The sequence below is a fragment of the Sphingobacterium multivorum genome (genome assembly GCF_900457465.1).
GTDB classification, from domain to species: Bacteria; Bacteroidota; Bacteroidia; order Sphingobacteriales; family Sphingobacteriaceae; genus Sphingobacterium; species Sphingobacterium multivorum.
Window position 1 is genome coordinate 57,672 of the sequence record NZ_UAUU01000006.1, and the last position, 57,671, is coordinate 115,342.

A 57,671-nucleotide genomic window follows, 5' to 3' on the forward strand; every position below is an offset into this window, starting at 1 on the left:
AACTTAACTGCACAAGATAGTAGTGATCTTCAGGAGCTTTTTAGATTACTTTATAATGAACTACTTTCGGAATTCCCTTATCGAGAACTGTTTGAAAATTTGTTAAAATCGGCAATTTTAAAAATCATCAAACTTTCGTCCTCCAATCAAGCCCTCAATCGTCGGCAGGAAATTGCAATGATGTTCAAACAGCTTGTGCACAAAAACTTCAAAAAGCAAAAAAATATTTCATTCTACGCCGACAAACTTGCAGTATCTACAAACTACCTTAATCGCTGTGTATTTTCAGTATTTAAAAAATCTTCCAAAGAACTTATTCTAGAAGTACTGATTATGCACAGTCAATTTCTGCTGTTTGAATCCACTAAAAGCATTGCAGATATCTGTTATGAATTGGATTTTTCTGACCCGTCTTACTTCTCACGACTTTTCAAAAAAATAGTTGGCGTCTCTCCTACTTCTTATCGAAACAGAGCAACATAAATTTTCAACATGCACGATTTGTCCTATCTTTTATACTGAAGTACACAAGAAAATCAAATTGATTGCAGTTATTTTTGTGTAAGTCATTGAAGCAAAAGAGAATTTCAGTTCGGTAGCACTCTTTATTCTCGATGTTTCAATTTACATTGTTCCATCATTTAATTACATATTTAAAGATGCTTAAGGTTTCAGAAGACAACAATATAACCCAGGATTTCGATTTGTTTATTGCAGATTTTAAAACTAGGCTGTCAAGCTTATTTAATAAGGAGTACGATTACAACTCGCTCAGTTTAACGCGTGGGCTTCCCCCTGAGTTTTTAAAAGAGATCATGAAAATGCAACCATTGTCGGTTGCTATCCCCGAACATCACGGTGGTCGTGGTCTTCATGTAAAAGAATGTTTGGGTGTACTGGCGGCAGCTTCTTATGAATCACTATCGTTATCGCTAATCTTCGGGATCAATATTGCACTATTTTTGGAACCTTTTGCCAAATACGGCAACACCTTACTTCAAGAGAGGGTATTCCATCAATTTTTGGAAAATCAGGCAATGGGAGGACTAATGATTACCGAACAGGCTTACGGCAGTGACGCACTCAATATGCGAACATCTTACGAACAAAGGGACGATAAGTACTATATAAAAGGTGAAAAACACTGGCAAGGTCTTACTGGAGCTGCAGACTTTTGGCTCGTAACAGCGCGCAAGAAAAATGAAAATGGAGAACTGGTGCGGGATATAGATTTCTTTGTCACAGAGAACGCCGTCGAAGAACAAAAGATTGTTGTCACAAAGAAATACAATAGCCTTGGTCTCTATGCAATTCCTTATGGTGTCAACAACATTGATATCAATGTTCCCGCGGATCATAAACTAAATCCGGAAAGTACAGGAATTAAATTGATGTTAGATACCCTCCACCGCAGCAGATTACAGTTCCCAGGGATGGGCATGGGTTTTATAAAACGAATGTTGGATGAGGCCATGACACATTGTTCCGAACGCCGTGTAGCAGGTATTAGTTTAAATGAATTAGACGCTGTTAAATTTCAGTTGTCGCGCATACAGGCTGCATTTACCTTGTGTTCTGCAATGTGTTCATACAGTGTCTCGATCAGCTCTATCCATAATGACCTTTCAGCCTATGGTGTAGATGCCAATAGTGTGAAAGCATTTGTGACAGACTTAATGCATGAAGCCGCGCAAATATGTGTGCAATTATCCGGTGCAAATGGCTACAGGTTAGACCATGTTGCCGGTCGTGGCCTCATAGACAGTAGACCTTTTCAAATCTTTGAGGGATCAAATGAAATGCTATATTCTCAAGTTGCTGAAGCGATCGGTAAACTTATGCGCAAAACCAAAGAAAGCAACTTATTATCTTTCTTAAAAAAATATAGCTCAACTGAATTTGCAGCACCATTTTTCTCATCAATCTTGAATTTTGACTTTCCGCTACAGCCGAAACAACGTGAACTGGTTACACTTGGAAAGATAATCGCCCGCGTCATTTGTTTTCAGTATGTTTTACAAATTAACAATGCCGGGTTCAATGATAAGATGACTGAAATAACACGTCAACACGTAAGTATGGATATTTATATGTTGGTAGGCCAATTATCAAATAACAATAATGCCGAACCACTTATGAACTATGACGAGAACACGGATTGGATGAAGTTCACTTCTTAATCAGGAGAGATTACAGGAATCAAACTAGTCAGTAAGTTTCAATAAACGCAAGAGGCCACTTCCTATGAAGTGGCCTCCTGCGTTATATTGCTGAAATATCCCATTCCCACACACTATGATAGTGCCCTATCGACTCGGTATAGGCAATAAATTCTCGGTAAAACGGATGTGAACCTATTGTAGCACTATCTCCAATAACAACCAATTTCTTCTTAGCTCTAGTCATTGCCACATTCATCCGGCGAACATCAGACAAAAAACCAATCTGCTGTTCAGCGTTACTTCTGGTCAAACTGATATAAATAACATCCTTCTCTTGTCCCTGAAAACTGTCTATTGTCTGTATTTTAATCAAGTCATTAAAAGGTCGCAGCTCGTCTTCCCCTTCCAATACTTCCTTCAGGAAAGTAGCCTGTTTCCGATAAGGTGCAATCACCCCGATGCTCAGGCTTTCATTTAGGGTCGAGGAAGCTTTCCAAGCCCCAATATGGTCGTTTAGATGAGCTTTAATAAAATGAGCTTCGCCCATATTGAAGATTGCGCCGTCACTTTCCGTTTCTTCAAATCCCGCTCCTGCTGTATCAATAAATAACACCGACTCAGTATCCATTGCTAAGCTCCACTGTGCCACTGTACTATCTGCTCTTAACGAACCATTATATAAGGCTACAGATGGGTAATGCATAATTTGTTCATTCATGCGATACTGCACATCTAGCAAAGAAACTAATTGTGGATTACGGTCTACCAATTTTTCAAATAATGTATGACTCAGGCCATGGTTAGATCCCTTACTCGATTTTACTGTTGGAGGTAATTGATTATGATCACCGGCCAAAATAAGCCGATGTGCCTTTAATATCGGTATCCAGCAAGCAGGCTCTAATGCTTGTGCAGCCTCATCAATAATGACTGTTTCATAGCTACGATTGCGGATAACCTCATGATTTGATCCAACCAAAGTTGCAGTGATTACCTGCGATTTATCCAAAACATCTGCACTGATAAAATCTTGAATTTTATCGACATCTTTTCTGATTCGATGGGCCTCATCAAACAATGCTTTTCTTTGCTCCCGCTCAGCCTTTCCAAAATTACGTTTATATTTTTGAGCCATCTCTGTATACGCCCGCACTTGTTTTTGAAGTGTTTTAATATCCTTATTTGCGGGATGTCGATCAATCTTTGCATCGAGTGTCAATTCTTGAAGATGTTCCGAAACCTTAACAGGATTACCTATTCTTGTTACTGTAATGCCAGCAGCGTCTAAACGTTCGGTTAGCAGATCAACGGCCGTATTGCTCGGGGCAACAACCAATACTTGCTTGTTGTATTGTTTTAGGAGTGCCTGCACGACCTGAACCAATGTTGTTGTTTTCCCTGTCCCCGGCGGCCCATGCAAAAGAGCCACGGTACTTGCTTCCAATAGCTGTTGGATCGCTTTATTTTGCCCCATATTTAAGCTGGGATGCTCAAAGAATTCTCCAATAGAAGCAATCGGAATGACCTCTTCACCGATTAATCTTCTCACTAAACTACCCTGCTTTGCATCACGGCTCAATTCCTTTCCTTTCTCCAATGCATTGAACATCTCCCGATAGGAATACTCATCAAATAACAAATCAACACCAAGCTTCCCTCTTCTGCTCCATTCTGGAAATTCATCGACACGAAATGAAATTCGCATCCCATCCCTATTGATCGAAGATATGATGCCCTCTATTCGATCTCGGTCGGGATCGTGATTTGAAAACAGACAAACTGGCATACCAAAGCGAAACTTATGTTCGACCTCATAATGATTTGTTCGATTTAAATTAACGGACAAATAGTCTCCTCTTCCAAGCTCCGTATCCGTTATCTGAATCGGAAACCAGGTGACACCTTGCATTCTTCGTTCATTCAAACTACTTTTCAACAACAAATTTTCATGTTGTAATTTATCAAATTGCTGCTCTTCTTGTAATAAAGTAATAAGCTCGTCGAAATAATTCATCGTGTCATATATATTGCTCAGGCACAAAATAACTGTTTTTTCACGTATTTGGACCATTTGGTTTTTAATTTCATCTCATCCTTTGCCAAATTTTGTAAAGCAAATCGATATCCTTCTAAGGAAGCAATGGATCTAGCCGTAAATTCATTTTTTTTTTGTTATAATTGAAAAACAGACCGTTTTCCAATCGAAACATCCATAAATCAACAATTAGATGAGCGAAATATTCTTACACGATAGCGAACAGCAATGGACAGACTTGGGCGAAGGTGTGATGCGAAAAATACTTGTTTTTAATGATGAACTCATGCTCATGAAAGTTCGTTTTAAAAAAGGGGCCATCGGTACACTTCATCAACACCCCCATACGCAGATTTCTTATGTTAGTGCTGGAACATTCAGATACCATATTGACGGTGTTGATCGCATCCTAACTGCAGGAGACTCTTGTATCATCTATTCGCAATTGGTTCATGGATGTGAATGTCTCGAGGAGGGTGAACTGATCGATTCATTCACTCCTTATCGCGAAGACTTTGTTCAGTCTACCTAAAAAATGTATTGATAAGGTCTTGAAAAAATAATAATCATTTTGTTCTAACGTTAATGCAATAACATTCAAAAATATGATCTCACTTCTTTCTCCCCATATGCGCGCAACATTTGCTGGTGTATGCCTGAGCATTGGTTTACTCGGTCTTTCCCCATCTCTACAAGCGCAAGAAAAACCTCTTTTAATAGAGAAGATAAATTCGCAACTATACCTCTATACCACCTTTAATAATTTTGAAGGCACCAAATATGCTGCTAATGCGGTCTATTTAATAACAAAAAAAGGCGTTATTCTATTTGATACACCATGGGATTCCACACAATATCAACCCCTATTGGACAGTATCAAACAGAAACATAATTTACCCGTCATTGCGGTGTACGCAACACACTGGCACGAAGACCGTGCGGGTGGTTTTGCGTATTACAACCGTATTGGAATTCCAACCTACGCAACGAAAATGACGAACGACCTACTAAAGGCAAATCACAAAGCCCAGGCCACTCATCTTGTTTCCACCAATAAAACCTACAGCGTCGGCGGACAATCTTTTGTTCTGAACTTTTTTGGTGCCGGACACTCCATGGACAATGTTGTTGTCTGGTTTCCCGAATATAAGATCCTAGACGGTGGTTGTTTTATAAAAAGCTCCGAAGCCCAAGATCTAGGATTTACGGCAGATGGGGATATAAAATCCTGGAAGCCATCCCTAGCGAGGTTATTGGCAAAATATCCCGAAATTAATATGGTTATTCCTGGACATGATGCCTGGAAAGATAAAGGTCAGATAAAGCGAACCGAAGCTCTGCTTACTGAAGGACACTAATACATTTCTTTTATCCCCAAGGATGCCGGTAAACTCTCTTGTTTTTCAATAGGATAAAAATATCTGTAAGGAACCAAATAGATAAAACCATTGATTATAATGCATTTAGGTCGTCAAAAAAGAAGCAACTAGATAACAGACCTACAAAAAACAGTAGAAAAATAAAAAAGAGGCTTTGTTTATCCAAAAAAGTACTATCTTAGCGACACCAAATAAAGCAGGGGCATTAGCTCATTTGGCTAGAGCGCTTCGCTGGCAGTGAAGAGGTGATCAGTTCGAATCTGATATGCTCCACAAAAAAAAGGGTACTTAAGTACCCTTTTCTTATTTTTAATCGGCCAATTTTGACAGCAAATTCTTATTTATAAGAGTTTACAGATTTAGAAATTTTCCAGGTTCCGTTTTCTTTAACCAGAGTGATCAGATCTGTTTTAGCAAAACCATCAAATTGCATCGTAACTTTCGCAATGGCATAATCAGGTAATTCTTCAACGATCTGCGTTGTTGTTCTGCAGTTCATCTTAATTCCTTTTTGTTTTTTCAAAAATTCAATCATCTCATGACGGCTATGTTTCAAATCTTGTTTACCACAAATCTTTTGATCAAAATCAGCTGTAAAAAGCTTGTCTAAATTAGCTACTTGACCTTCGGTCATTGCACCAACGTATTCATCGATGGCTAAATCAGCAGTAATTAAATTGCGTTCTTCTGGCTTAACTGAAGCCATCGAGCAAGTAGAGATTGCAATCATTGCCGCTGCTACAAATGTTTTTACTAAAGTTTTCATATCTTTTTCAATTTTATAATGTATTAGTATATTTTCTTATTTTATTGTCGCTTACTATATAAATTTGTTGCGTACTTTTTTTATTTATTTTCTGATTCAAAGTTAAGACAACTCATATATTGATTTCATTACATTTAGATTAACATTACATTAAAATCGGTAAATGCTATTTTTTTCTAGGCGAATGAAATTTCCAATCAATTCGCTGTATAGCCAAAACGTGACAGAATAAATAAATTATTGGTTTGAATATTGTTATTCTGTCTATTTCCTGCTAGATTGCATTCTTTCATGACACACTACGATAGCGTATATTTTTTTTATATTAAATGTTCTATTTTGATGGTTTTACTTGTACTTGGCGACACTGTATATGCACAACGTCCTGTCAATGAAATAGAAACCACCAAACATCTCGCCGATACAAGTAGACAACGGGACCTGATTGATATTGGAAAAGAAATATTAAATATCAAGCCCCCCCAAACAGTCGATAGTACAGGAAAGAAAATCTATTTTTCCTTTTTACCGTTTTCGACAAATGTTCCGGGAGGAGGACACGCCTTAATTACAAGTACCACAGCAGGATTTTATTTAGGAGATCGTTCCGATACCTATATGTCCAAGATGACATTTACCCCTTACACAAATTTTGGTAAACGATTTGGCCTGCCAATACGTTCTTACATCTGGTTAAAAGAGAATACATGGGTGATCGATGGCGATATCCGACTATTAAAATACCCGCACGAAACTTGGGGAATTGGCAAAGAGCATCATGGCGATCAGCAGATTAATTTAGACTACACCTACTTTCGTTTATACCAACACGCATTAAAAAGAATTCATGGGGGACTTTTTATGGGAATCGGTTATGATTTAGATTATAGAATGAATATTAAGTCTACGAGCAACACCAAGCTCGAAGACTACACGTCCTACCCTTATGGAACAGATTTAAAAGACAATACCATGTCTTCAGGAGTAAGCTTCAATTTAATTTACGATACACGGGCCAATTCGATCAATACTTGGTCGGGTAACTATGCCAATTTACAGTTCCGTATAAATCCGACATTTTTAGGTAGTGATCAGAATTGGAAATCGCTATTTCTTGAAGTTAGACGATACCATAGGCTCACCCAAGACCGAAACCGACAAAATATGATTGCCATAAGGAGTTTCTTCTGGACCGTATTTAATAGTAAAGCACCCTATCTCGATCTTCCTAATTTGGGATGGGATCCATACAATAGTTCGGGAAGAGGCTTTCCAGTCAGCCGTTTTCGTAGCAAATCACTTTATTACTTAGAAACGGAATATCGTCGCGATATCACTCAAAACGGCTTATTTGGATTCGTAGCATTTATGAATTTTACGACATTAAATGGACCAAAGAATTCCATGTTCGAGGACTGGAACGTCGGCACTGGTGCAGGTGCGCGAATTAAGTTTAACAAAAACTCCGGCACCAACATCGGCATCGACTATGGTATCAGTAAGAATCACCGCGGTGTTAGACTCACCTTGGGTGAGGTATTTTAATTACTAACTCAAATGATAGCGCTGATTTTTAAACTCCATTGAAGCATAATACTGATATTTCCTATTATCCAAGGGATAATCCCAACAGCCCATACGGTGGTAGATTTCACCACCAAATCCTGTTTTGAAACGATAAAGACCATATAAAGGATGTGAAGGATCTGCCTGTGGTGATACCCCAAAAAAATCATATTCTGTACAACCTTTTTCTTTCGCAAGCTGCATCGCGCGCCATTGCAAAGCATAGGTCGCCATATAATTACGATTTTCGGAAGCAGAAGCTCCATATAGATAAGTCCCCCGATTTGCCGCAATCACCAAAAACATAGCGGCCAAAGGCTGGTTATCCACTTCAGCCACTAAAAGATAGACATCTGCGGGAGATAATGTATCACTTGCCCTTGCAGAAAGAACGATCTTAAAATAACTGATATCATGTAAGAAAAAGTTGTTTCGTAGAGCTGTCTGCCTATAAAGCTCATACCAAATCTCCAAACTTTCAAGTCCCAGCGAACGCACACGTACTCCTTTTCGCTCTGCTAAATTGATATTATATCTCGTCTTAGATTTCATATTTCCAAGCAACATATCCTCCCCCTTTCTAAGATCCATAAAAATCGTATTTGAAGGGAGTATGTCTGTATTGGCTTTATGAAAGTTCCAGTTTTCTGTATTAAAATTAAAACGCATTTCTTGAATACGTTTCTCCGGCACACCTAGCCAATTACCATGAAGATCATAACAATCATCCTCTTTAGCCCAATGTGATTCCCAAGATAGATCATAGCGTATCATTATACAATTTGGCGGCAGATGGGAACGTAAACTCTCCGATAACTGTTCTAAAAAATAGCCCTGGTTTTCATCTGAAGGCTCAATCTCAGGTCCATAAGGTACATAGGCTATGCTATGTTCCTGATCTATGGCTTGCATAATAATTAATAGATCACCGATAAAATAGGTATCGTCTTCGACTCCTACATAGAGGTCAGATTGTTTTGATTTAAAATTAAATGCCTTGGATTGTACCCCCTGCATTTTTTTTACGGCAGACCAATAAGCCGTTTGTTGAATAATACCTGTTTTATAAAGTCCACTGATTTCTTTGTCACTAATGTCTGCTATCATGTTAATTTACTATTGAATAGGGATGTTTTTTAAAGGATAGTCACAAAATAACTCCAATTTTAACACCAAAAAACGGCAAACATAGCCAAAATGTTTGGTTAAGCGGACATGCATTTGTCACTTTGTTGTTAATTTCAAGAAATAGAGAAAAACAGCCCTTTAAAGTAGCGTTTTTACATTATTTAACGCTATAATATCCGTATCTGAATTGTTATTTTGGCCTAAAATTTAAGATATTTGTAGCTCAACAATTCAAACACGATGGACAATAAAGCGATCTCAAAAATTTTCAAATTATGTAGCCAATTGATGGAGCTTCACAACGAAAATCCTTTTCGAACAAAATCCATTGCAAGTGCTTCTTTTAAGTTAGACAAGCTACCTTTCCGTATTGAAGAGGCCAGTCTCGAAGAATTGAGTGCACAACCTGGAATAGGAAAAAGCACGGCTGAAAAAGCCAAAGAGGTCGCAGCCACAGGAACATTTAAAGAGCTTGAGGAGCTTATTGAAAACACACCGTCCGGTATTACTGAAATGTTAACTATTAAGGGCCTTGGCCCTAAAAAGATTCAAATTATCTGGAAAGAACTCGAGATTGAAAGTGTAGGCGAATTACTTTACGCCTGTAATGAAAATCGTCTCGTAGAGGCAAAAGGATTTGGTCTTAAAACGCAGGAAGACATCAAAAAATCCATTGAGTTTTCTATTTCCAACAAAGGATGGTTTTTATATGCGAAAGCGCTTCCGCTGGCAGAAAAATTTTTCAACGAATTGAAATTGCATTTTCCTTCTTCCCTACTGTCCTATACTGGAGATTTCAGAAGAAAATGCGAGGTTTTGAGTACCGTAGATCTTTTAATATCAGAGAGTATAGATAACGTAGAGAAAGTCCTTGATGGATTTACTTTAGTAGAAAAAACAGAAAATTCCATAGAACTGACCGATGAATTGGGGTTTACTTTCAAAGTATTCAGTAGTAATATCAATGATTTTTATCGCGACCTAATTCTTAGTACAGGATCCACTGCACACCTCGACCTCCTGTTTAATATTCTACCAGATCTCCCTTCACTTTCCAGTGAGGAAGCAATTTACCGCAACTTAGGTTTAGATTATATTGAGCCCGAATTGCGGGAGGGACTGAATGAAATAGCGCAGGCCCAAAATCATACATTGCCAAAACTGATTCAATACAAAGATCTCAGGGGAACACTCCACAATCACTCCACCTATAGTGACGGCGTACATAGCCTCGAGCAAATGGCCGTACATTGTAAAGATGTACTGGGGCTTGAATATTTGGGTATATGCGATCACTCGCGAACTGCAGTCTATGCCAACGGTCTCTCCATTGAGCGATTGGAACAACAATGGAATGAAATTGCTACACTAAATGAAAAACTGGCCCCATTCAAGATTTTCAGGGGAATTGAATCCGATATTTTAGGTGACGGTTCATTAGACTATCCCGATGAGGTATTGGCTAAGTTTGACTTCGTTGTTGCCTCTGTCCACTCCAATCTGAAAATGGACGAAGACAAAGCGACAACAAGACTAATCAAAGCGATCGAAAATCCGTATACAACAATCTTAGGCCATCCAACAGGAAGACTATTATTAAGTAGAGCCGGATATCCGTTAGATTTTAAACGAGTCATCGATGCTTGTGCGGCAAATGGCGTTGTCATTGAGATAAATGCAAATCCTTTACGATTAGATCTGGATTGGAGATGGCACCGTTATGCAGTGGAAAAAGGAGTTTTACTTTCCATCAATCCCGATGCCCATCGTACCGAGGGATTACACGATATGCAATATGGTGTATTGGTGGCGCAAAAGGGTGGTCTGCAAGCAAGTAACTGTTTGAATGCATACGCGCTAGATGCTATAACGAACTATTTTAATAAGAAATAAGAAGGCAAGGGAATGTCGAGTAAAACAAATGCTGTTCGCCTGTTGGACACAGCAAAAATAACTTATGAACTCAGAGCATATGAGGTTGACGAACAGGACGTCAGTGCTGCGCATGTCGCCGAAACCCTAGGTTTGTCGCCCGAGACCCTTTATAAAACCTTGGTATTAAAAGGTAACAAAGATCCATATATTGTCGCCGTAGTTCCCGGAAATGCACAACTCGACCTAAAAAAAATAGCGAAGGCCTCTGGGAATAAAAACTGCGAAATGCTCCCAATGAAAGACCTTTTAATGGTGACCGGCTATATTCGCGGTGGCTGTTCACCTATTGGCATGAAAAAACAGTTCCCAACCTTTATTGAAGAGGCCGCACAATTGGAGACAGCGATTTCGGTAAGCGCGGGAAAAAAGGGGCTTCAGATTATTTTAGCCCCAACAGACCTGGCGACGATCACAGATGCCCATTGGTCGGATCTTATCGACATCTAAATTACCTTTTACGCCCATATAATAAAATGCGCTTGAAAGGATATATCGCTGGAAATTTAGTAAATTGCTTTTTGATGCGTGTTTTAAATTCAGTTACAAATATAGACTTCTTATCTTCCTCCAACTGTTCCATGTAAGGGATCAAAGCAGACCCAGCGATAAAATTGTAAAGCATATCTGCATTAGCAGCAACGAGCGGATATACACGAAGAGAAAGGTTTAATTGATCCAGGCCATTATCAAATAACAATTGCGCATAAGTATCAATATCCAATACCGAAGAAGGTCTATTCCAGCCCCTTAAATAGGATCGATAGGGTTCTTCCGTCGCCAATTCAAATAAAATTTTATTGAGTATGTTTTCGGGCTGATAAGGCATTTGTATCGCCAATTGCCCACCAACATTAAGCTTAGAAATAATTTGAGGAAAAAGAACCTGATGATCTTCCAGCCATTGTAAAGCAGCATTACTGAATATAAGATCCCAGGTTTTTGGCTCTGCAAGGAAGGTCTCGACGGAACTTTGCCTAAATTTCAGACGTTCCGTTTCCAACTGATGGCTTTTGGAAAGCATTTCCGCAGAAGAATCTATCCCAAGAAAGGTCGCTTGAGAGAATTTTTCGCTTAAGATAGCTGTCTGTTCACCTGTACCGCAACCTAAATCGACGGCATGTTCCATTTTATCGGTAATAATTAGTTCAGATAAATCATAAAATGGTTTAAAACGGACATCTTTAAATTGATTGTATATATCTGGATTCCAAGGCATATATTTATTAATTAACACCCGTATAGGGCAATACTACATTTTCTATTTAAACAAGGTAAGAATTTCTGCGGGTTCAACTTTTCCAAAATATGTCGTCAAATCAATTGATTTCAGTAAGGTATCAATCTCTCCTACTTCATGCTTTTCACCAATCAATAAATTTTCAAGTTCATGAATTGATCGGGATGCAAAAAAATCACCGAAAATTTTAGCCCTTTCAATATAGCCTTTATGTACATCCAAATGCAACTCGATGAATCCTGCAGGGATCTTAATTGCTTTTTTAAAGTTATAATTTGGTGAAAAACCGAAGTTCCAATCCCATGTTTCATACTTCTCTTCAACCAATTTTTCTATATTTTTAATATCCAAAGCGGTAAACTCAATCATTTTGGCTGTCGGATTCTCAAATTTTATTTCTTCAATCAACAATTCCTTAAAATATCCAGTCGTAAAACCAGCAGGTAGATATTCAATTAAGTTTGTGACACGTGCGCGATTCGATTTTACCGCCTTATCTACAAACTTCAATGGATTGACCTTTAAAGCATCGCTTAATACCTGCATCTGCGAATCAATCAATATCGTACCATGTTGGATCATCTTCCCATTTTTTGCAAGCTTGGCATTTCCACTAAACTTCTTCCCATCTACCAGGAGGTCATTTCTTCCTTCTAATTTTGCAGGGATATCTAATTTGTTCAAAATAGTTACAATCGGCTTTGTAAAGGTTGAAAAATCCATAAAATCATGATCTCCCAATAAGGTATGAAAAGAAAAATTTAAGTTCCCAGCATCATGATAAACGGCACCACCCCCAGACATTCGTCGCACGACCTTAATCTGATGCTCGTTGACATAATCAAGATTGATTTCGGCCAGGGTATTCTGAAATTTACCCACGATAATTGAAGGGTCATTTACATAGAGTAAAAAAATATCCTCTTTAGGAAATTTACCCAATAAATATTCCTCTGAAGCGATGTTAAAATAGGCGTTGTGGGATGGAGAATCGATAATCAGCATATTTTTCTTTTTTCAAAAATAACAAGAATTTAATCCATGTAATTCATTTCAAATTCATAATTACTGAAAATCGCCATTACAATACTCCATCGGATTTCTACAACACAGTCTTCCTAAAGTCAACTCTCATCAACCTCGTTCCCTGAAAGCAACCCTCTCCGCTATTTTTTTTATAATAAGCGCCGAAAAATCCTCTTTTACAATTTCTTCTGTCTGGCATAATGCCCCCGGACTAAATACATTGATTTCCATAATACGATCTCCCACCACATCCAAACCGACAAAATACATTCCGTCTTGAACTAATTTATATCGGATCTTATCGACCATAACCAATAACTCCGGTGAAATAATGGCTGCTTGGGTCTTTGCGCCTTGATGCACATTGCTCCGAATCTCGTCCCCTTGTTGTACACGATGAACAGCAGCATATTTACCATTGATCGAAATAGGTTCTCCATTTAATAAAAAGAATCTGATATCACCGCGGGAAGCTTCCGGAAGATATTCCTGGCCAATCACATAACCATCCCGGGCGATAGCCTCTACCGTTTGCTTGAGGTTTTGCTGATTATCTTTATTGATTAAAAACACGTTTTTACCGCCGGAGCCCTTCAAGGGTTTTAAAATAATAAGTTTATTCTGTTGTTCAAAAAACTCAATGACATCGGTATAATTTCGGGTTACAATTGTTTTCGGTCGAATAGATTCATCAAATCCCTCAAGATACAACTTATTACTAGCCCGACTAAGGCTATCTGGATCATTGATAACCCATACACCTTTTTCTTTTAGGAGAGCGGCAAATTGTAGGGCCGATGCTGCAGCCCAAGGTCGGTTAACCATATCCAGGACTGGGTCAAATCGTAGCCAGACCACATCCATATCTTCCAAAATCATTTTAGTTTTTTCCGTTGTGCGCAATACCTCCATGAGTTGATTAGCAGAAGTAAGCATCTGATCAGGAAGTACTTTTCGTACATGGGCGGCAATATAGGCTGACTCATAGTAGAAATCGGCCAAGCCAATATAATAAATTTCATGCCCCATTTGATGGGCCTTCAACGCCAAAAGGGTCGTCGTGAAACGAGCAGTTTCTTTATGGGTTTGGTTGATCACGAATGCTATCTTCATATAAAATATCTGATTACTGAATCATTTGAAATATTCCATTACTTTTTTTGAGGTGTAACAAGGCATCCTTGTATGGATCCATTAGATACCTTGGGATTAGGGTCGGGGCTTTCAATACCCCCTTTAACATAAGCTCTTCTACGATTGGTATATAATCTTCGCGGATTTTACCCATCGTCAATAGGGATAGATCTCGTCCACTCTTGATATAATTGGTCAATTCGATTAAACCACTCAAGTATAATGCATCTTTGGTAAGCCCACCACTTCGATAGACCCTCATTGTCATTTGAAAAGCTGTTTCTGGCAAAAATTGATACTTGTCTACCAAGACGGAAAATGTATCAATAAATGAACCGCCTTGCTGCATCTGATGGACAGCGATAACTCGGCCTGCCAGAATACGTAGTCTATTATTTGTCAGGCCCCCTACCAAATATTCAGCAAGTACGGCGAGGCCTTCCTGAAGTTTTTCATAACCGGGAACTCCTAATCGAAAGAGACTGAACGGCTGTTGCTTGCCGTTATAGTACGTAACGATATGTGTACCGACCTCATGTTGAATCAGTGCCTTGACCCTATTCCGCGGCAAACTATACTGCTTACTTATATTGAGTACACCTTGATTGACCATCACACCATAAATATCATCCCGTAGCCTCACTGTGGTGCCAAAGCTTGGATCTTGGTTTTTCAGATAATCGAATTCTTCCTGGGCAAGCTTGGCAAATTCCTCGGCATAGACAATGTCCTCTTCTTTCGTTCTCGCTTCTCGATCCGTTGTTGTAATTGTCAAAATTGCTTGTGCCTTTTCTAGTAATTTTTCATTGACAGTACCAAAGACCTGCATGCTGCCCAACAAAAATCCTTCTTTTCCCCGCTCACTCAGCATGGTCATCATCTGATCAAGCTCCTTGCGTTTATCACGAAACAAATAAGCAATGGAAGGATCAAATAAATCTTCGATATGCAAGTTATAGAGGTTTCTCTTGATAATATCTGGATCAATGGGCATGGGTCTATATCGAAAAACAGGGGTTTTTCGGTAATTTCCTTTCTTGAATTGCTGCCAGGCATCATACGAATTTGTTGGCGTAACCAATAATAAAAAATCAAATCGTTGGCTTTCCCGTGCTAATTTCTGATCAATCTCCCAAGCTAAAGGAAGCATCTTTTTAGGCTGGCTTATTTTAAATGCCGTAGGTTTAGATAAGGTATGTATGCGAATGAATTCAAAGAATGTTTTCGACAGACTCCTGGATATGGCCTCACGGAAATGACGCAGATCAATCGGTAAAATTTGCTGATTTATCCCTAAAAGGTATTTCGGTTTTATCTCCAGCCCCATATAAAATATATTGGTGTTCAGGTTATCCAACTGTACGCTCGAAGGAGATAAACTTTGCGTTGCATTTGTTTTGGAATCTGTCAGTATTTCCACTTTGGAAATCGATTCTTCTGTGAGCAGTTGCTTGCCTAGATACTGAGCGATAGCCTGTACATTTTTCCGCGCAATATGAATTTGGATATCTTCCTCCTGTGCCGGATCTGCTGCCCAAGCTTCAATAATCAAACAAGCACCAAACTCTTCGACAAGTTGATTGAGGATTGGAGCGATCCATTCAGAAACATTCATCTGCGGATCTCTTACCCTAAAATAAGCTGGTTCTGATTTAACCAACTCTGCCAGCATAGGGTCTTGACTGAAAAACTGTCTGTATAAAAACAGATAAGGAACAACTTGATTAAAGACCAGTTTGTTTTTTGGGGGAATCTGTACGTGGAAAACCTCCTTATTTTTGATCATTTTTAAAATGCCAGCAAGTTGTTTCGCATTATCTTTCATAGGCAAAATAATTTTCCAGTGTTCCAATGCTGTGCAAGAGAAGTTGCTTATACTCTTGAAGCTTTTGCGGAAATACTTCTCCGGTCCATTCGTCCATGAAGTCTTTCCGAAATTCGATAGAAAAAATACAGCCCTTATCGCCAAACTTATCATTCAAATACGCAGAAAGGAATCCGCCTTTAAATTTCACATTCTCGCGTACGTCGTAAACTTGTCCATCTTTTCCAGTCTGTAGTACTTCCAATACCTGATCAGTCAGCATTCGCCATTTTTCGTGATTATGTTGTGTCCCAATGTTGATTTGAGGATCGGCTGCATTATTCACACTAGTTTGAGGTCCCCCGCGACGCATATTATAACTATGAATATCATACACGATAAAATAGCCATAACGATCAATCGTACGCTGAATCGCTTGGCTTATTTCCTCATACATGCTATCATAGGCAGCATACAGCTGATCTTTTAGTTCATTGGGTAGATCTGTTCGCCATACCTGTATCCCCCAAGATTGCTCAGGCAAAAGATAAATAGCATCTTCTCGTTTTCGATTAAGATCCAATTGAAACCTGGAAGTTCCAGATACAAATCGATTACAAGGTAATTCCGCCAAAATAGCTGTATAAGGATCCTCTTCGCGTAATCGTTCCTCTTCTGCAATATTCATGTAGGGCATCAAATGCGCATCGACCTGATGGCCATCATGAATGGCAAAAGCCCAAAATGGGCTATCGTCATTTTCAAATTGATAGCGATATGTTAAAGACATGTACCTTTTTTTTAAACAGTTTGCGTCAAATAGACAGCATGGATTGCTGCCCCTTTTGCTTAGATAAACGCTTATGAGCAATAAAAGGTTTGAAAATTAAATGGATTGTCCTGCAGAATTAGAGGCTCCCCTTCTTATCCGAAAAGCAGCTGTTAAAAATCGTTAAACAGCCAACGGATCCATTACATTGGCATCTTTCTTGAATATTGTTCAATAGTTTCATAAATTTAGGTTAATAATTTAGTTAGTTTATAAAAAACCTGTTAGTCCCCGCTAACAGGTTTTTTATTTCCCCTAAAAAGAAAACAAAATAAATAGTAGTACACTTTATTGAAATTCAACAGTAAATAGTCAAAAAATGTTAAAAATTAAAAAAATACACAATCAGCTGAAACATTTTTTGAACTTACTACGTTATATAGGTACTTTTCATAAATTTAGGTTAATAATTGGTTAGGAAGACTCCTGTTGCTCCCCGCTTCAGGAGTTTTTGTTTATCAACACGTTAAGACAAATACAAAACAAAAAAAAATCATTCAGAGCATCAGTTTTTGAAAACTGTACAACGAGTTTTTTTTAGTCTACGCTGTTTTGATCTCTCAACTAAACTTCAAAAAAATCGAATTTCAGGCAGAAATTTTAATAACAAAAAAATGACAATATGTTCATGCTAAGAAAATAAGTTTTGGCATAGGTATTGCACTGTTTAAAGCATTCATAAATTTAGGTTAATAATTGGTTAGTTAAAACACTTGAAGTTCCCCGCTTCAAGTGTTTTTTTTATAGTGTTGCGGCAAAAGCAAATTAGAATTTAGCCTCTTACGGTTAATTTCCGGCTTCTACCAACTGTTTTAATGCAATTTCGTATGCTCTCGATGAAATATGAGTCTTTTTAGAAGAAACCGACCTAATTTTCTTTAGTGCTTCAAAAATTACGCTGGAAACATCCGAAAAAATTGCATCATCACTGATTTCGATATTCCGTTGCATTAAATAAGCAAATACTCTCGCCATACCACAATTGGCAATAAAGTCTGGTATAACCGCAACATGCTGATCTGCGAATTCCATCACAGGACCATAAAATATCTCCTGATCTGCAAATGGTACATTGGCACCTGACGCGATCACCTCAAGCCCATGATTTATCAGCTGTTGGATCTGATCTTTTGACACTAAACGGGAGGCCGCAGCAGGCACAAAAATATCCGTTTCCAGACTCCATATTTCTTTCTGTATCTGATCGAAAGAAATCAAATCCGGAGAACAAAGCTCATTGCCTTTGCGTTCTAAAAGCAAACGGGTAATATCTTCCTCTCCAAATCCTTCCGGATTGATAAGTCCTCCGACGCGATCAATTATACCAACTATTTTTACACCAAGTTTAGACAGATAAAATGCCGCTGCGGCAGCAACATTACCCCAACCTTGAATTACCGCTCGCTTCCCAAAGCAATTTTCACCAAAAAGTTGATAATAATGACGAATTGACTCTGACACCCCATAACCCGTGATCATATCTGCCACTTTGTACTTACGCTTCAGATCCGGACTGTAGGAACTATCCTCCAATACTTTGGAGACCCCATAACGCAATTGCCCAATTTGATGAATACGGTTGCTTTCATTCACCTTAAAGTGACCATTCAAAATCCCTTCTTGAGGGTGCCATAGTCCATATTCTTCCGTTAACGGAATGACATCATGAATTTCATCGATATTCAGATCTCCACCGGTTCCATAGTAGTTTTTCAATAGCGGTGTGACAACTTTAAACCAACGTTCCAACACTTCATTTTTCCTTGGGTCGTGTGGATCGAAATCAATTCCAGATTTTGCGCCCCCTATTGCAGGTCCAGATACCGTAAATTTGACCTCCATTGTTTTTGCCAAAGATTCTACCTCATGCCTGTCCAATCCAGCCCGCATTCGGGTACCTCCGCCGGCGGCACCTCCACGTAAGGAATTAATAACAATCCATCCCCTGGCATCAGTTTCACTATCTTTCCATTCGAAAACAATTTCAGGGCTTTTATGCTCAAAAGCGCCCAATAATTCCTTCATCCCTTCCATACTGCTATAAGTTTCCTCGGCGTTCTTGTTCACGTTCAATTGCTTCAAAAAGAGCCTTAAAATTTCCTGCGCCAAAACTTTGTGCCCCCTTACGTTGGATGATTTCATAAAATAAAGTTGGTCTATCCTCTACCGGTTTTGTAAAAATTTGTAGCAAATAACCTTCTTCATCACGATCAACTAGAATGCCCAGTTCTTGGATGATCCGTATCTCTTCATCAATTTTTCCAACTCGCTCGGGCAACATATCGTAGTATGCTTCGGGAGGAGCACCCAAAAATTCTACTCCCCTTGCTTTAAGTTCCCGCACGGTTGCCACAATATCTTTGGTTGCCAGAGCCGCATGTTGTACACCTTCACCCTCATAAAACTCAAGGTATTCTTCTATCTGCGATTTTTTCTTTCCTTCGGCAGGCTCATTGATCGGAAACTTCACAAAGCCATTTCCGTTGCTCATCACTTTACTCATCAAAGCAGAATATTCTGTATTAATCTGCTTGTCATCAAAAGATAAAATATTGACAAAGCCCATTACATCCTGATACCATTTTACGGTATCATTCATCTTATTCCATCCGACATTACCTACGCAATGATCAACATAAAGCAGTCCGGTTTCCGTTGGATTGTAATCGCTTTCCCATTTTTCATATCCTGGCATAAATGGACCAGAATAATTGCGGCGTTCAACAAACATGTGAACTGTTTCGCCATAGGTATAAATGCCTGCTGTCCAAACTTCTCCATTTTCATCCTTCAGAAGTTGTGGTTCCTGATAGACTTTCGCTCCTCTATTTGTTGTTTCTTCAAATGATTTTCGTGCATCATCGACCCAAAGAGCCAATATTTTGACACCATCACCATGTTTTTTAACATGCGCTGTTATAGGATGGTCAGATTTCAATGCCGTGGTAAGCACTAAACGTATTTTATTTTGTTTTAACACGCAGGATACACGGTCTCGAACACCTGTCTCCGGTCCGGCATACGCATCCGACTGGAATCCAAAAGCTGTTTTGTAATAATGTGCGGCCTGTTTGGCATTGCCAACATAAAATTCAATATAATCTGTGCCATTAATCGGTAGAAAATCTTGCGCTTGGGCAATTTTTTCTGCAAATGTATTTGCCATAATTTATATAAAGGTTATTCGTTTATTTTTCCTAACTCATCCAAGATTTATAATAATCTGGATCTTCTATATCGAGTGCTTCTTGGGTCAACATCAGTGGTCGAAAAGGATCGATCATCACGGCCAACTCTTCGGTTTTCACTTGCCCAATGCTTTTTTCCACCGTCCCTGGATGAGGTCCATGTGGTATACCACCTGGATGTAACGTTATCTGTCCCCTTTCCACAGATTTTCGACTCATAAAATCGCCATCCACATAATATAGGACTTCATCTGAATCTACATTACTATGGTTATATGGTGCCGGAATCGAATGCGGATGGTAATCATACATACGCGGGCAAAAACTGCATAATACAAAATTGTCTGTTTCAAAGGTCTGGTGAACGGGTGGTGGTTGATGCAATTTGCCTGTTATCGGCATGAAATCATGAATCGAAAATGCCCATGGAAAATGATAGCCATCCCAACCAACAAAATCAAATGGATGGCTCCCATAAACATACGGATAAATAATACCCTGCTTCTTGATCTTCACTTCAAAGTCACCCAGTTCATCAAAAGTTTCCAAATTTTGAGGTACCCGAATGTCCCGCTCAAAAAAGGGCGCATGTTCCATCAATTGACCAAATTCATTGCGATAACGTTTGGGCGTACGTACAGGAGAAAATGATTCAACAATAAACAGTCGATTATCTTCCTGTTCAAATTCCATTTGATAAATCGTTCCTCGGGGGATTACCAAATAATCTCCATACTTGAAGGAGATACTCCCATATCCAGTCCTGAGTTTTCCCATCCCCTGATGGATGAAGACAATCTCATCTGCCTGGCTATTTTTATAAAAATAGTCATCCATCGACCGACGGGGAGCTGCGAAGGATATATGTAAGTCCTGATTAACCAACACAGGGGTCCTGCTTTCGAGGTAGTCATCTTTTGCCTGTACCTGAAATCCCTTTAGACTGGTATGTTTAAGATGTTTGTCGCGGGCAATCCGGGGAGACACATCATAAGGCTCTCTGATTTGTTTAACGAGTGTGGGAGGATGACAATGGTACACTAAGGAATAAAGACTGGAAAAACCATGTGTGGATACTAATTCCTCAGCATAAAGCGTGTTATCGGGCTTTCTAAAAACAGTATGTCGCTGCATTGGAATTTGCCCTTGTTTAACATAAAATGGCATAATTCTACGATTTAAACGGTTATAAAATTAAATGAATATCCAAATTGCCAATAGAATGATCGGCAAGTAGTAAAAGGGAAGATTAGTATTGTGCAAAAACGATATCAGCTATGATTGCTTTATTAAAAGCAACATAGGGCATGGAGGACGCAAAGCGATGTACACCACGATTGATCATTTTTTATAGTTTATAATGCTTTAATAAAGGTAAGAATATTTTTCTATTTTCAAGAGAAGAAATATTTTTTTCAAATCTTATACAATATATTTGTGTCGAATGCTAACAACATTGAATAACCAAATAGAACACTTCATATATGAGAATTGTCACTAGCACTAAAAATGGTCAACAAGAATTGGGCATTGTTATAGACGACCGCTTTTATAGTTGCTCAGTCATCGATCAAAACCTTCCCACAACGATGTCGGACTTCCTCAAAGGTGGCGAAGAGACCATGAATCAGCTACAAATCCTTGAAACAGCTTTGCGTCGCGGCGCTATAAACAGGCCCTATCGCCTACTAGACGATATCCAACTTATCGCCCCTGTGCCACAGCCAACATCTTTTCGTGATGCTTACGCTTTTCGACAGCATGTCGCAACCTCGAGAAGAAACCGCGGATTAGATATGATCCCTGAATTTGATGAATTTCCCGTTTTCTATTTCTCCAACCATCAGTCCATACAAGGACCTGGCCCCGTTCAATGCATGCCCCTGCATTTAAATCAACTGGATTTCGAACTAGAAATCGCAATAGTTATCAATAAACCGGGAATAAATATTCCCGCTGCGCAGGCGGATGAGTATATTGCAGGCTATATGATCATGAATGATTTTAGTGCCAGAAAACTTCAAATGGATGAAATGAAATTGAGTTTGGGCCCTGCCAAGGGCAAAGATTTTGCAACAGCAATTGGACCTTACTTGGTGACTAAGGATGAATTGGAACCTTATAAAGTTCAACCTGCAGCAGGACATACTGGCGACTGTTATGCGCTCAATATGACTTGTAAAGTAAACGGCACGCAAGTCTCAGCGGGCAATTTTGCGAGCATGCATTGGACTTTTGCAGAAATTATTGAGCGGGTTTCCTATGGTGTACAACTTTACCCCGGTGATATAATCGGCTCTGGAACAGTCGGAACAGGTTGCTTTCTTGAGCTCAATGGTACGGCACGCATAGCCGACCCTAATCATAAAGACCTGTGGCTCAACCTTGGCGATGAGATTGAGCTCGAAATCACGGCGCTTGGAAAACTTTTTAATTCTATTGTATTATACCATTCATAAATATACGGATATGACCTCTTCCTTTGAAACCATCACCTTTGAATCTGTTAAAGACAAAGCGATTATAGATAATTTAATTAAATACGCTGTTGCACCGCGGCCAATTTGTTTTGCAAGCACGATCGATAGCAATGGAAACATAAATTTAAGCCCCTTCAGCTATTTCAACCTGATGTCCCATCAGCCGCCCATCTGTGTTTTCTCTCCATTGCGAAGGATGCGTGATGGTAGTACCAAACATACATTGGATAATATCCAGGAGGTTAATGAAGTTGTCATCAATATCGTTAACTACGCTATGGTCCAGCAACAATCCCTTGCCAGCACCGAATATGCCAAGGAAATAAATGAATTTGATAAGTCGGGTTTTACGCCTATCCCCTCTATTCAGGTGGCACCACCGCGTGTAGCCGAATCGCCAGTCCAGCTGGAATGCAGGGTCAGAGAGGTTGTCGCATTAAGCAATGAGCCAGGAGCTGGCAATCTCGTTATCGCCGAGATCCTCTATATGCATGTTCATAAACACTTATTGGGCGAAAACAATACCATTCAACAAAAAGATTTGGATCTGGTAGCAAGGCTCGGTGGTGATTGGTATTGTCGTGTAACCGACGAAAACTTATTTATTGTCCCGAAGCCCCTCCGTAGCTTGGGAATTGGCATAGATCAACTTCCAGAAAAAATTAGATTTTCGAATGTACTAACTGGAAATCACCTGGGCTTGCTGGCTAATGTTGAAACACAACCAACATTAAAAGACCCACAGCAAGAAGATAAATACTTCAACTATCTGAAGCTAAATTTCGAAGATAGCCCATCAAAATTCACGCAAAAAGTTCACGAATACGCTGCCCAACTATTAGATGCAGGCAAACTTCATGAAGCGTGGCAAATCTTATTAATGGGATAATATTAAAGTATCGTAGAATATAAAGATATTTCACTTTCCTTGTGTTGTAATCAACATATGGAAAGTGAAAACTCAACAGACAATTAGATTTGTCATAATGCGCACTTAACTAAAATCGGCAATCAGCTGATCTACGGCATCTAAACCTTGATAAAAAGCTTCCTCAAAAATCGAAATTCCGCTTAAATCGGAGTGTGCAAAGTATACTTTGCCCCCAATCGACTTTGCTAGTTCAGTACGCGCTTGTGAAGTCAAAAATCCCTTGACTGGGCTAATCATACCATGCCCATGTCTAAATATTTCCATACTAATAATCTCCTTCTCTATTCCATAGTGAGCTTTTTCAAGATCAGTTAAAATAAAGCTCTTCCATTGTTGATCCGTCCAAGCAAATAACTGCTTTCTATTTTGTTTTAAATCGCCATCTCCTAAACTGTGATAATAACTAATTACAAATGGACTATTGAATTGCTTTAGGCTTTGATGCTGATCGTAAACGTATCCTAAACCATGCCCCTTATAGATGATATTCTCCCAAGAAAGAGGTACACCATCAGCGAAAGGAAAGCGACGCAAGACAATCGTAGCTACAATCCAGGGCGCATAATGAAATTCCCTAGTTATTGAAGTTCTATTCGGTAACAAATACTGGTTGACGAATTGGGGACAGCAATTTATAATACGGTCTGCTTTTATAACTTTCGTAATTGCTTTAGCTACGTCATATACAGAAACTTCTACTTTCTCGGCTTTGAAGTCAATCCGAAAGGCCATATTCTTATTCAAGACTTTTCCTTTGACATATTTTTTGAGATGAGAGGCCAGCCGCCCATTTCCCTCTTGCCAAGTCAACACCAGATCCTGATAGTCGTCCCAATCGTGCTTGCGACTTGCAAAATAATGTATCCCTGCAAATGCAGAAGTACACTTTATTCCAGTACCATAGTCATCTCGGCAACAATAATTTACATATTCCAGAAGAGCTTCGGTATGATATCCCTGACTTTTCAGCCAAGATAGCATATCCTGCCCATCAAGAACCGTTCGATCATAGGTCTGTGAAGCATTACGCATGGGAATATCAAATACATATTTACCATCGACACCTTTCAATTTTTTGAAATCTTGCATTTGCCGAAAGAACCGCGCAAGTTCTGTGGATTCAGCATCCGAAATCCCATAGCTGGGCACAATTCCCTCCTGCCATACATTATGAATAAACAGTCTTTCATGCGGTGCAAACGAAAGCTGTTCTTCATCAAAAATGGGCTTGCCTGTGCTAGTCCATTCTTTTATAATTCCCGATTCTTCCAAAAATTGAAGCAGTTCCCTATTGGAGGCATTGGGAATAGGAAGATAATGTGCACCCAAAGGATAAGCACTATGTGCATTCTGACCATTCCGGGCATTTCCTCCAACCTCATCTTCTAAATCCAAAAGGATGAAATCAGAATAGCCCTTCTGTTGTAGACGATAAGCAGCTGAAAGCCCCGCTATGCCGCCACCCACAATCAGGATGGGTACTTCCATTACTTCGGTCGAAGCGGGGAAATCCGGAAATCGAAGCCGGTGCCCCAAAATATGATTGGTTCCCGTTAGCTGCAGAAAAATATGGTTCATTTTCGTTCGACAGGCCTGTAAGAATTGAGCACCGAGCGCCAATAAAACTGTAGCTTTGAGAAATCCTCGCCTTGATTGATTAGATTTTACCCCATTCCTCATCAAAATATCGCACTAAAATTTGATTATCCAATCGATTTATTTCTACCTTTTCCGTTGTACGCATATCAGCTGGAAAATTTGTCAATTCTTCAAACTTATAATTATAATAACGAACTTTATCTACACGGCGACGTAATTGAGTAAAGCGTTGCTGCATATTCATAGCGAATAAACAAAAACCCCACTCTCCAAATGACGGTACATAAGTATGGTATGCAATATTATTCGGAAAAACCGAACCGATGGTCTCATGTATACACCAATAAGATTTGGGAGCGAAATAGGGCGAAGTTGTCTGTACCGAGACCATGGTGTTATCTGTCATTAGAGCTGCCAACGTTTGATAGAAGCTGTTGGTGAACAACTTCCCTAAACTATAATTAGAAGGGTCTGGAAAATCAATAATCATGACATCATATTTATCCTTTGCCGACTTGGCCCATATAAAAGCATCCTGATTGATGACAGTTACCCGAGGATCGTTTAGCGAACCTTGATTATACCGAACCAACAACTCATTCGTCTTAAATAATCTTGTCATTCCTTCATCTAAATCGACCAACGTTACCTTTTTGACTTCATGATATTTTAAGATTTCCCTGACAGCAAGACCATCCCCTCCTCCAAAAACTAAAACACTGGAAACATCTTTAGCCATGGACATGGCTGGATGCACCAATACTTCATGATAACGATATTCATCTTTCGTGTTAAATTGTAGATTATTGTTTAGGAACAACTGATAATCACCTCTATTTTCTGTCAAGACTATACGCTGATAGGGCGTAGAATGTTTGTAAATAATATTATTCCCATATAATTGGCTTTCGGAATACTTCAACAGATCATCTGAATAAAAAAAAACGATGGATAGCAATCCCAAACAAGAAACAGATTTTATCTTTATCCAAATTGGATTTTTCAATTTTTTTGAAAGGTAGAACGATAAAAATACACCAACCAAGATATTGATAATACCAAAAAATAACGATGTACCCATAACGCCAAGCTTTGGGATAAGCAGTATAGGAAATAAAACCGAAGCGATCAAAGCGCCAATGTAATCGAAGGCAAAAACATTGGAAACTAAATCTCGAAACTGTATTCTATCCTTCAAAATATTCATGAGCAGCGGGATTTCCATTCCACAGAGGCAGCCTGTCAGAAACACGAAGAAATAGAGCACAAACTGAAAATGTTCGATCTGCTGGAACATCAAAAAACAAAACGACCGAACTGCAACCACCAATAAGTCCGATCATCAATTCAATATCGATAAATCGATCAAATAAATTTTTGGTAATATACTTTGCCAAAAACGATCCCACCCCCCATTGAAAACAGGTATGTACCAATTATAAATGAAAACTGCTTAACAGAATCTCCCAATAGGTAGCTCGCCAATGCACCAGCAACCAACTCATAGATCAGACCACAAGTCGCAATGATAAACACTGCCAATAAAAGAAATATGGGCAGATTATTTCTCTTACCCATGTATTGCTGCAGCTATAATTATAGATATCTAAAATAAATGCAGCAAAAACAATCGCCAAGGCCATATTTTTGTTCTGTACAATTTCCTCCCAGGATTTTTCCGGGGTTAAACGCTCAATAACCCAATAAGCCAACAACAATACAGCTATCCCCACAATTGAGTAGATCAATGAAGCTGCTACTCCTTTATAAAATAATTCGTAATTCATGTTTATATTGTTTTTATTTATGACCAGAACCGTCTTCATCATAATATGATCGGTAGTAATGTCCTCGAGAGCCCGTATAGGTATGATCCTCCAATGTATTTGTGCTGATTGTTGTTTTACAACTGGTCGACGAATTAACAAGGACTGTTATTACAGTAAACGCGGCAACAAAAATGAACAAAACAAACCCTAAACCTCTAAATTTTAAAATACTAAAAAGATTTACGTGATCAAGTCTTATAAAAAAATCTTTATTTTTTAATTCTGAGGACCAATAGCGGTAGACCCACAATAAAATAATCGCTCCTACCAAAAAGGAGATCAGGAGAATGTAGCTTGTACCTCCATAAGTTAATTTATAATCCTCAGAGAGCTCGACATCAAGCGCCATATCTCGGGAAGCATTGGATAACGATGTTACGAAAACAAGATGATAAATACCGGGCTCCACACGACAAAAATCTACAGTCAATCCTCTCGCATAATTAATATCATTATATTCATGTACAAAAGAATTTGTTTGGATCACTGCATTTGTTTTTTCATTTACCAGCTTAATCTCCAGAAAAAGAGGATAATTTTTAGATTCAGATATACCTTCAAGCAGCAATGTTTTTGAAACCTCTCCTTTTAATTTCAAAAGATGTCCCTATAAATTCGCTACTGGCTTTCTTTACCTTAAACGTTTCATCAAAAGTATAGACATCACTTCCGATCTGTTTAAAATTTAATGCAAGAAAGATGGATGCTAATAATAAGACCAAAATAACCCCAAGTTTCTCAAACTGTCGCCCTACAAGGTCACTTTGAATTTATAATCTTTATAAAAATCAAATAGACTAAAGTATGACTTCTCGTCAATATAAGAACCTTGATAGTATTCGATATCATCGTCTATAAACTCCTCTGAAATAAAACGATCTTCATCTATCGTTCGAAGATAGGTCTTGACAGTTGATTCAGCATCTAAATCTTCAAACACAAAACCTTCGGCATAGATGACGCGCTGGCGATCTGTATATGTTAAATCATAATTTCCTCTCTCGAATTTACAAAGGCTATCGGGGGTAACGATCACCTTTTTCTTGGAAATAGCATGTAGAACACTTGTATAATCAACACCATCGGCTAAATAAATCGGATTTTTATTACCATTATTTAATCCTACATATTCATTGCCATAAGCCCCTGTTGTCGTAAGTCTAAGAATTTTGGTTATAATCCTATAATTCATCCGTTTAAATTGAATGGATTCATTCAATTTAGCCCATTGCAAGATTTTGGGAACTTCAAACTTTTTGACAAACGTCAGCGTTGCCAGTGTTGTACCTTTAAAATAACTATGGCAGTTGACACATACAAAAACCAGAGAAATCAGATACATCCACAATAAATTTATGAACATGGCCACAGTCAGTACAAACAACTTCCATATACTATCTATCTACGACTGTTTCGTTAATAACAATGGCATTAAAATAGTCCTTGAAAAGACGGCCTAATCGAAAGACTTTATCACTATTATCTTTCAGATAGTTGCACAAATAAATATCCAATGTGAGTTGTCCAAACTCAGGCCACGTATGGATACATATATGTGATTCCATTAAGCAAATTGCAGCTGTAAATCCTCCCCCCTGAAAAGTATGCGTCGAAGTGCCAACAATGTTTAAATGATTGACCTTAATCTGATCTTTCGTAAACTCCAAAAATGGATCCAAACTAGTTAATAACAATACGTCCTCAACTTGCAAAGTCAAAAGCAAGTGTCTCCCTGGAGTATACTTATCATTCATCAAAAATAATGCGGTTAATTTTGTTTCCGCAAATATAGAAAGTTTTACATGATTTACGATAATAATCCACGATCATCTAACCTAGTGGTTATTTAAATCTTCCTCCTTAGCAACACGTAATCCATCATCAATCAGTTTTTTCAAATTTGGATATAGGGTAATAAATTCCAAGAGCCTCTGTTCGGCCTGAGTAGATAATTGCGCTTCATCATTAGCCCAGGCAATTTCAAATAATTCAACCAAACCTAACCAATGATCTGCATTTTCCGGTCCCAATTGAATGAAAATCTCCAGCCATACTTTCTGATCAAAACCGTTGTCCCGCAAATTCCGTATCGCAGCATGACAATTCACTAGTTTTACATCTTCCGTTTCGGTAGGTATTGTATATAGATTCTGATCCAAATGCTCTTCCAGCGCATCATAGGCATCTTTATCTGCAGCGCCTGCAAATACAGATACTATTTCCGCTCCGACAGCCATATCGTATGTTCCCCATTCAGGTTTAAAATACACCTCTTCCCCATTGCTACGGTATACCTCACATCCGGTAAATGAAATCAAAACAATCTTACCCAAATGACGTACAACTCCTTGAACAATTCCTGATACAATAATCCCAGAAGCAAAGTTTAACGAACACTGCCGCCCTTCCGCTATACCATATTGAATCAATGTTGTTTCATCAAAATCGGCTAAGTTACGATCGGCACCTAGCAAGTGTCCCACCGGAGAGCCAAACCCTTCACTATGATAATTTATACCATGGCCTTCAAGTTGTTTACCCGCTACAGCCAAAGCTGTAGGTCCTTGTGTTTGAATATAAGAGAGATTTTTATCCGCTTTGGCCAACTTAAAAACGCCCGACACCTGCAAACCGGAACTATATTCCACAGTGCAAACAGCTTTACAGTCTATTGCCTTGTCAAGGCTCTGTTTGCCCCCTACGCGAAAAGCCATGGTATCAGCAAATTTATCCAATACGAGCTTTAGGTGTTCAAAATCCGGTGTAACAAATAGCTGTGGTTGTGGTTTGGTAATATCATATGGATATTCGATTGCATTTAAACCATACGCCAACTTAGGCACATCTTTCTGCATGCAGCTTGCGCTTTCTCCAATGGAAGACAGTAAACCAGCTCCATAAATTTTGGGGTTATGAAGATCTCCAATAAGTCCGTATTCCACAGTCCACCAATGCAACCTGCTCAACAATGCCATCTCCGAAGGCTCGCCCATATTATCTTGAATGATCTGCAAATTTTTCTCTGCTTCCGCCAACTCAGCCGCCGTTGTTGTAGCGTGTTCTTTTAAAATAGATAGGTGACGAATAGCTTCGTAGAGTTCAAAATCTTTGCCCGAAGAAAGTGCTTTTGTACCAACCTCCCCAAAATACTGCAAGTAGGTCGCATAATCTGGCTCACAGATTATAGGTGCATGTCCCGAAGATTCGTGAATAATGTCTGGTGCCGGTGTATATTCGATATGTTCCAATTGACGTATGTCTGCAGCAATAACAAGTACGCGATGTGCCTGAAATTCCATAAAAGCAGCCGGCGGAATAAATCCATCCACTGTCACTGCCCCCCAGCCAATTAATTTTAGACTATCGTTCATGTCCTGTAGGTTCGGGATGGTCGCAATGGATAATCCCGCTTTCTTCAATCCAGGAATATAGGGGTAATAGGCTACATCTTTTAAAAAAGAATAATTCTGACGCATGACATAACGCCACAATGCTTGATCCAGCGCGGTGTAACGTTCATATCGTTGGGCTACTACATAGCGTTTCAAATGTTTGGGCAACCGCTCCAAAACAATATTATTATATGTTTCCATCTATAATTGGTATGAAAATAAAATATGAGACTCCTATATGAAGGTAGAAATTATTTAAGGTTTAAGAAAGAATCTTTACGTTAATTTACGGCTTTTAGCAAAATATTACAAAAGTATACCCTCACAAACCTTACTAAATAACTTTAAAATAAGTTCTTTTTCCTAATTTAATTTTAAAATACAGGTTCAAGTCAACCATTAGCTCCGCATTCAGCTGTTTTATCGTATCAATCTGCACCGCACCGCCCATAATCAATCTTCGCATAGCTGACTTTGTTCCCCCTTTAGGAAATGACATAGATCGACCAGCTTAACTTGTTCACCAAACTGGTCGCGCAATAGTTGACCCGATACCTCCTCAAAGACCTTTTCTTCCAATTTCTTGCGCTGAAATTGCCTGACAAAATAATCAACAGCACTGGTCGCAAACTCGTCGCCATGGTATTGAGCAACTAGATTCTGTGCAATAAGTTTCTTAATTTCCATTGGATTTTCCCCCATTTCAATACGGGTTTTCATGCTAAGTTTGGTTTCCTGATTGAAATCAGTAGTCAAGTCAATATATTCCGGAATTAAATGATCAGGAATAGACATGGTTTTACCAAACATTTCATTCGGTTCATCCAAAAGACCGATCGTATTGTTTAATGATTTACTCATTTTTTCTTTTCCATCCAGCCCGCGCAATAACGGCATACACAGCACGATTTGCGGATCCTGTCCAAATGATTCCTGCAGCTGCCGGCCCATCGCGCAATTGAATAGCTGGTCCGTTCCCCCCATTTCGATATCGCTATTGACATGTACGGAGTCAAAGCCCTGCAATATCGGGTAAAGCAATTCATGCATGGCTATTGATTGGTTTTCGTTAAAACGCTTATTAAAATCATGTCGTTGCATCAACTGTGCAACAGTGACTTTCGATACCAGCTGGATAACAGCTGCAAAATTTAATTGATCCAAACAGTCTCCATTAAAAACAATTTTCGCTTTTGAAACATCAATAATTTTAGACAGTTGCGCAATGTAGGTTGCCGCATTGTGAGCGATCGCATCCTGGCGCAAAGGCTTACGGGCTTTATTTTTTCCTGTAGGATCGCCGATACGGGCTGTAAAACTACCAACGAGGATCACGATTTCGTGCCCCAGTTCCTGAAACTGCCGTAGTTTCTTTAACACAACAGCGTGCCCTAAATGAAGATCCGGAGCTGTTGGATCAAAACCAAGTTTTATAATCAGTGGTCGGTTCTTTTCTTCAGCCTCCTTCAACTTCGATGCAAGTCCCTCCTTCGGTAAAATAATCTCGATATTTTCTGCTAACTCTTTTAACATGGTGTGATATAAAATAAAAAAAGAGGCTGTCTCAAAAAGGCAGTCTCTTTTTTTTCATTATCTAAGGTTTATTATTTGTTTTAACGGTTTGATTTTCATATATTTATAGTGTAAACAAAAAGGATATATGCCATCTCAAAGACCTACTTTTAAGCCTTACTATCAGGACCAGATCATGGCCATTCCTCCAACTTTGGACGAACTGGTGGCCAAAGGTCATCCGGTACGTATCGTTAACGATGTAATCAACCGGATCAACATCCAGTCCCTATTGGACGCTTATAAGATAAAAGGCTGCTCCAGTTATCATCCGCAGATGTTGTTGAAAGTTTTGGTGTTTGGCTACGTAAGCAATGTCTACAGCAGTCGCAAATTGGAAACGGCGTGCCGGGAGAACATCAATTTCATGTGGCTGAGCGGCATGAGCTATCCCGACCACAATACCATCAACAGATTTCGAGGCGTTCGTTTGAAAGAAGCACTTCGTAGTGTATTTGAAGAAGTTGTCAAACTCCTGTCCGAAGAAGGTCTGCTGAGTATAGAAGATGTTTACACCGATGGCACCAAGATTGAAGCCAATGCTAACAAATACACCTTTGTCTGGAAAAAAGCTATCCAGACCAATAAGGAGAAGATGAAAGCTGCCTTAAAAGATATTTGGGAATACGCCCAAAGTATCGCCAAAGCAGAGGACAACCTTCCGGAACCTCCCGATCTGACAACAATTGACCGCGAAAAAGTTCAGGCTACGGTCGATAACCTGAACCGGGTCTTGTCCGATAAACCTTCGGTAAGCAAGAAGATGAGGGCAAAGTTGCGCTATGCGACTAAAAACTACCCGGCCAAGATTGTTCAATATGAAGAGCAGGAAGTAACGCTTGGAGATAGAAATAGTTATAGCAAGACAGATCCCGATGCTACTTTTATGCGCATGAAAGAGGATCATATGAAAAATGGCCAGCTCAAACCAGGTTATAACATTCAGATATCTACTTCCAATCAATACATCGTCAATTACACCATACATCCCAACCCCACAGATACCACAACGCTACCCGGTCATCTGGCACAACATGAGGCGAGCTTTGGGGAAATACTGAAAACCATTACCGCAGATGCTGGCTATGGCAGCCAGGAGAACTATGCGTTACTAGAAGGGAAAAACATTGGGGCCTATGTGAAATATGGTATGTTTGACAAGGAGCAGAAAAAGAGTTATTCGGGCAAGAAGCCATTCTCCGTTGATAAACTACATTATAACCCTGCAAAAGATTGCTATATCTGTCCAATGGGACAGGAAATGAACTGCATAGGTCTATTTACACAAAAGACCTCCACAGGTTTCGAGCAAAAAATAAAAAGATATCAGGCAAAAAACTGCACAAACTGCCCATTGAACGGTGCTTGCCACAAATCACAGGGCAATAGAATCATCCAGATAAATGAACAGCTTGAGGCTTATAAAGATAGAGCATACGGATTGCTTAACAGCGATGTCGGTATAGCCAAAAGAAAACAGCGATGTCACGATGTCGAACCAGTCTTTGGAAACATAAAACAGAACCACGGGTTCCGAAGATTTATGCTCCGCGGTAAGGAAAAAGTGTCCATAGAATGGGGTTTATTGGCTATAGCGCAAAATCTAAGGAAAAAAGCAGCTTAAAAAGCTACTTTTTGTTCTTTTTCTTCCCAAATGAACAGTTCTGTGAAATAATCAACAAACAACTCACAAATCTATCGCATAGCCATATTTAATAAAAAAGCTGCCTCAATAAATTTGAGACAGCTTCTTAGCTATAAATAATAATTGAATTTCTTAATTTAATAGGCATAGGGGTCCCGAACGATTATCGGGCGATAATAATTAAAGAAAAATGGAAGACGTAATATGTTGTTCATTTTCTTCATTGTTTGACAAAGGTAGCGCTATATTTTTTAAATTCAAAAATATTCGCATCCACACTTGCTTGGATATGCATTTTTAGATTATCCACCCGTATTTTTACCCGTCAATTTTCCCGCTCCATTATAAACATACTTTTCTGTATTCCCTTTATCCTTTTTCTCCACGACCTTTTGCACTAACAATGAATTCTTAAAATACTCATGGTAAAAGCAGTTATTAACGCTATATTTCCGCTCAACAAGATTATTATTCTGATATAGATCCGTGTAATCAATTTTAGCTTTCCGATAGGTATGTTTTAGTAATTGACCATTGGCATCAAATGACTTTGATTCCTGTACCTGACCACCACAATTCAATTTGGCACTGTACATCAACGTATTGTCTAATCGATAGTCGGCTCTGGTATGGTCAAAATCATTTTCAACCGTGTAATAATTATCAAAAAAGACTTTTGTCACTTTTTTACCCCTATTGGCAGCTCGGTAGAATACCGTCTTTTCCTGACTGATTTTCCCATTCTTAAAATTACGCTGCACACTTGAACTATCCGTTATCATATATTGAAAGTCTGGCAAGGCAGCAGATCTCACATTCATTTGCTCCAGCACACCATGCCGTACGATAACATCACCGGTACGCCCATCTTTTTCAATTTTAAAATCACCGTCGACAATGCCATCCTGATTAATGGTAATAAATGCATTGGAAAGTCCCATAAATTGATTCTTCTGCAGAATATATTTACCCTGTTTCAATTTCGTCTCCTTACCTTTTTCTAGTATCCGGATGGTATCCTTTGGATATTCCGACAAATGCAATTGATAACGATCTTTGTCCAAGCGAACATACTCTTGCGCAACTCCCAACTGAACAGCTAAACACAAGCATAATAATAGGATAAAGCGTGATTTCGACATAATGTAATAAAATTGTTGCAATCATAGTAATACAATTATTACACCAAAAATTAAAGTACAGTTGATTTTCCAAACAATTCCCCAATACGATAGATGCTGTAGTACCCTCATATTGCAGAACAGACAAGCTTAATCGTGAAATGAAAAAAGGGGAGTTATTTATCAATAACTCCCCTTTTTTCAAAGCCAATTGGTACTGGTACCCATCGTATGAATAACATTCGAGAACTAAACAGACTCTAAATATTGTGCATAACAATACCCTTCTTCATTATCTTTGGTTCTGACCAACCACCATTGATCATTAGCCTTACTAATCAATGTGATGATTTCTCCTTTAGCAGCTTTTCCCACGATAGGCTGGTCTGTACCGGGACCTTTTCGAATGTTCAAATTGCTATTTTCTGTTATAACTTTCACCTGGCTTCCGGGCACTTCTGTAGCCACATCTACATTTAAGACCACATCTCCGGTTTGGAAATTACGATCTATATTACCGTAGATTTCCCAGAGCTTATTTTTCACATCTGCTGTTGGTGCGGTACCACGAATTTGTAATACGCCATCCATTTCGGCATAGTTCAAGTCATTTACACCTGAAGACTGTGCCGTATCTAAAAGAACCTTATATTTTTCCTGCAATGACATAATTTCACTAGTTTATTTTTTGACAACAATACCGCTTAAATCTACTTTTTTGGGATTTAAGTTATCCAAACCTTGTTTTAAAGTAATTATCTTAGCTTGCTCCATAGTACCTGTAACTGCGATCACACCGTCCTTTACACTGGCCTGTACTGTAGGAAAATCCTTCATAAACGTATTCACTGCTGCGCCAAGTACCGCATCATTATTGGATACCTCAATAGGAGCTGGCGTTGAAGACACTGGTGCGCTAACGATAATATTGTTTTGAATAGACTTGACGTCTTTATCACCTGCTGTTTTAGCAATCGATTCCACTTGTTGCTTTTCTTCTTCGGAAGCAACTGTACCACTTAAGATAACTTTCCCTTTTTCAACTTCAACGTCGACTGTTTTACGCCCCGTGAGTGCATTTTCGATCTTTTCTTCCAACTTATCATCAGACAAACCTGATTTGCATGCCGTGAAGGAAAGTACAACCGTGGTTGCCAATAGACAAAATGTTAATTTGCTCAATTTCATAAGACCAATTTTAATTTATTAATTCCAACAATAATCCTAACAAACTCCCTACACAATTGTTTGTTCATTTTTTTTTAAACTTAAATTCCCTTGCCGGATCGTAATTATATAATTAAATTTAGGAGCAGAGGTATTCATGATGGTTTCATTCGGATCATTTTCTCCGCTACGGTTATAAAAAACGCTTTGAGTAACAGATACGCACGTTGATTATTCAATCAAACAGCTATTAATTATGGGATTTTTGAACACTATTTTTGGTAAAAAAGAAAATAAAAAGGACAGTATAACGGAGTTTTGGGATTGGTTTAAAAAAAACGAACAGGCATTTTTTCAAATCGTCAAGGCTGGAGAACAAATTGATCAGCATTTTTTCAGCAAACTTTCGCCGAAGATCGATGCTCTTCGCAAGGAGCTGTATTTTTTAACGGGAATGTACGATGATAACACCGCAGAACTTGTAATCACCCCTGACGGTGTCATCAAAAACATTGCGTTCGTAGAACATCTGATCGCTTCTGCTCCAGCATTAGCGCATTGGAAATTTACCGCATTAAAACCCGCTATTGCGGATATGGAAAAATTCAAAATCACGATGTATGGCTTCACTTTTGACATCAAGGATATGTTCTTTTATCCCATTCAACATAGATACCATCCGGATGAAGTTGATATTGTTATTGTTCACCCCGATTATACGGAAGAGCATAAGGCCAATATTTCCCATGGTATAGAAATATTTCTCGAAAATTACATTGGTGAATTGAACTCGATCATAGCCATAGACAACCTGAATGTAACCTCAAAAGAGCTTGCAACAGAAGAGCTGATTCCACTAATTAAATTAAAAGACTATTTGATCTGGCGGGAAAAGGAATTTGTGGAAAAATATACCGACGTTAGACACCTAACTGCAGATGATACATACACCGCTTTTGAGGGCACCCTGGAGAATGACTTACCCATATTTGCCATCATAAATACGACCTTATTAGACTGGGATGGAAAAGCTTCTCACCCCTGGATAGTTACATTAAAGATTAGCTATGACGGAACGGCAACCAATGGTATGCCCAATCAAGAGACCTACGATTTAATGGATAAATTTGAAGAAGAATTAATGAACAGTCTTCCAAATGATATTGGATTTCTTAATATCGGTAGAGAAACCGCCGATAGTCTAAGGGAAATTTACTTGGCTTGTACAGAATTCCGAAAAGCCTCACGAACGATTGATCGATTAATCGAACAATACAGGGAAATTCTTCAAATTGATTATAGCATCTACAAAGATAAATACTGGAAAACCTTCGAACGATTTTATAAACAAATAGAATAAGTCTCCCGTACAACTGCCATAAGTTCTACTAAAAGTACTTGATGAATTATGCTTTATTTATATGAATAAAATCATTCTTTTGATTATTATCCTTGGCATTGGCCTTATCACATACAAAACCATTCAAAGGAACACGCTTTTGGCCGTTGTTGATAAGGAAGAAAATGCCCCTTCAGACTCTTTCCGCTATACGACGGCAATAAAGGAAGTAAAAAAACGCATCACAAACAACAAAACGTACAATAGTGACATATCCTTTCTCTTGGATATGAGAAGACCCTCGGGAAGAAATCGTTTTTTTGTCGTCGATCTAACAACAGACCGGATTCTTGATCAGGGCCTGGTGGCCCATGGATCCGGTTCCGAAACCGGAAAAAAGAACCATTTGCAATTCAGCAACACGGATAACTCTCATGCGACGTCGCTAGGTAGCTATGCTATCGGCAGCTTGTATAATGGGAAATTTGGAAAAGCGTATAAATTATACGGCTTAGATAGCTCCAATAGCAATGCATATGCTAGAGACATCGTTCTACAAAAATATGACCGCATGCCCTACGATGAACAAGTTGATCCAGTATGCCTCAGTGAAGGATGCCCTATGGTAAACGTCGAATTCTACAAAAGACTACAGAACCTAATTGATTCCTCAAAGAAACAGATCATCTTACATATCTATTACTAATTATCTATATATCTTCTTTCATCAAACGCAATAAAACCTGATAAGGATTTTGAGACATAACGAGAGCCTTTAGCCAAGCAAGAAAGCCCATAACAAACAAATCCTTATTTTCCTCATTTTTTACCAGAGCTTCAACAGCTTCCCGAAAGGATTTCACTTGAATAATTGTAGGATTTAAAAGATATTTCTCCACCAATTTAACAAAATCAATCACTCTATTTTCCTTTACATTCAGTAAGTATTTTTTATACCTACCGACAAAGCTTTTTAATTTCAAGGTTGCCAAATCGATATGTTTGAATTGGATATGGATCAGAATTTCAAGCAGACTCTTCCGGATCGTCCACAACATGCCCATTTTCTTCTCGTACCAAGCATCTGTTCGAATCAACTGTCGAAGCTCAATCAATGCTGTTTTATCTTCAAATTGCGTTAAAAACATCACTAAACACAACTGTAAATCTGCAAGATCAACCTCGTTTGATTTTGCTGGCGCTTGTTTAATCCCCGCCCTTAATACGGAAAGACCTTTTATTCCATCGCCGAGGTAATGGAAATTCAATGCCATCAACAAATAGCACCGCAACTGAAACTGGGTTCGAAAAACCGCGTTTCCTTGGGATAAAACTTCTTTCAAGCGTTCTAAATACACCATGCTTTCGTTGAAAAATCCATTCCTCAAATTAAAATTGGCCAGATAGTACAAAATATGGAGATAGTAGAATAGGTTATGCTTCGATTGTTGATCGTACGTCATCAAAAAATTGTCTGCAGTTTTTAAAAAGGAACGAACCAGTGTATAGTTTTGATGTATTGCGGCATACTCATTTGCAATGTACAGAAGTTGATAGAGTGATTTAAATGATAAGAGATCATCCAAAGAAATACGGTACTTGCTCAGCGTACTCAAAATCAACTTATTGAGATCAATTATTTTTGCTTTCAAATGAATAGCCTGCAGTTCAGAACGTAATAGTGCATAAGCTATCTGAAATTTAGCCTCCCGCTGCAACTTTTGCTGAGTTTCGGTAAAACGATCGATGAGCAATTCCAAATTGACAGTCAAATCTAAATGGGCATATTGTAGTCTGATTTGCAAGATTTCATTCAGCAAGCTAAACTGTTCAAGAACAAGAGCCTTTTCCTCAGCCCGTTGAAGGCATTTAAATCCAATCTTGATGAACTCGCTTTCCAATAGAAAACGCCCCACAACAAATAATCGCAACGCCTCGTGAGCCTCACTGTTGTCTCGTTCAAAAACCTTATTTGAAAGAAAAAACAAAAGACTATCATGAAGCCTCTTTCTCAACGCGTGATAAGCATCCCGATTTTTAATGGGGTCATATAACTTTTTCAGCTTATTTATATCATCAGTTTCTATAATCTCAAGTAGCTTGATATTTTTCACATCATTACGCTTGTTCTTTCGTTTCAAAAAGGCTTTAAAACCCTTAATATCATCTTTATTCAATAATAACATCAAATCTGATATCGCGTCTGCCATAGCTTAAATTTAGAATTAAACAAATATATTAAACAAAATTATATCGTCAGTATTCTTATAAAATCAATTTTTAAAATAATCAGCTACTGTGGATATTTGAATCATAAAACAACAACAAATTAAAACTAAAACAAGAAAATTATGGAACCGCTAAAAAACATGATTGAAGAAAAAAAAGCTGAAAGAAATTTAAACAAAAGAAACCCCTTTAAACCAACAGGCGCCTTTATCGGAGCTTCATGGACCGCACTATTGGTTGGTACCGTTGGCTATTGTGTAGGTTTATGGAATGCAACAATGGCATTAAATGAAAAAGGGTATTATTTTACAATTTTACTATTTGCGCTATTTGCCGTTATCTCCGTTCAAAAAAGTGTAAGAGATAAAGCAGAAGGACTAGCAGTTACCGAGTTATATTATGGTTTAAGTTGGTTTGCAACAATTGCCGCCGTCGTGCTATTAACCGTAGGCTTATGGAATGCGGATCTGCTCCTAAGTGAAAAAGGATTCTATGCCATGTCCTTCTCATTGAGTATTTTTTCAGCTATCGCCGTTCAAAAAAACACACGTGATGCAAAACTGATCGATGACAATGAAATAAAACTTTAGCGGGTGCCTATCCTGCAGCCTCTGCCTAGCAAGCTGCAGGATCTTTAAATCCCTCTTAAGCAAAAAAGGAAGAGCATTTCATTGACTCTTCCTTTTTCTAAGTGGATTGTTTAAGCGACGCAATAGGAAGGTAAACGAAAAATATACTTCCAGTTCCAAAAACACTTTGCACATCAATCTCTCCCCCCATGCTTTCGATAAATTCTTTGCTTATGCTCAATCCCAAACCTGTCCCCCCCTTTGTACTCCCTGGAACTCGGAAATAGCGATCAAAAATCTTCGCTAAATATTGTACGGGAATTCCCTGTCCCTGATCTTCAACACGCAAAAGCACCCTTGCTCCTATTCTTTTTACAGCAAGAGAAATTGTCCCTCCCTTATCGGAATAACGAATTGCATTGGACAACAAATTCGTCAATACCCATGCCGTCTTTTCATTATCAATAAAAACCATCGGAAGATCCTCCTCCAGTTCAAGCGCTATGTGAATTTGCTTTTGGTCAAGCATTGACCGGTTGGCTAACAGCGCATAATCTATAATCGGTCCGATAGCCGCAGGATTCAGCTTCATCTGAATGGTGCCGCTCTCCACCTGCCCAATATCCAAAAGTTCCCCTGTAATTTTTAGGAGCCGCTCTGTATCGTCAGCAATTCCCTCAAGCAGGTCTTTTTGTTCTTCATTCAGCGTTCCTATCCGCTTATTTTCGAGCAATTGGATCCCCATACGTATTGATGCGATTGGTGTCTTCAATTCATGAGATACCGTTCCAATGAAATTTGTTTTCGCTACATCACGTTCCTTAAAACTTGTCACATTCTTCAACAAAATAAATTGTCCAATAAAATGCGTACTCTCCTCTCCTGTTGGTACAACATTAATGTCTATGACCTCCAATTCAAAGTAGTTTTCTTTTCCATAGGCAAAGATCTGAACTAAATCCAGACGCTCAGATTTCTGATTTAAAGAGTCAATCTTATCGAGAAGCTTATTAAGTAAATCATTGGAAGATGCTATTTCCGCTAATTTTTTCCCCTCAAATGCGGCGTGCTTTAACCCCGAAAGCAAACATGCGGGTTCATTTGCAAAAAGCACTCTTTTTTCTTCATCTACCCCTATAACTGCATCATGCATATTATCGATAAGCGCTTCAATTCTCTTTTTATGCTGCAAGATCTTACCCAATTTACTTTCTGTATATTCCTCGAGCTTTTGAGCCATTGTATTGAACGAATGCGCCACTTCTCCAAATTCATCCTTTCGCTTAAAGTGAAGTCTCCTTTTATAGTTCCCAGCAGCAATTTGTTTAATACTATCAGTTAATTGTACAATTGGGCCAGCAATGGCTAGAGGGAGGTTCACAAGCAATACAAATGCCATCATAAAACAAAGCGCACCTACAATGGAGATGGCCAAAATTGCTTTTTCAGCTGTTGCATTGGCAATATTATTTTTGTGTTCAATCGCCTGCATATTAAGATACATTAACTGAAATATATCTTTGTGCAGGTCAGCAGCAATTGTTGCATCTTTCACCTGTTTCTTTAAACTCAAAAAGTGTTGATCTATACGTTCGGTCACCGCCCGTTCTCCAGGCTCGGTTACATTGCGCTTCTGGAGTCTTAAATTATCTTCAAATAGCGCCATGCTCTTCCCATTCGTATGAAGGTCTTCCAAAGCCAGCAACATATTTCTGGAATAATGCAGCGTATTATAATTGTCGACTAAAATATTATTGGTATCTTTTTTTAATCGATAAACATAATACCCACTCACTATCGCAAGCAGCAAGATCATAGAAAATAAAAATCCTACCCCGAATGTCAGCTTTGCTTTAAGTTTCATTGGATTCGATATTCTTCAATTTTTCGATACAAAGTAGCGATGCCGATTTCTAACAATCGAGCTGCTTCAGCTTTATTTCCATTCGTATGTTTTAATACACGTTGTATATGCTGCCTCTCCATGTTGGACATTGCAAAATTTGACAAGACGTTTGCCCCTTCCCTATACTCACGTTCACCAAAAGGAAGGCTCTCCACACCTAATACGCCACCCTCACTCAAAATCACACTGCGTTCAATCACATTTTTCAGTTCACGGATATTTCCCCGCCATAAGTTGCCTTCCAAAGCCTGCACAAACTCAGGGGTCATCTGCAACGGTTTCAAGTTGGATTTTAAAGCAAAGATATCAGCGTAGTATTGCGCCAATGTCGCTATATCTTCAATGCGCTCGCGCAATGGCGGTAATTCAATCGTGAAAACAGAAAGCCTATAAAATAGATCACTCCTGAAATGGTCTGATGCAATTTCGGTTTCGAGATTTCTGTTGGTTGCTGCTATGATGCGCACATCCACTTTCGTTGGTTTGGAGTCCCCAACTTTTAAAAACTCGCCAGTTTCCAAAACACGAAGAATTTTAGCTTGAAGTTCCAAAGCCATCTCCCCGACTTCATCCAGAAAAATAGTCCCCAAATGCGCTTCTTCAAACAAACCACGTTGATCCTTAGTCGCACCAGTGAAAGCACCGGATTTATGGCCAAACAACTCATTTTCCAGCAAATCTTTTGTAAATGCGGCACAATTAATCGCCACAAAACTACGATCTCTTCTTGAACTCGCCTGATGGATTGCCTGTGCAAAAACCTCCTTACCTGTGCCGGTCTCGCCCGTTAGCAAGACCGTTGTATTTGTAACAGCAACTTTTTGTGCCATGCCGATGGCCGCTTTTATTGCACTGGATTTCCCAATAATCTTATCAAAAGAAAGTCGGTCGCCTAATCGTTTTTCTAACTGCTCCACCCTTCTAGCTAATGCAACCTTTTCACAGGCTTTATAAAGCAACGGTATAATGCGATTATTGTCATCTCCTTTCGTAATGTATTCAAAAGCACCATTTTTTATCGCCCGAACGCCATCCGGAATATTCCCGTATGCCGTCAATAAGATAATCTCTACAATTGGATACCGCTCTTTAATTAATTTAGCCGTTTCAACTCCATTACCATCAGGTAGCTTCACATCACAAAGTACAACATCTACATCACTGACTTCAAGCTTTTTTAACCCCGATTTAATGTCAGCAGCCTCGATCACATCAAAACCTTCCAGGCTAATAATTTTGGCCAGCAATTTCCGAAGCTTCTCTTCGTCATCTATAAGGAGAACTCTATTCACAATATTCGTTTTTTCAAAAGTACAATTTGTCCCAAGCAAATAGTAGAAAAATAAACAATTTGACTATTCCTCAAAAAATTTCCCGACATCAAAATAAAAACGCTATATTTGTAGCGCTCAACATCGTTAAAACTGCATGTAAGATTAAAATTCTTTAGAACGAAATAAATACCATCCATTGACGATACCCGTCCAAATGGTCTTTTCTAACATTTAAAGAATTTCAACATGCTTTCATTACAACAACTTTCCTATATACATCCAAATAAAGGTTTATTGTTTGAGAACATAAATCTGCACATAAACGCGCAAGAGAAAATCGCACTGATCGGTCATAACGGCGTTGGAAAATCAACGGCACTACAACTGATTGCCAAAGAATTATCGCCGACCAGTGGGAGCATACATAATAGCGCTAGCACCTATTATGTCCCTCAGGTTGTTGGACAATTCGAGCATAAGACTGTGGCTGAAGCACTTAGAATCGATAAAAAATTGAATGCTCTTTATGCCATATTGGCCGGTGATGCGTCTGAGGAAAATTTCAATAGACTTCAAGATGACTGGGCTTTGGAAGAACGTTGCCAAGAGGCTTTCAAACAATGGGATCTGCCCAACATAGATTTGGCTCAGCAAATGTCTTCCCTCAGTGGTGGACAAAAAACGAAAGTTTTATTGGCCGGAATCCAGATTCATCGATCCGAGCTTATTCTTCTTGATGAACCGAGCAACCATTTGGATATGGACAGCAGAACACAACTATACGATTGGATTCAATCAAGCAAAAACACTATAGTCGTTGTCAGCCACGATAGAACCCTGCTTAATTTACTGGATGACATGGCTGAAATGGCCCCAAATGGCATCAAGCGATATGGGGGTAATTATACCTTTTACGAGGCTCAAAAGGAGATCGAACGCCATGCGTTGCAACACGATATCCACCACAAGGAAAGAGCGATCAAAATCGCAAAAGAGAAAGAAAGAGAAACAATCGAGCGCCAAAACAGACTAAACAACCGTGGTCAAAAAAAGCAGGAGAAGGCAGGTGTAGCTCGCATAATGATGAATACGTTACGTAATAATGCTGAAAAGAGTACCGCCAAAATTAAAAATGTACACCAGGACAAAATTGGAGATATCAGATCGGATCTACAGGAACTTCGTGGTTCACAATCCGCATTGGATGAAATTAAAATAGATTTGGGAAACAGTAATTTTCCAACAGGAAAAAGTATGATCAAGGCCGAAAACATCAATTTCAGCTATGACGCAAAGCAGCTTTGGAAAGATAATATAAACGTTCAATTATTCAGTGGGGATCGTATCGCACTCCAAGGCCCGAACGGATCTGGGAAAACAACATTAGTTAAACTCCTTCTCAACCAACTAATGCCTGAACAAGGAAAAATTGAGCGGCAATCATTTCGCGCAATCTATTTAGATCAGACGTATTCAATCTTATCTCCACATTTAAGTATTTATGAGCAAGCGCAGCAATTCAATACCGCCGCGCTACCTGAACATGAAATCAAAATTAGACTCAATCGGTTCTTATTTGGAAAAGACGATTGGGACAAGCCCTGCCAACTATTGAGTGGCGGTGAAAAAATGCGTCTGATAGTATGCTGTCTCACCATCCAGCAACAGTCTCCCGATTTGATTATCCTTGATGAGCCTACAAACAATTTAGATCTTCAAAATATACTGATGCTAACCAGAGCGATTCAGCTTTATAAAGGTACCCTACTCGTCATTTCACACGATGAAGTGTTTCTACAAGAAATCCATATAAACAAAGTCATCAAATTAAAAAACCTCTAAAAGATAACGCCGTGTATTTCGCTGCAACGAAATACACGGAATATTTAGTATCGCTCGCCATAAAATTTTAATAAAACAGGGTATTTTTTGTAACAATCCCATATTCTTTATTTAAAATCTGCTAAATCGATAAATTAAATTAAAAAAAACAAATTTTTATCGATATATTCACGATGATTTTAAACATGAAACAATAACCATTAAATTAATTGAACCTCCACATTTACATAGCAAGCCTTCAGGCAAATGTATCGCACGGGCCTCTCAATTAATTACTTCATTTAATTATGTCAGATTATCAAATTAAAGAAAATCCCGAATTATTTGACGCCATCGTAGTTGGTTCCGGCGCAGGTGGTGGTATGGCAGGTTATATACTTGCACATGCGGGGCTTAAAGTATTGATGCTGGAAGCAGGTCCTTTTTATGACCCAGCAAAAGATTCGTTACAACTACGCTGGCCTTGGGAATCCCCAAGAAGAGGTGCGGGTACCACAAGACCATTCGGGGATTTTGACGCAGCCTTTGGTGGCTGGCAAATCGAAGGCGAACCCTACAGCAAAGTAGCGGGAACTGAATTTGAATGGTTTAGAGCACGCATGCTGGGCGGCAGAACCAACCACTGGGGTCGAATTTCATTGCGTATGGGACCTGACGATTTCAAGCCAAAGGATGGAGTAACGGATGAATGGCCTATTACTTATGAAGAGGTTAAGCCATTTTATGACCGTGTAGATCGAATGATCGGAATATATGGCACGGCAGAAGGTATTCATAACGAACCCGATGGTATTTTTATGAAACCACCTAAGCCACGCTTAAACGAACTATATATTGCAAAAGGTGCGAAAAAAGCTGGAGTTCCAGTGATTCCCGGAAGAGGGGCGGTATTAACCGAAGTATCAAAAGATATTAAAGATCGAGGTACCTGTTTCTACTGTGGGCAATGTGGTCGTGCATGTAAAGTTTATGGAGACTTTTCCTCTTCATCTTGTCTGGTTATTCCAGCGATGAAAACGGGTAACCTGAAGGTGATAGACAATGCAATGGTAAGAGAAGTCATTACAAATGATGAAGGAATTGCAGTTGGTGTTTCTTATGTTAACACCAAGGATTTGCAGGAATATACCGTTAAGGGGAAAACCGTTATTTTGGGTGCTAGTGCCTGTGAAAGTGCGCGGATCATGTTAAACTCCAAATCAAAATCACATCCTGGTGGTGTTGGTAATAGCAGCGGTTTAGTTGGAAAATATCTCCACGATTCTACGGGAGCCAGCTTATCGGGCTTTTTACCACAGCTACTCGACCGGAAGCGTTATAATGAAGATGGCGTTGGAAGTGTCCATATTTATTCACCATGGTGGGAAGATAATGCCAAATTGAACTTCCCTAGAGGTTACCACATCGAATACGGCGGTGGTTTACATATGCCATCTTATGGATTTTTGAATTGGGTACCGAAAGTAAATGACCATGCAAAAAATTCAGCTGGAAAGTCAAAGGCCAAAGGCGGTTATGGTACTGCATTAAAAGAAGATTTCCGCAGCTATTATGGTGCAAATGTCGGCATGGCAGGACGCGGAACGGCATTGGCAAGAAAAGACAATTATTGTGAAATTGACCCCGATAAAGTCGACAAATTCGGAATTCCTGTACTACGTTTCAACTACAAATGGGCCAATGAAGAAATCGCGCAAGCCAAGCACATGCAAGAGACATTTCAGTCTATTATGCACGAAATGGGCGCTGTCATCACTTCTAAAATACCCGGAGCAGATACATTGTACGGCCTAGAAGCTCCCGGAAAAATTATTCATGAAGGCGGTACCACAAGAATGGGAAATGACCCTAAAACCTCCGTATTGAACAAATGGGGACAAGCCCACGATTGTAAAAATCTCTATGTCGTCGATGCGGGACCATTTGTTCAACAAGGTGACAAAAACCTGACCTGGACAATACTCGCTTTATCGATGCGAACAGCAGAATATATACTTCAAGAAAAGAAAAAATTAAACGGTTAAAAGCATGAATAGAAGAGAATCTTTAAGAGCATTAGGATTAATTGCAGCTGGATCTGGTCTTTTAACCGCAGCCTGCAATTCAAAAGATGCTAAAAATGCAGCAGCAGACAATAGCAAAAAATTACCTGGAGTCCAGGATTTTGAATACGAACGCACGGAACAATTATACGCCGAAAAGTTTTTCGACGAACATGAAATGGCGACAATCACTGTTTTGGCTGACATTATTATTCCTAAGGATAACATTTCAGGAAGCGCTTCGGAAGCGGGAGTCCCCGATTTTATCGAATTTATCGTAAAAGATTTGCCTGATAATAAAATCCCGATGCGCGGCGGACTTCGTTGGCTCGACCTCCAGTCCAAAAAGCGTTACGGAACAGTATTTATCAAATGTAGCGCAAAAGATCAACTTGCATTGGTGGATGATATCGCCTACCCTGATTTGGCAAGACCGGAAATGAAACAAGGTGCCGCCTTCTTTTCATTGATGCGCAACCTGACTTCTTCAGGATTTTACACCAGTGAAATGGGTGTAAAAGATATTGGCTATGCCGGAAATAAACCTGGAGTCTGGAATGGTGTACCAGATGATGTGTTGAAAGAGCACGGTTTTGACCCAACTAAATTCTTTGGATAATAAAAAAATCCTTTCCAAAATGGAAAGGATTTTTTTATTATCCAATTAAAATCTATTGTCCCGATGGTAACTCGGTAGCTTCCGGAGCCTTATCAATCAACTCCATAAATTGATCCAATTTAGGTGTGATGATAATCTGCGTTCTTCTATTCCGTTGCTTACCTAGCGCGGTCGTATTATCTGCAATTGGATTATATTCTCCTCTACCACCCGCAGTTAAGCGCTTCGGATCCACACCATATTTATTTTGTAAAGCCTGTACCACAGAAGAGGCTCTCAGGGTACTTAAATCCCAGTTATTCCGAATATTAGGTTTAGAAATTGGATCCGTATCGGTATTACCTTCAATCAAAACTTCATAATCTCTATAATCCTGGATAATTTTCGCAATTTTGCTTAACGTCTGATCGGCCCTATCATTAATTTCATAGCTACCGGATTTGTAAAGCATGTTATCAGCAAGTGAGATATAAACGACCCCTTTTAATACCTGTACATCAACTTCCTGCAGTTCCTCACGGCTAAGTGATCTTGTCAAATTATTGGTCAATACCAGATTCAAGGAATCGGATTTGTTTTTCGTCTCAACGAGATGCTTAATGTATTTATTTGAAGCGTTAATTTCATCAACCAGCTTAGAAATATTAATATTTCCCTGTGAATTCTGATTAATACTGTTATCGAGCGATTTCTGCAAAGCAGCATAAGCAGATCGGAGGTCCGCATTATTTTGACGTTCAGAAGCCAACTGATCTTCTAAGCTCTTGATCCGCGTCCGGCCTTCAGCTAATTGAAGTTGTCCATCCTGATATTGCTTGGTCAATTGACTGTGCTCCGTTTGCAATTTACTATAGTCGGACTGTAAACCAGCATATTGCTTTTTGCTGACACCACATCCGACAACAAACAAACTGGCCGTTAATACAGTCATTGGAAAAACTAAATTCTTCATGATATACTCTTTTTGTAGATGTTGAACTAATTCATATAGCAAGATACGCAATATTCTAGCCAAAATACCCCACAGTCTTGTCAAATTAACAACCTTTAACGTCCTATTGGGCTAGCTCCTTCAACTCTGTAGCGCTAAATACTTGCCCACCTTTAAGATAAGGATTGGCGCCTTTGAGATAATTATAAATAATGGATTTAGCCTCTTCATTGGGTAATTTATAAAGGTTTTTAACCAGGAAATTTTTATCCTCAAGGATATTATTGTTGTAGCCCAAAAAAGAAGGCGCATGCACCTGTACGCTCCAACGTATAAACCGCGCTTCAATATGGTTTGGATTTTCCTTAATCACTTCTTCCAAATGCTTTTTCCCCTCTTTGAATTGCCCAACTTTCTTAAATGGATTGCCGATATGTTTCGCTAACAGTATTTGATAGGCGGCTAGATAGGCTTTCTCTGTCGGCGATTTGGCCCCTTCGGTCAATGTCTCCAAATTATGTTCACACAGATCCTCGTCCTTCACGGCCTCCGCATATTCTTTTCGAATTTTCTCCATATTCACCTGCTGGCCAAGCCCAACTTTTGTTAAAGTGAATAGAACAATTGTCAATACTATTCGTGTTATCATAATTATAAATCAGGCTATTTCAACAATTTCAATTTCCGACTTAAATTACTAAAAAAATCGAATCCAACTATTAATTTTCAATTATCATACCATAAAGGCCAAAATTCATGTCATCGTATCGCCACAGCTAGTCTTAAAAAAGAGAAAAGTCTTTATTAAAGTATATTTTTAAAGCAATTTTGCTCCATGAAACTGATTTTAGAAACAAGCCCAGTCTGGTTAAAGGTGATTTTGTCAATTCTATTTGGTGTGATATTAGGCTGCTTTTTAGGGGAAATAGTTTACACCTTATTGCAGGCATAAGCTCTTCATCATAATTGATATCCCCTCCTTTACCTGAGGATCTGCTGAATTTTATGCCTACAGATAGACCGCTAATTGCGGTTATTTGAATAGACCACTAAGTTTCATTATCCTTGCCAAAAATCAAATTATTTTTGCTATATTGCTTATACCAATATAAATTTAAAGCGAGCTATGGAGACTAAAGCAGAGTATCAGATTTGGGACACTATTGTGAATAGCGCAAAAACTAAATTCGATTATAAGCATATTCGTGCTATGTTTAAAAAGGAAGATGACGAAATAACCGATAAGTTTCTATTCCATATTATTGCAGGATTTGCCTGTGGTGAAAATCATCAGACCATCTCAACCAATCTTTTCAATGAATTACAAAGTATTCATTTTGAATGTAATGAAGAACAGATCGACCGGTTTATCGCTGATAAGCACGTAAAATTCAGTCCTGAAATCTACGCCACCTATCTTGCATTCTCTATGCTGGAAGATGGTGAAGAGGTCGATAACATCACCGAAATCATTAATAATCTTTTGCAACTAGATAAATAATTATCCGGAAGTATCGTTTAATTTTGGCTAAAAACTTATATTCGTGAATTATTACACCTATAGTTATGCGCCAGTTTTTAACGCTATTTTTAATATTTTCTATTTATACAAATAGTATAGCCCAGACTTTTGACTTTGGTAAAGTTTCTATTTCAGATTTTTCACCAACAGATCTGGATAGCAATGCCAATGCAATCGTGCTCAATGAGTTTGGACGGAGCTCTGTCTTTGTTGATGATTATGATAATCGCGTAAAACTTCAACATGAATACCATGTAATTATCCGGATCAATAACAAAGAAGGGTTTAAAAAAGCTAATTTTGAAATTCCTTCGTATAAACGCGGGAGTTACGTCCGTGACTATTTTGACGAACTAAAGGCTGTTACGTATAATTTAGAAAATGGTAGGATCGAGAAAACAGAGCTTGAAAATAAAAAAGTTTTCAAGGAAAATTACTCAGCCTATCTGGATCTTAATAAGTTCACCCTTCCGAATATTAAAGAAGGATCTATTATTGAAGTGTCTTATCGGACGCTGGAGCAGGATTTATTTAATTTCAAGACATGGGAATTCCAAGATGATATCCCCAAAATTCAAAGCCAATATATCGCAATTATTCCCGCTTCCTTCGCCTACAATGTAGTTTTACGCGGCCCCTACAAGCTTACCGATCAAAAAGCCGAAGCACTGAAAGAATTTATTTTCCTGGATGGGTTGCGAATGGATTGTTCAAAATTGACCTATACCATGAAGAACATTCCGGCATTTATGGAAGAGGATTACATGACTTCGCCAACCAATTTCAAATCTGCGATCTATTATGAGCTTGAATCGATCTTTTATCCGAGCACAGGCAGTAAGAAGACATTTAGCAAAACCTGGAAGGACGTCGATACAGACCTCATGAATGAAAAGACTTTTGGAGGTCAATTAAAAAAAACAGACTTATTCAAAGCCAATTTAGCAACAATTCTATCGCCCACTGACACCAAATTAGAAAAAGCAAAAAAGATATATAACTATATCAACAAACAAATAAAATGGAATAATTATTTAGGTAAATATGCTGAAACTGGTATTGAAAAAGCACTGGAAAAACGAACCGGGAATATTGGCGACATCAATTTAGCACTGGTAACTGCTTTATTGGCGGCAGATCTGGAAGCCTATCCTATTATTTTATCAACACGTCGAAATGGTACACCCAATGGCCTATTCCCGGTATTATCGGACTTTGATTACGTCATCGCTTGCGTGGATATAGACGGTGTAAAGTATAAACTCGATGCCTCCAATTTATATTTACCTTTTGGACAGCTCCCTTTACAATGCTTAAATGAACGGGGAAGAATCATCTACTCCAAAAAAAGTTCCGATTGGTTTCCACTTACGGCTCAAGAATCTTCCGATGTAAACTATATCTTGGAAGGGGCTCTGAATGACCAATTTAAAATCAAGGGAAAACTCACCATAAGCAGTAGCGGTAACAAAGCACTCCTAAAGCGGCAACATATTGCCAAATTCAACTCTTTGGAGGAATACTGGGAAAAACTAGACGAAGAAATGCCCAATATCACGTTAACAAAATCAAGTATTCAAAACCTGGAGGATATCGATCAACTATTGATAGAAGAATTTGATGTTATCCTAGATGTCTCCAAACAAATGGAACAAGACATACTCGTATTGGCTCCAAATATTATTGACAGGATTTCCTACAACCCCTTTAAAGCACAGGAAAGAACTTATCCGGTTGATATGGGTTTTAAATCCAAAACATTGTACTCCGTTAAATTGACCATTCCTGATCATTATGAAATTGCTGAGAAGCCTCAGAATGCATCGTTAGCGCTCCCGGAGTCAACTGCAAAATATAGATATGTAACGCAGGTCAATGGCAATCAACTTGAAATACTACAGAGCCTCGCGTTCAACAAACCCATCTTTTCAGTCGATGAGTATTTTTCGCTCAAAGAATTGTATTCACGTATTATTCAACAACAAAAGCTAGACATAAAATTAATCGGTAAAAAATGAAAATCGTATTCATCAACTTACTATACTTCCTGCTTCCGATCCTCGCAATTGGGCAAGATAACTACGACGTCGCCAATATTCCAAGTACATTAAAGAGCAGGGCTGTCGCTACGGTGCGCAATGATAAAACGGTGGTAGAAATAAAATCTCCCGAACAAGTCATCACCACCATAACCTGTGCCATAACAGTGTATAATAAAAATGGAGACCGGTATGCCACGCTCCCAGTATATTATAATAAATCTACCGAGATCAAGAGTCTTAAAGGGGCTATCTATAATGAAATGGGAATATTGCAAAAGAAAATTGCAACGAAAGATTTCAAAGATATTAGCGCTGTGGACAATAGTACGATGTTTGCCGATTCCCGGGTAAAACTATTTGTACCTGACTACCATAGCTATCCCTATACCGTCGAATACCAATACGAGGTTAGGAGTAAACAAAACTTGATCATTCCATCTTGGACTCCTGAAGTGTCCAATAATGTATCTGTAGAAAAAAGCAGCTTTCAATTTATTGCTCCAATAGGCACAGAATGTCGAATTGAAACAACGAATTATAAAGGAAGTATCAAAGAAGAGAAAAATGACAAAACGGAAAGTAAAACATGGAATGCTGAACAGATCGCGGCAAAAAAAGAGGAATCTTATAGCCCCAACCCTAGCCTGAAAAGAACAAACGTACTCATCGTTCCCAAAAATTTTATTTATTATGGTAAGACAGGAAATTTCGGGGACTGGAAAGAATTTGGCCAATGGGTATCCAACAGCCTATTGAACAAAAAAGACGATTTGACGGAAGCGTCTAAACAAAAATTTATTGCATTAACAAAAGACGCAAGCTCAGATAAGGACAAAGCAAAGATTCTATACAATTACTTACAAAAAAACACACGTTACATCAGTATCCAAATCGGTATCGGGGGCTTGGAGCCCTTTCCCGCTTCTGAGGTTGACCGCTTAGGTTATGGTGATTGTAAAGCACTGGCCAATTACATGCGAAGCATGTTGTCGGCCGTCAATATCCCTTCCTATTACTGTATTGTCGAAGCAGGCAGACGCAAAGAAAGTTTCCACAAAACCTTTGCAAATGCCCAGGACGGTAACCACGTCATTCTATGTATTCCATTCAAAAATGATACGACCTGGCTGGAATGCACGAGCCAAAATCTTCCATTTGGTTTTCTTAGCGACTTTACCGACGATAGAGATGTCGTTGCCTGTACCGAAAATGGCGGAGTTATCATGCATACACCGAAATACATTAACTCCACCAACCTTCAATTGCGCTATGCCGACCTAAAACTTTCGGAAGACGGAAGCATCCAGGGTACCTTAAACACCAAATTCTACGGAGCCCAATATGAGAACCATATGGACGTGCTTTTAGCCAGCAATAATGATAAGAATAAGCTCCTCACGGAATACTATAATATAGACAATATCAATTTTAATCAGGTAAACTATATTGAACATAAGGAGGAAAATCCATTTATCGAGGAGAACCTGAATATTTTTATTAAAAACTATGCGGTGAAAAATGGTAATAAACTTTTGATCCAGCCTAATTTATTCAATACGCATTCCAGTATTGCCGAAAGTAGAAATAGAACGGAAGATATTTTCATTGAAAGAGGCTACGCCGATATCGATAGCATTAGCATTGCCCTTCCAGAAAATATGCTCAAAAACATAACTTCTGAGAAGAAAATTATTGAGAAACCATTTGGAAAATATGAATTTAGGTCAGAAATAAAAGACAATAAACTGTTCACCTACAGAAAACTGGAACTTTTTGAAGGCAGTTATCCTGCCAGTACTTATGAAGACTTTTTCCAATTTCATAATGAGGTAAGCAGCTGCGACAAGGGACGCTTTAATCTAAGCTTTCTCTAGTCGGAAGAAAATATTTACCAGAATATGAAGGAGTAAAATCGATCAAATAAGGCAATTATTGTATATTAGCTCAATGACAGAATACGCAGCGATATTTGACATGGACGGTGTTATCAGCCACACCAACCCTTTCCATGCGGAAGCTTTTAGAGCTTTTTTTAAAAACCACAATGTACAACAGGCGACAGAAGAGGAATTTGAGCAGCATATGTATGGTAAGCATAATAGTTACATTATGCAACATTTCTTTCAACGTCCGATATCCCCTGAGGAACTGCGGACCCTTGAATTTGAAAAAGAACAGCTTTTTAGAGTCATTTATAAAGAGCACGTTGCCCCTATTAAGGGCCTGATTGAATTTCTGACAGAATTAAAGAATAACGGTTTTAAGCTTGCTGTGGCGACATCAGCTCCACGAGAGAATATGGATTTAATTCTGGACGAATTGAATATACGCCAGCTCTTCTCGTCCACACTGAGCAGCGAAGATGTGAAACTACATAAGCCACATCCTGAGGTTTACCTAAAATCTGCAGAAAACCTGCAAATTCCTGTTGACCGCTGTATTGTTTTTGAAGATTCTTTTTCTGGTATTACCGCAGCGAAAAATGCTGAAATGAAAGTTGTTGCCGTACTTTCAACCCATAAAAAAGAAGAATTGCCTGCAAGTGATGATTATATAAATAATTATACAGAAATATCTGTTGCCAATGTAAAGGCCATTTTAAAAACACAAGAATTATAACTTGGTTGAGTGTGTGCCGACACTTAGCCCGAGGACTTCAGCTGTCTCCTCTCTACCGATAAAAAAAGAGATTCCTTAAGGAATCTCTTTTTTTATCGGTTTGCCCAAGCGAGCTGCAATTTTCGTTCACCGCTGCTAGACTAAATTTTCACGAAGTGATTAATCTCTTTTTAGACCAAACTTCTCTATTTTACTATACAGATGGCTACGTTGAATATCTAAATCGTCGGCCGTCTTGGAGACGTTCCAATTATTTTTTTCCAATTTATATTTTATAAATTCTTTCTCCGCATGATCTTTATAATCTTGAAACGAATCAAAGGAGTCCATATCTAAACCATAATTCGTTGCGCCTTTTTCATGCGCTATACCGTTTACCGGTTCACGAGAAGGATTAGCAAATGCGACAACATCTTTATCTGTAATAGATCGATCACTCAAAATAATTAAACGTTCAATCATATTGCGCAATTCCCGAATATTACCTGTCCAGGGAAGATGGCTCAATTCCCGCATGGCCGCAGTCGTAATTTCCTTCACAGGTATCCCATATTCCATACAGATTTCTTCACAAAAATTTGTTGAAAGCAGGGGAATATCATCCACACGGTCGATCAAAGCAGGTACATGAATCAAGATTACCGACAGGCGGTGATACAAGTCCATTCTAAAATTGCCATCCTCAATTTCCTTCAAGAGATCTTTATTGGTCGCGGCTACTACCCTGACATTGACGTCAATTTCTTTATCGCCACCCACTCTGGTGATTTTATGTTCCTGTAATGCCCTTAACACTTTAGCTTGAGCGGATAGGCTCATGTCTCCGATCTCATCCAAGAACAATGTTCCGCCACTCGCTTGTTCAAATTTTCCGATACGCTGTTTAATAGCTGAAGTGAAGGATCCTTTTTCATGGCCAAATAATTCTGATTCAATTAATTCGGAAGGTATCGCAGCACAGTTCACTTCAATAAGCGGTCCCTGCGCACGATTCGATTTCTCATGCAGCCAACGTGCCACAAGCTCCTTTCCCGAACCATTTGCTCCAGTTATCAATACACGTGCTTCTGTCGGTGCTACGCGATCAATTGTCTCTTTAATACGTTTGATTGCCCCAGACTCACCCAATATATCTTTAGTTTTCGAACTGCTAACTTTTCGTTTCAGTACTTTGGTTTCGGTGACAAGGGAACTTTTATCCAGTGCATTCCGAACGGTGATCAATAATCTGTTCAGGTCCAGCGGTTTTTCTAAAAAGTCAAATGCTCCTTTTTTCGCCGCTTCAACAGCTGTTTCAATCGTACCATGTCCTGAGATCATAATAAAAGGGATATCCGGGCTGCTTTGGTGTGCTTCCGCCAAAACTTCCATCCCATCCATCGTATTCATCTTGATATCGCAGAGAACAAGATCTATTTTTTCCTTTTTTAAAATATCTAATCCATCCCGGCCATTGTCGACATCTAAAATCGTATAATCTTCATATTCCAAGATATCACGCAACGAACTTCTGATGGCGCGCTCATCATCAATGATTAAAATTGTACTCATAAATCGAGAGTTATGCTATTTTTTCAATTACGGGAATCAATATAAGTTTTTTTTTGGCAATTAGCAAAAAGAAGCAAACCTTGTAAGCCGGGTTCTGTAGACCACCGAAGTGGAATTTCTATCATTTATCTAGATTTGCCATCGCTGACAAACTCAATCAACCTACCCATTACGAATTCCAATACATTGAAAGAAGACGAGCAGCCTTCGAATTTCGCAACCTATTTGGTCTTTCAACACACGAGGTTTACCGTAATATATGTCACCATACAAGACCGTAAGCTCTTACCTTACGTTTTCACCCTTACTCCGAAAAGCGGTATATTTTCTGTGGCACTTTCTGTCTGCTATTCTCATAACAGCCTTCCCGTTAGGAAGCGTGTTGCTCTATGTTGCCCGGACTTTCCTCTCCTCTCAAAAAAAGAGCAGCGATAGAACCAGTTTGCTTCTGCGCAAAAGTAGCTATTTTACTCGGATAAACCCGAATTTCTTTTCAATTTCGAAAAAAACCATTCATTTAGCATCACAGGCACAAAAATCTACGCAATTACCTTGCGTAGATAAAGAGAATTTTTGTATTTTCAATCTAACAAAAAAAACATGGCACTCAATAAACTAGCCCTCATACGTTATAAAACGATTGACCATTGCCTTCGCTTGCGACATCGTAAATGGACCTTGGAAGATCTCATGGAAAAGGTTTCCGATGCACTTTATGAATTTGAAGGAATCAAAAATGGGATAAGTAAACGTACCATACAAGGTGATATTCAACTCATGCGTAGCAATAAACTTGGCTACAATGCGCCTATTGTGGTGTTGCACCGAAAATTCTACACCTATGAAGATCCCAACTATAGCATTAGCAATTCACCGATTTCCGTCGGTGACATGCAAAAAATGAAGGAAGCAGTAGAGGTACTTAAGCATGTGAGCGGTTTCTCCAGCTTTGATGAAATGAGCGATATTGTTGCACGGCTTGAAGATAGCATCCATACCAAAAAGGACAATTCACCTTCCATTATACAAATGGAAAGTAACAACCTGCTAAAAGGCCTTTCTTTTATCAGCCCGCTGCATCAAGCCATTCGTGAAAAAACACCACTCCTGATCAGCTACCAATCGTTCAAAGCAACACAACAGCAGGATCTGGTCTTCTCCCCTTATCTCTTAAAAGAATATCGGAATCGATGGTTTCTAATTGGTCAGCATAAAAAGAATGAAGGATTAATGACGCTGGCGCTTGATCGAATCAATGCCA

50 protein-coding genes, 1 tRNA gene and 1 other RNA gene (2 of these 52 cut by a window edge) are annotated in these 57,671 nt (G+C 38.9%); 22 read left to right on the forward strand and 30 right to left on the reverse strand.

Annotation, left to right across the window (positions count from 1 at the left end):
- On the forward strand, positions 1-483 hold the 3' portion of the coding sequence (locus DTA23_RS07995) for a helix-turn-helix domain-containing protein (protein WP_172462352.1). Its footprint begins 384 nt before the window's first position; only the last 483 of its 867 coding nucleotides appear in the window; its start codon lies off the left edge, out of view; it ends in the stop codon at positions 481-483.
- Positions 484-659: 176 nt separating this feature from the next.
- Positions 660-2,180, forward strand: a complete 1,521-nt coding sequence (locus DTA23_RS08000; RefSeq protein WP_112374368.1) for an acyl-CoA dehydrogenase family protein — start codon at positions 660-662, stop codon at positions 2,178-2,180.
- An 82-nt stretch (positions 2,181-2,262) separates the two neighbouring features.
- Here the strand turns inward: DTA23_RS08000 and DTA23_RS08005 are convergent, their stop codons facing one another.
- Positions 2,263-4,176, reverse strand: a complete 1,914-nt coding sequence (locus DTA23_RS08005) for an AAA domain-containing protein (RefSeq protein ID WP_112374369.1) — start codon at positions 4,174-4,176, stop codon at positions 2,263-2,265.
- Positions 4,177-4,390: 214 nt separating this feature from the next.
- Here DTA23_RS08005 and DTA23_RS08010 point away from each other — a divergent pair, with 214 nt between their 5' ends.
- The 3 genes from DTA23_RS08010 to DTA23_RS08020 all read left to right on the forward strand — a co-directional run bounded on the left by DTA23_RS08010 (position 4,391) and on the right by DTA23_RS08020 (position 5,849).
- Positions 4,391-4,729: a cupin domain-containing protein gene (locus DTA23_RS08010; RefSeq protein ID WP_112374370.1), complete on the forward strand. Its 339-nt coding sequence runs from the start codon at positions 4,391-4,393 to the stop codon at positions 4,727-4,729.
- Between the two features lie 97 nt (positions 4,730-4,826).
- Positions 4,827-5,555 carry a BlaB/IND/MUS family subclass B1 metallo-beta-lactamase gene (gene bla, locus DTA23_RS08015; protein ID WP_070569933.1) on the forward strand — a complete coding sequence of 243 codons (729 nt, stop codon included), beginning with the start codon at positions 4,827-4,829 and terminating at the stop codon, positions 5,553-5,555.
- 220 nt (positions 5,556-5,775) lie between these two features.
- Positions 5,776-5,849 (forward strand) — tRNA-Ala (locus DTA23_RS08020).
- A 64-nt stretch (positions 5,850-5,913) separates the two neighbouring features.
- Here DTA23_RS08020 and DTA23_RS08025 read toward each other — a convergent pair.
- On the reverse strand, positions 5,914-6,342 hold the full coding sequence (locus tag DTA23_RS08025) for a nuclear transport factor 2 family protein (protein WP_083663549.1): 429 nt from the start codon (positions 6,340-6,342) through the stop codon (positions 5,914-5,916).
- A 342-nt stretch (positions 6,343-6,684) separates the two neighbouring features.
- Here DTA23_RS08025 and DTA23_RS08030 point away from each other — a divergent pair, with 342 nt between their 5' ends.
- Positions 6,685-7,887: a BamA/TamA family outer membrane protein gene (locus DTA23_RS08030; protein ID WP_239468903.1), complete on the forward strand. Its 1,203-nt coding sequence runs from the start codon at positions 6,685-6,687 to the stop codon at positions 7,885-7,887.
- A gap of 3 nt (positions 7,888-7,890) precedes the next feature.
- Here the strand turns inward: DTA23_RS08030 and DTA23_RS08035 are convergent, their stop codons facing one another.
- Positions 7,891-9,015, reverse strand: coding sequence for a lipid II:glycine glycyltransferase FemX (locus tag DTA23_RS08035; protein WP_112374371.1), 1,125 nt, complete (start codon positions 9,013-9,015; stop codon positions 7,891-7,893).
- A gap of 261 nt (positions 9,016-9,276) precedes the next feature.
- On the opposite strand from DTA23_RS08035, the gene DTA23_RS08040 reads away from it, so the two are divergent.
- Complete coding sequence (locus DTA23_RS08040; protein WP_112374372.1) at positions 9,277-10,929, forward strand: DNA polymerase/3'-5' exonuclease PolX; 1,653 nt, start codon at positions 9,277-9,279, stop codon at positions 10,927-10,929.
- Positions 10,930-10,941: 12 nt separating this feature from the next.
- The gene (ybaK, locus tag DTA23_RS08045; RefSeq protein WP_112374373.1) at positions 10,942-11,418 is read left to right on the forward strand and encodes a Cys-tRNA(Pro) deacylase; all 477 of its coding nucleotides are present in this window, start codon (positions 10,942-10,944) and stop codon (positions 11,416-11,418) included.
- Position 11,419: 1 nt separating this feature from the next.
- On the opposite strand, the gene DTA23_RS08050 is transcribed toward ybaK, so the two are convergent.
- From DTA23_RS08050 to DTA23_RS08085, 8 genes are all read right to left on the reverse strand, one after another.
- Positions 11,420-12,187: a methyltransferase domain-containing protein gene (locus tag DTA23_RS08050; protein ID WP_112374374.1), complete on the reverse strand. Its 768-nt coding sequence runs from the start codon at positions 12,185-12,187 to the stop codon at positions 11,420-11,422.
- 42 nt (positions 12,188-12,229) lie between these two features.
- Positions 12,230-13,213: a lipoate--protein ligase gene (lplA, locus tag DTA23_RS08055; RefSeq protein WP_112374375.1), complete on the reverse strand. Its 984-nt coding sequence runs from the start codon at positions 13,211-13,213 to the stop codon at positions 12,230-12,232.
- Positions 13,214-13,342: 129 nt separating this feature from the next.
- On the reverse strand, positions 13,343-14,347 hold the full coding sequence (locus DTA23_RS08060; RefSeq protein WP_112374376.1) for an ATP-grasp domain-containing protein: 1,005 nt from the start codon (positions 14,345-14,347) through the stop codon (positions 13,343-13,345).
- A gap of 13 nt (positions 14,348-14,360) precedes the next feature.
- Positions 14,361-16,193, reverse strand: coding sequence for a peptidase MATCAP family protein (locus tag DTA23_RS08065; protein ID WP_112374377.1), 1,833 nt, complete (start codon positions 16,191-16,193; stop codon positions 14,361-14,363).
- A complete protein-coding gene (locus DTA23_RS08070; RefSeq protein WP_112374378.1) occupies positions 16,183-16,962 on the reverse strand; it encodes an N-formylglutamate amidohydrolase in 780 nt (259 codons plus the stop codon). Before DTA23_RS08070 ends, DTA23_RS08065 begins: the two co-directional genes overlap by 11 nt.
- Before the next feature lie 825 nt (positions 16,963-17,787).
- Positions 17,788-19,068, reverse strand: coding sequence for a Glu/Leu/Phe/Val dehydrogenase dimerization domain-containing protein (locus tag DTA23_RS08075; protein WP_239468715.1), 1,281 nt, complete (start codon positions 19,066-19,068; stop codon positions 17,788-17,790).
- Complete coding sequence (gene hppD, locus DTA23_RS08080) at positions 19,040-20,167, reverse strand: 4-hydroxyphenylpyruvate dioxygenase (RefSeq protein WP_112374379.1); 1,128 nt, start codon at positions 20,165-20,167, stop codon at positions 19,040-19,042. Before hppD ends, DTA23_RS08075 begins: the two co-directional genes overlap by 29 nt.
- 31 nt (positions 20,168-20,198) lie before the next feature.
- Positions 20,199-21,356, reverse strand: a complete 1,158-nt coding sequence (locus DTA23_RS08085; RefSeq protein ID WP_112374380.1) for a homogentisate 1,2-dioxygenase — start codon at positions 21,354-21,356, stop codon at positions 20,199-20,201.
- A gap of 317 nt (positions 21,357-21,673) precedes the next feature.
- Here DTA23_RS08085 and DTA23_RS08090 point away from each other — a divergent pair, with 317 nt between their 5' ends.
- Both DTA23_RS08090 and DTA23_RS08095 read left to right on the forward strand, forming a co-directional pair.
- Complete coding sequence (locus DTA23_RS08090; protein WP_112374381.1) at positions 21,674-22,648, forward strand: fumarylacetoacetate hydrolase family protein; 975 nt, start codon at positions 21,674-21,676, stop codon at positions 22,646-22,648.
- A gap of 10 nt (positions 22,649-22,658) precedes the next feature.
- Positions 22,659-23,558 (forward strand): flavin reductase family protein, encoded by a 900-nt coding sequence (locus DTA23_RS08095; RefSeq protein WP_112374411.1) that lies wholly within the window; start codon positions 22,659-22,661, stop codon positions 23,556-23,558.
- A gap of 105 nt (positions 23,559-23,663) precedes the next feature.
- Here DTA23_RS08095 and DTA23_RS08100 read toward each other — a convergent pair whose 3' ends face one another.
- The 9 genes from DTA23_RS08100 to tyrS form a co-directional block, all read right to left on the reverse strand.
- Positions 23,664-25,178, reverse strand: coding sequence for an FAD-dependent oxidoreductase (locus DTA23_RS08100; protein WP_172462353.1), 1,515 nt, complete (start codon positions 25,176-25,178; stop codon positions 23,664-23,666).
- A gap of 79 nt (positions 25,179-25,257) precedes the next feature.
- On the reverse strand, positions 25,258-26,496 hold the full coding sequence (locus tag DTA23_RS08105; protein WP_218565318.1) for a polyamine aminopropyltransferase: 1,239 nt from the start codon (positions 26,494-26,496) through the stop codon (positions 25,258-25,260).
- 211 nt (positions 26,497-26,707) lie between these two features.
- The gene (locus DTA23_RS08110) at positions 26,708-26,986 is read right to left on the reverse strand and encodes a DUF350 domain-containing protein (RefSeq protein ID WP_218565319.1); all 279 of its coding nucleotides are present in this window, start codon (positions 26,984-26,986) and stop codon (positions 26,708-26,710) included.
- Between the two features lie 13 nt (positions 26,987-26,999).
- Complete coding sequence (locus tag DTA23_RS08115; RefSeq protein WP_112374383.1) at positions 27,000-27,626, reverse strand: hypothetical protein; 627 nt, start codon at positions 27,624-27,626, stop codon at positions 27,000-27,002.
- A 153-nt stretch (positions 27,627-27,779) separates the two neighbouring features.
- Positions 27,780-28,370, reverse strand: a complete 591-nt coding sequence (locus tag DTA23_RS08120; RefSeq protein ID WP_112374384.1) for a hypothetical protein — start codon at positions 28,368-28,370, stop codon at positions 27,780-27,782.
- A 52-nt stretch (positions 28,371-28,422) separates the two neighbouring features.
- Positions 28,423-28,782, reverse strand: a complete 360-nt coding sequence (locus DTA23_RS08125) for an S-adenosylmethionine decarboxylase family protein (RefSeq protein ID WP_112374385.1) — start codon at positions 28,780-28,782, stop codon at positions 28,423-28,425.
- 81 nt (positions 28,783-28,863) lie between these two features.
- Positions 28,864-30,621 carry an aromatic amino acid hydroxylase gene (locus tag DTA23_RS08130; RefSeq protein ID WP_112374386.1) on the reverse strand — a complete coding sequence of 586 codons (1,758 nt, stop codon included), beginning with the start codon at positions 30,619-30,621 and terminating at the stop codon, positions 28,864-28,866.
- 133 nt (positions 30,622-30,754) lie between these two features.
- The gene (locus DTA23_RS28720) at positions 30,755-30,886 is read right to left on the reverse strand and encodes a hypothetical protein (protein ID WP_256603113.1); all 132 of its coding nucleotides are present in this window, start codon (positions 30,884-30,886) and stop codon (positions 30,755-30,757) included.
- Positions 30,874-31,953, reverse strand: coding sequence for a tyrosine--tRNA ligase (gene tyrS, locus DTA23_RS08135; protein WP_218565320.1), 1,080 nt, complete (start codon positions 31,951-31,953; stop codon positions 30,874-30,876). Before tyrS ends, DTA23_RS28720 begins: the two co-directional genes overlap by 13 nt.
- A gap of 127 nt (positions 31,954-32,080) precedes the next feature.
- Here tyrS and DTA23_RS08140 point away from each other — a divergent pair, with 127 nt between their 5' ends.
- Entirely contained in the window at positions 32,081-33,616 is a 1,536-nt protein-coding gene (locus DTA23_RS08140) for an IS1182 family transposase (protein ID WP_112373761.1), read from the forward strand.
- A gap of 323 nt (positions 33,617-33,939) precedes the next feature.
- Here the strand turns inward: DTA23_RS08140 and DTA23_RS08145 are convergent, their stop codons facing one another.
- The 3 genes from DTA23_RS08145 to DTA23_RS08155 all read right to left on the reverse strand — a co-directional run bounded on the left by DTA23_RS08145 (position 33,940) and on the right by DTA23_RS08155 (position 35,946).
- A complete protein-coding gene (locus DTA23_RS08145; protein WP_112374387.1) occupies positions 33,940-34,779 on the reverse strand; it encodes a hypothetical protein in 840 nt (279 codons plus the stop codon).
- 228 nt (positions 34,780-35,007) lie between these two features.
- On the reverse strand, positions 35,008-35,427 hold the full coding sequence (locus DTA23_RS08150) for an SH3 domain-containing protein (RefSeq protein WP_112374388.1): 420 nt from the start codon (positions 35,425-35,427) through the stop codon (positions 35,008-35,010).
- A 12-nt stretch (positions 35,428-35,439) separates the two neighbouring features.
- The gene (locus tag DTA23_RS08155; RefSeq protein WP_112374389.1) at positions 35,440-35,946 is read right to left on the reverse strand and encodes a BON domain-containing protein; all 507 of its coding nucleotides are present in this window, start codon (positions 35,944-35,946) and stop codon (positions 35,440-35,442) included.
- Positions 35,947-36,181: 235 nt separating this feature from the next.
- Between DTA23_RS08155 and DTA23_RS08160 the strand changes: the two genes are divergently transcribed.
- Entirely contained in the window at positions 36,182-37,285 is a 1,104-nt protein-coding gene (locus DTA23_RS08160; protein ID WP_112374390.1) for a DUF695 domain-containing protein, read from the forward strand.
- 61 nt (positions 37,286-37,346) lie between these two features.
- Complete coding sequence (locus DTA23_RS08165; RefSeq protein WP_112374391.1) at positions 37,347-37,970, forward strand: murein L,D-transpeptidase catalytic domain-containing protein; 624 nt, start codon at positions 37,347-37,349, stop codon at positions 37,968-37,970.
- Positions 37,971-37,974: 4 nt separating this feature from the next.
- Here DTA23_RS08165 and DTA23_RS08170 read toward each other — a convergent pair whose 3' ends face one another.
- Positions 37,975-39,474, reverse strand: a complete 1,500-nt coding sequence (locus DTA23_RS08170; protein WP_112374392.1) for a hypothetical protein — start codon at positions 39,472-39,474, stop codon at positions 37,975-37,977.
- A gap of 141 nt (positions 39,475-39,615) precedes the next feature.
- Here DTA23_RS08170 and yiaA point away from each other — a divergent pair, with 141 nt between their 5' ends.
- Complete coding sequence (gene yiaA / locus DTA23_RS08175; protein ID WP_070569259.1) at positions 39,616-40,083, forward strand: inner membrane protein YiaA; 468 nt, start codon at positions 39,616-39,618, stop codon at positions 40,081-40,083.
- A gap of 97 nt (positions 40,084-40,180) precedes the next feature.
- Here the strand turns inward: yiaA and DTA23_RS08180 are convergent, their stop codons facing one another.
- Positions 40,181-41,926: a sensor histidine kinase gene (locus DTA23_RS08180; protein ID WP_112374393.1), complete on the reverse strand. Its 1,746-nt coding sequence runs from the start codon at positions 41,924-41,926 to the stop codon at positions 40,181-40,183.
- Positions 41,923-43,260 carry a sigma-54-dependent transcriptional regulator gene (locus DTA23_RS08185; RefSeq protein WP_112374412.1) on the reverse strand — a complete coding sequence of 446 codons (1,338 nt, stop codon included), beginning with the start codon at positions 43,258-43,260 and terminating at the stop codon, positions 41,923-41,925. The genes DTA23_RS08180 and DTA23_RS08185 overlap by 4 nt, the downstream gene beginning before the upstream one ends.
- Before the next feature lie 228 nt (positions 43,261-43,488).
- On the opposite strand from DTA23_RS08185, the gene DTA23_RS08190 reads away from it, so the two are divergent.
- The 3 genes from DTA23_RS08190 to DTA23_RS08200 all read left to right on the forward strand — a co-directional run bounded on the left by DTA23_RS08190 (position 43,489) and on the right by DTA23_RS08200 (position 47,745).
- Positions 43,489-45,084: an ABC-F family ATP-binding cassette domain-containing protein gene (locus DTA23_RS08190; protein WP_112374394.1), complete on the forward strand. Its 1,596-nt coding sequence runs from the start codon at positions 43,489-43,491 to the stop codon at positions 45,082-45,084.
- A gap of 287 nt (positions 45,085-45,371) precedes the next feature.
- A complete protein-coding gene (locus DTA23_RS08195; protein WP_070569252.1) occupies positions 45,372-47,108 on the forward strand; it encodes a GMC family oxidoreductase in 1,737 nt (578 codons plus the stop codon).
- A 4-nt stretch (positions 47,109-47,112) separates the two neighbouring features.
- Positions 47,113-47,745, forward strand: a complete 633-nt coding sequence (locus DTA23_RS08200; RefSeq protein ID WP_112374395.1) for a gluconate 2-dehydrogenase subunit 3 family protein — start codon at positions 47,113-47,115, stop codon at positions 47,743-47,745.
- Positions 47,746-47,797: 52 nt separating this feature from the next.
- On the opposite strand, the gene DTA23_RS08205 is transcribed toward DTA23_RS08200, so the two are convergent.
- Both DTA23_RS08205 and DTA23_RS08210 read right to left on the reverse strand, forming a co-directional pair.
- On the reverse strand, positions 47,798-48,697 hold the full coding sequence (locus tag DTA23_RS08205; RefSeq protein ID WP_070569245.1) for an OmpA/MotB family protein: 900 nt from the start codon (positions 48,695-48,697) through the stop codon (positions 47,798-47,800).
- Between the two features lie 103 nt (positions 48,698-48,800).
- Positions 48,801-49,325: a hypothetical protein gene (locus DTA23_RS08210; protein ID WP_053003898.1), complete on the reverse strand. Its 525-nt coding sequence runs from the start codon at positions 49,323-49,325 to the stop codon at positions 48,801-48,803.
- A 477-nt stretch (positions 49,326-49,802) separates the two neighbouring features.
- Here DTA23_RS08210 and DTA23_RS08215 point away from each other — a divergent pair, with 477 nt between their 5' ends.
- The 4 genes from DTA23_RS08215 to DTA23_RS08230 all read left to right on the forward strand — a co-directional run bounded on the left by DTA23_RS08215 (position 49,803) and on the right by DTA23_RS08230 (position 54,859).
- Entirely contained in the window at positions 49,803-50,177 is a 375-nt protein-coding gene (locus DTA23_RS08215) for a hypothetical protein (protein ID WP_070569242.1), read from the forward strand.
- A gap of 65 nt (positions 50,178-50,242) precedes the next feature.
- Positions 50,243-52,216, forward strand: a complete 1,974-nt coding sequence (locus tag DTA23_RS08220) for a DUF3858 domain-containing protein (protein WP_112374396.1) — start codon at positions 50,243-50,245, stop codon at positions 52,214-52,216.
- Positions 52,213-54,114 (forward strand): DUF3857 domain-containing protein, encoded by a 1,902-nt coding sequence (locus DTA23_RS08225; protein ID WP_070569239.1) that lies wholly within the window; start codon positions 52,213-52,215, stop codon positions 54,112-54,114. The genes DTA23_RS08220 and DTA23_RS08225 overlap by 4 nt, the downstream gene beginning before the upstream one ends.
- A 73-nt stretch (positions 54,115-54,187) precedes the next feature.
- Positions 54,188-54,859 carry an HAD family hydrolase gene (locus DTA23_RS08230; protein ID WP_070569236.1) on the forward strand — a complete coding sequence of 224 codons (672 nt, stop codon included), beginning with the start codon at positions 54,188-54,190 and terminating at the stop codon, positions 54,857-54,859.
- A gap of 159 nt (positions 54,860-55,018) precedes the next feature.
- On the opposite strand, the gene DTA23_RS08235 is transcribed toward DTA23_RS08230, so the two are convergent.
- Positions 55,019-56,410: a sigma-54-dependent transcriptional regulator gene (locus DTA23_RS08235; RefSeq protein ID WP_070569233.1), complete on the reverse strand. Its 1,392-nt coding sequence runs from the start codon at positions 56,408-56,410 to the stop codon at positions 55,019-55,021.
- A 67-nt stretch (positions 56,411-56,477) separates the two neighbouring features.
- An RNA gene (gene rnpB / locus DTA23_RS08240) (RNase P RNA component class A) lies at positions 56,478-56,858 on the reverse strand.
- Between the two features lie 152 nt (positions 56,859-57,010).
- Between rnpB and DTA23_RS08245 the strand changes: the two genes are divergently transcribed.
- On the forward strand, positions 57,011-57,671 hold the 5' portion of the coding sequence (locus DTA23_RS08245) for a helix-turn-helix transcriptional regulator (RefSeq protein ID WP_112374397.1). Its footprint extends 392 nt past the window's final position; 661 of the gene's 1,053 nt are visible here — the first part of the coding sequence; the start codon lies at positions 57,011-57,013; its stop codon lies beyond the right edge, outside the window.

Bases quoted from the DNA above. Each gene is read 5' to 3' on its own strand.
- DTA23_RS08000 (WP_112374368.1), top strand. From the start codon at position 660: ATGCTTAAGGTTTCAGAAGACAACAATATAACCCAGGATTTCGATTTG.
- DTA23_RS08005 (WP_112374369.1), bottom strand. From the start codon at position 4,176: ATGAATTATTTCGACGAGCTTATTACTTTATTACAAGAAGAGCAGCAA.
- DTA23_RS08010 (WP_112374370.1), top strand. From the start codon at position 4,391: ATGAGCGAAATATTCTTACACGATAGCGAACAGCAATGGACAGACTTG.
- bla (WP_070569933.1), top strand. From the start codon at position 4,827: ATGCGCGCAACATTTGCTGGTGTATGCCTGAGCATTGGTTTACTCGGT.
- DTA23_RS08025 (WP_083663549.1), bottom strand. From the start codon at position 6,342: ATGAAAACTTTAGTAAAAACATTTGTAGCAGCGGCAATGATTGCAATC.
- DTA23_RS08030 (WP_239468903.1), top strand. From the start codon at position 6,685: ATGGTTTTACTTGTACTTGGCGACACTGTATATGCACAACGTCCTGTC.
- DTA23_RS08035 (WP_112374371.1), bottom strand. From the start codon at position 9,015: ATGATAGCAGACATTAGTGACAAAGAAATCAGTGGACTTTATAAAACA.
- DTA23_RS08040 (WP_112374372.1), top strand. From the start codon at position 9,277: ATGGACAATAAAGCGATCTCAAAAATTTTCAAATTATGTAGCCAATTG.
- ybaK (WP_112374373.1), top strand. From the start codon at position 10,942: ATGTCGAGTAAAACAAATGCTGTTCGCCTGTTGGACACAGCAAAAATA.
- DTA23_RS08050 (WP_112374374.1), bottom strand. From the start codon at position 12,187: ATGCCTTGGAATCCAGATATATACAATCAATTTAAAGATGTCCGTTTT.
- lplA (WP_112374375.1), bottom strand. From the start codon at position 13,213: ATGCTGATTATCGATTCTCCATCCCACAACGCCTATTTTAACATCGCT.
- DTA23_RS08060 (WP_112374376.1), bottom strand. From the start codon at position 14,347: ATGAAGATAGCATTCGTGATCAACCAAACCCATAAAGAAACTGCTCGT.
- DTA23_RS08065 (WP_112374377.1), bottom strand. From the start codon at position 16,193: ATGAAAGATAATGCGAAACAACTTGCTGGCATTTTAAAAATGATCAAA.
- DTA23_RS08070 (WP_112374378.1), bottom strand. From the start codon at position 16,962: ATGTCTTTAACATATCGCTATCAATTTGAAAATGACGATAGCCCATTT.
- hppD (WP_112374379.1), bottom strand. From the start codon at position 20,167: ATGGCAAATACATTTGCAGAAAAAATTGCCCAAGCGCAAGATTTTCTA.
- DTA23_RS08085 (WP_112374380.1), bottom strand. From the start codon at position 21,356: ATGCCATTTTATGTTAAACAAGGGCAAATTCCAATGCAGCGACATACT.
- DTA23_RS08090 (WP_112374381.1), top strand. From the start codon at position 21,674: ATGAGAATTGTCACTAGCACTAAAAATGGTCAACAAGAATTGGGCATT.
- DTA23_RS08095 (WP_112374411.1), top strand. From the start codon at position 22,659: ATGACCTCTTCCTTTGAAACCATCACCTTTGAATCTGTTAAAGACAAA.
- DTA23_RS08100 (WP_172462353.1), bottom strand. From the start codon at position 25,178: ATGAACCATATTTTTCTGCAGCTAACGGGAACCAATCATATTTTGGGG.
- DTA23_RS08105 (WP_218565318.1), bottom strand. From the start codon at position 26,496: ATGTTCCAGCAGATCGAACATTTTCAGTTTGTGCTCTATTTCTTCGTG.
- DTA23_RS08110 (WP_218565319.1), bottom strand. From the start codon at position 26,986: ATGAATTACGAATTATTTTATAAAGGAGTAGCAGCTTCATTGATCTAC.
- DTA23_RS08120 (WP_112374384.1), bottom strand. From the start codon at position 28,370: ATGTATCTGATTTCTCTGGTTTTTGTATGTGTCAACTGCCATAGTTAT.
- DTA23_RS08125 (WP_112374385.1), bottom strand. From the start codon at position 28,782: ATGAATGATAAGTATACTCCAGGGAGACACTTGCTTTTGACTTTGCAA.
- DTA23_RS08130 (WP_112374386.1), bottom strand. From the start codon at position 30,621: ATGGAAACATATAATAATATTGTTTTGGAGCGGTTGCCCAAACATTTG.
- DTA23_RS28720 (WP_256603113.1), bottom strand. From the start codon at position 30,886: ATGCGAAGATTGATTATGGGCGGTGCGGTGCAGATTGATACGATAAAA.
- tyrS (WP_218565320.1), bottom strand. From the start codon at position 31,953: ATGTTAAAAGAGTTAGCAGAAAATATCGAGATTATTTTACCGAAGGAG.
- DTA23_RS08140 (WP_112373761.1), top strand. From the start codon at position 32,081: ATGCCATCTCAAAGACCTACTTTTAAGCCTTACTATCAGGACCAGATC.
- DTA23_RS08145 (WP_112374387.1), bottom strand. From the start codon at position 34,779: ATGTCGAAATCACGCTTTATCCTATTATTATGCTTGTGTTTAGCTGTT.
- DTA23_RS08150 (WP_112374388.1), bottom strand. From the start codon at position 35,427: ATGTCATTGCAGGAAAAATATAAGGTTCTTTTAGATACGGCACAGTCT.
- DTA23_RS08155 (WP_112374389.1), bottom strand. From the start codon at position 35,946: ATGAAATTGAGCAAATTAACATTTTGTCTATTGGCAACCACGGTTGTA.
- DTA23_RS08160 (WP_112374390.1), top strand. From the start codon at position 36,182: ATGGGATTTTTGAACACTATTTTTGGTAAAAAAGAAAATAAAAAGGAC.
- DTA23_RS08165 (WP_112374391.1), top strand. From the start codon at position 37,347: ATGAATAAAATCATTCTTTTGATTATTATCCTTGGCATTGGCCTTATC.
- DTA23_RS08170 (WP_112374392.1), bottom strand. From the start codon at position 39,474: ATGGCAGACGCGATATCAGATTTGATGTTATTATTGAATAAAGATGAT.
- yiaA (WP_070569259.1), top strand. From the start codon at position 39,616: ATGGAACCGCTAAAAAACATGATTGAAGAAAAAAAAGCTGAAAGAAAT.
- DTA23_RS08180 (WP_112374393.1), bottom strand. From the start codon at position 41,926: ATGAAACTTAAAGCAAAGCTGACATTCGGGGTAGGATTTTTATTTTCT.
- DTA23_RS08190 (WP_112374394.1), top strand. From the start codon at position 43,489: ATGCTTTCATTACAACAACTTTCCTATATACATCCAAATAAAGGTTTA.
- DTA23_RS08195 (WP_070569252.1), top strand. From the start codon at position 45,372: ATGTCAGATTATCAAATTAAAGAAAATCCCGAATTATTTGACGCCATC.
- DTA23_RS08200 (WP_112374395.1), top strand. From the start codon at position 47,113: ATGAATAGAAGAGAATCTTTAAGAGCATTAGGATTAATTGCAGCTGGA.
- DTA23_RS08205 (WP_070569245.1), bottom strand. From the start codon at position 48,697: ATGAAGAATTTAGTTTTTCCAATGACTGTATTAACGGCCAGTTTGTTT.
- DTA23_RS08210 (WP_053003898.1), bottom strand. From the start codon at position 49,325: ATGATAACACGAATAGTATTGACAATTGTTCTATTCACTTTAACAAAA.
- DTA23_RS08215 (WP_070569242.1), top strand. From the start codon at position 49,803: ATGGAGACTAAAGCAGAGTATCAGATTTGGGACACTATTGTGAATAGC.
- DTA23_RS08220 (WP_112374396.1), top strand. From the start codon at position 50,243: ATGCGCCAGTTTTTAACGCTATTTTTAATATTTTCTATTTATACAAAT.
- DTA23_RS08225 (WP_070569239.1), top strand. From the start codon at position 52,213: ATGAAAATCGTATTCATCAACTTACTATACTTCCTGCTTCCGATCCTC.
- DTA23_RS08230 (WP_070569236.1), top strand. From the start codon at position 54,188: ATGACAGAATACGCAGCGATATTTGACATGGACGGTGTTATCAGCCAC.
- DTA23_RS08235 (WP_070569233.1), bottom strand. From the start codon at position 56,410: ATGAGTACAATTTTAATCATTGATGATGAGCGCGCCATCAGAAGTTCG.